The 57671-nt window shown below is 37.8% G+C and carries 39 protein-coding genes and 1 riboswitch (1 of these 40 running past the window's edge); of the genes, 19 read left to right on the plus strand and 20 right to left on the minus strand.

Annotated elements, in window-relative coordinates:
- Nucleotides 1–126: 126 nt before the first annotated feature.
- Entirely contained in the window at nt 127–525 is a 399-nt protein-coding gene (locus AC27HL_RS09590) for an ExbD/TolR family protein (protein ID WP_487080762.1), read from the minus strand.
- 243 nt (nt 526–768) lie between these two features.
- Nucleotides 769–2928, minus strand: coding sequence for a S46 family peptidase (locus AC27HL_RS09595; protein ID WP_487080763.1), 2160 nt, complete (start codon nt 2926–2928; stop codon nt 769–771).
- 342 nt (nt 2929–3270) lie between these two features.
- Here AC27HL_RS09595 and AC27HL_RS09600 point away from each other — a divergent pair, with 342 nt between their 5' ends.
- On the plus strand, nt 3271–4272 hold the full coding sequence (locus AC27HL_RS09600; protein ID WP_487080764.1) for a GGDEF domain-containing protein: 1002 nt from the start codon (nt 3271–3273) through the stop codon (nt 4270–4272).
- A 37-nt stretch (nt 4273–4309) separates the two neighbouring features.
- On the opposite strand, the gene bluB is transcribed toward AC27HL_RS09600, so the two are convergent.
- Together bluB and AC27HL_RS09610 are read right to left on the minus strand one after the other, a co-directional pair.
- A complete protein-coding gene (gene bluB, locus AC27HL_RS09605) occupies nt 4310–5089 on the minus strand; it encodes a 5,6-dimethylbenzimidazole synthase (protein WP_487080765.1) in 780 nt (259 codons plus the stop codon).
- A gap of 39 nt (nt 5090–5128) precedes the next feature.
- Nucleotides 5129–5346, minus strand: a riboswitch (cobalamin riboswitch).
- Nucleotides 5347–5496: 150 nt separating this feature from the next.
- The gene (locus AC27HL_RS09610) at nt 5497–7902 is read right to left on the minus strand and encodes a S8 family serine peptidase (protein WP_487080766.1); all 2406 of its coding nucleotides are present in this window, start codon (nt 7900–7902) and stop codon (nt 5497–5499) included.
- Nucleotides 7903–8271: 369 nt separating this feature from the next.
- On the opposite strand from AC27HL_RS09610, the gene AC27HL_RS09615 reads away from it, so the two are divergent.
- The 3 genes from AC27HL_RS09615 (at nt 8272) to AC27HL_RS09625 (ending at nt 15324) form a co-directional block, all read left to right on the plus strand.
- On the plus strand, nt 8272–10101 hold the full coding sequence (locus AC27HL_RS09615; RefSeq protein ID WP_487080767.1) for a S8 family serine peptidase: 1830 nt from the start codon (nt 8272–8274) through the stop codon (nt 10099–10101).
- A 266-nt stretch (nt 10102–10367) separates the two neighbouring features.
- The gene (locus AC27HL_RS09620; protein WP_487080768.1) at nt 10368–12059 is read left to right on the plus strand and encodes a S8 family peptidase; all 1692 of its coding nucleotides are present in this window, start codon (nt 10368–10370) and stop codon (nt 12057–12059) included.
- Nucleotides 12060–12153: 94 nt separating this feature from the next.
- Nucleotides 12154–15324: a ligand-binding sensor domain-containing protein gene (locus AC27HL_RS09625; protein WP_487080769.1), complete on the plus strand. Its 3171-nt coding sequence runs from the start codon at nt 12154–12156 to the stop codon at nt 15322–15324.
- Here AC27HL_RS09625 and AC27HL_RS09630 read toward each other — a convergent pair.
- The 3 genes from AC27HL_RS09630 to AC27HL_RS09640 form a co-directional block, all read right to left on the minus strand.
- Entirely contained in the window at nt 15316–18348 is a 3033-nt protein-coding gene (locus AC27HL_RS09630) for an ATP-binding protein (protein WP_487080770.1), read from the minus strand. The two genes, AC27HL_RS09625 and AC27HL_RS09630, sit on opposite strands and share 9 nt — an antisense overlap.
- 209 nt (nt 18349–18557) lie before the next feature.
- Complete coding sequence (locus AC27HL_RS09635) at nt 18558–21344, minus strand: TonB-dependent receptor (RefSeq protein WP_487080771.1); 2787 nt, start codon at nt 21342–21344, stop codon at nt 18558–18560.
- A 254-nt stretch (nt 21345–21598) separates the two neighbouring features.
- Complete coding sequence (locus tag AC27HL_RS09640; RefSeq protein WP_487080772.1) at nt 21599–22108, minus strand: YgjP-like metallopeptidase domain-containing protein; 510 nt, start codon at nt 22106–22108, stop codon at nt 21599–21601.
- 187 nt (nt 22109–22295) lie between these two features.
- On the opposite strand from AC27HL_RS09640, the gene AC27HL_RS09645 reads away from it, so the two are divergent.
- Nucleotides 22296–24218 carry a S9 family peptidase gene (locus tag AC27HL_RS09645; RefSeq protein WP_487080773.1) on the plus strand — a complete coding sequence of 641 codons (1923 nt, stop codon included), beginning with the start codon at nt 22296–22298 and terminating at the stop codon, nt 24216–24218.
- Between the two features lie 80 nt (nt 24219–24298).
- Here the strand turns inward: AC27HL_RS09645 and pgi are convergent, their stop codons facing one another.
- The gene (pgi, locus tag AC27HL_RS09650) at nt 24299–25942 is read right to left on the minus strand and encodes a glucose-6-phosphate isomerase (RefSeq protein WP_487080774.1); all 1644 of its coding nucleotides are present in this window, start codon (nt 25940–25942) and stop codon (nt 24299–24301) included.
- A 264-nt stretch (nt 25943–26206) separates the two neighbouring features.
- Between pgi and AC27HL_RS09655 the strand changes: the two genes are divergently transcribed.
- On the plus strand, nt 26207–27109 hold the full coding sequence (locus tag AC27HL_RS09655) for a LysR family transcriptional regulator (protein WP_487080775.1): 903 nt from the start codon (nt 26207–26209) through the stop codon (nt 27107–27109).
- A gap of 20 nt (nt 27110–27129) precedes the next feature.
- Here AC27HL_RS09655 and AC27HL_RS09660 read toward each other — a convergent pair whose 3' ends face one another.
- Nucleotides 27130–27702, minus strand: coding sequence for a TetR/AcrR family transcriptional regulator (locus AC27HL_RS09660; protein ID WP_487080776.1), 573 nt, complete (start codon nt 27700–27702; stop codon nt 27130–27132).
- A 177-nt stretch (nt 27703–27879) separates the two neighbouring features.
- Here AC27HL_RS09660 and AC27HL_RS09665 point away from each other — a divergent pair, with 177 nt between their 5' ends.
- The 5 genes from AC27HL_RS09665 (at nt 27880) to AC27HL_RS09685 (ending at nt 34404) form a co-directional block, all read left to right on the plus strand.
- Nucleotides 27880–28929 carry an efflux RND transporter periplasmic adaptor subunit gene (locus tag AC27HL_RS09665; RefSeq protein ID WP_487080777.1) on the plus strand — a complete coding sequence of 350 codons (1050 nt, stop codon included), beginning with the start codon at nt 27880–27882 and terminating at the stop codon, nt 28927–28929.
- Between the two features lies 1 nt (nt 28930).
- Nucleotides 28931–31978: an efflux RND transporter permease subunit gene (locus AC27HL_RS09670; protein WP_487080778.1), complete on the plus strand. Its 3048-nt coding sequence runs from the start codon at nt 28931–28933 to the stop codon at nt 31976–31978.
- 240 nt (nt 31979–32218) lie between these two features.
- Nucleotides 32219–32758, plus strand: a complete 540-nt coding sequence (locus AC27HL_RS09675) for a cytochrome b (protein ID WP_487080779.1) — start codon at nt 32219–32221, stop codon at nt 32756–32758.
- Nucleotides 32759–32828: 70 nt separating this feature from the next.
- Nucleotides 32829–33389: a YceI family protein gene (locus AC27HL_RS09680; RefSeq protein WP_487080780.1), complete on the plus strand. Its 561-nt coding sequence runs from the start codon at nt 32829–32831 to the stop codon at nt 33387–33389.
- A 49-nt stretch (nt 33390–33438) separates the two neighbouring features.
- Nucleotides 33439–34404 (plus strand): glutathione S-transferase family protein, encoded by a 966-nt coding sequence (locus AC27HL_RS09685; RefSeq protein ID WP_487080781.1) that lies wholly within the window; start codon nt 33439–33441, stop codon nt 34402–34404.
- Nucleotides 34405–34483: 79 nt separating this feature from the next.
- On the opposite strand, the gene AC27HL_RS09690 is transcribed toward AC27HL_RS09685, so the two are convergent.
- The 6 genes from AC27HL_RS09690 to AC27HL_RS09715 form a co-directional block, all read right to left on the minus strand.
- Complete coding sequence (locus AC27HL_RS09690; protein ID WP_487080783.1) at nt 34484–34921, minus strand: DoxX family protein; 438 nt, start codon at nt 34919–34921, stop codon at nt 34484–34486.
- 84 nt (nt 34922–35005) lie between these two features.
- Nucleotides 35006–35869: an HvfC/BufC family peptide modification chaperone gene (locus tag AC27HL_RS09695; protein WP_487080784.1), complete on the minus strand. Its 864-nt coding sequence runs from the start codon at nt 35867–35869 to the stop codon at nt 35006–35008.
- Nucleotides 35859–36848, minus strand: coding sequence for an MbnB/TglH/ChrH family RiPP precursor modification enzyme (locus AC27HL_RS09700; protein ID WP_487080785.1), 990 nt, complete (start codon nt 36846–36848; stop codon nt 35859–35861). Before AC27HL_RS09700 ends, AC27HL_RS09695 begins: the two co-directional genes overlap by 11 nt.
- Before the next feature lie 40 nt (nt 36849–36888).
- On the minus strand, nt 36889–37173 hold the full coding sequence (locus AC27HL_RS09705) for a BufA1 family periplasmic bufferin-type metallophore (protein WP_487080786.1): 285 nt from the start codon (nt 37171–37173) through the stop codon (nt 36889–36891).
- 16 nt (nt 37174–37189) lie between these two features.
- The gene (trxA, locus tag AC27HL_RS09710) at nt 37190–37531 is read right to left on the minus strand and encodes a thioredoxin (RefSeq protein ID WP_487080787.1); all 342 of its coding nucleotides are present in this window, start codon (nt 37529–37531) and stop codon (nt 37190–37192) included.
- 68 nt (nt 37532–37599) lie between these two features.
- Nucleotides 37600–38067, minus strand: coding sequence for a YHS domain-containing (seleno)protein (locus AC27HL_RS09715; RefSeq protein ID WP_487080788.1), 468 nt, complete (start codon nt 38065–38067; stop codon nt 37600–37602).
- A 114-nt stretch (nt 38068–38181) separates the two neighbouring features.
- Between AC27HL_RS09715 and AC27HL_RS09720 the strand changes: the two genes are divergently transcribed.
- Both AC27HL_RS09720 and AC27HL_RS09725 read left to right on the plus strand, forming a co-directional pair.
- On the plus strand, nt 38182–39009 hold the full coding sequence (locus AC27HL_RS09720; protein WP_487080789.1) for an AraC family transcriptional regulator: 828 nt from the start codon (nt 38182–38184) through the stop codon (nt 39007–39009).
- A gap of 401 nt (nt 39010–39410) precedes the next feature.
- Nucleotides 39411–40631: an Nramp family divalent metal transporter gene (locus tag AC27HL_RS09725; protein WP_487080790.1), complete on the plus strand. Its 1221-nt coding sequence runs from the start codon at nt 39411–39413 to the stop codon at nt 40629–40631.
- 76 nt (nt 40632–40707) lie between these two features.
- Here the strand turns inward: AC27HL_RS09725 and AC27HL_RS09730 are convergent, their stop codons facing one another.
- The 4 genes from AC27HL_RS09730 to AC27HL_RS09745 all read right to left on the minus strand — a co-directional run bounded on the left by AC27HL_RS09730 (nt 40708) and on the right by AC27HL_RS09745 (nt 44427).
- A complete protein-coding gene (locus AC27HL_RS09730; RefSeq protein WP_487080791.1) occupies nt 40708–41361 on the minus strand; it encodes a LiaF domain-containing protein in 654 nt (217 codons plus the stop codon).
- A gap of 224 nt (nt 41362–41585) precedes the next feature.
- On the minus strand, nt 41586–42143 hold the full coding sequence (locus AC27HL_RS09735) for a CBU_0592 family membrane protein (RefSeq protein WP_487080792.1): 558 nt from the start codon (nt 42141–42143) through the stop codon (nt 41586–41588).
- Nucleotides 42143–43198, minus strand: a complete 1056-nt coding sequence (locus tag AC27HL_RS09740; RefSeq protein WP_487080793.1) for a substrate-binding periplasmic protein — start codon at nt 43196–43198, stop codon at nt 42143–42145. Before AC27HL_RS09740 ends, AC27HL_RS09735 begins: the two co-directional genes overlap by 1 nt.
- Before the next feature lie 5 nt (nt 43199–43203).
- Nucleotides 43204–44427 carry a hypothetical protein gene (locus AC27HL_RS09745; RefSeq protein WP_487080794.1) on the minus strand — a complete coding sequence of 408 codons (1224 nt, stop codon included), beginning with the start codon at nt 44425–44427 and terminating at the stop codon, nt 43204–43206.
- Nucleotides 44428–44908: 481 nt separating this feature from the next.
- On the opposite strand from AC27HL_RS09745, the gene AC27HL_RS09750 reads away from it, so the two are divergent.
- From AC27HL_RS09750 to AC27HL_RS09770, 5 genes are all read left to right on the plus strand, one after another.
- On the plus strand, nt 44909–45643 hold the full coding sequence (locus tag AC27HL_RS09750; protein ID WP_487080795.1) for a substrate-binding periplasmic protein: 735 nt from the start codon (nt 44909–44911) through the stop codon (nt 45641–45643).
- A 58-nt stretch (nt 45644–45701) separates the two neighbouring features.
- Complete coding sequence (locus AC27HL_RS09755) at nt 45702–50750, plus strand: response regulator (protein ID WP_487080796.1); 5049 nt, start codon at nt 45702–45704, stop codon at nt 50748–50750.
- A gap of 9 nt (nt 50751–50759) precedes the next feature.
- Complete coding sequence (locus AC27HL_RS09760; RefSeq protein WP_487080797.1) at nt 50760–51776, plus strand: HD-GYP domain-containing protein; 1017 nt, start codon at nt 50760–50762, stop codon at nt 51774–51776.
- 8 nt (nt 51777–51784) lie between these two features.
- Nucleotides 51785–52864, plus strand: coding sequence for a GGDEF domain-containing protein (locus tag AC27HL_RS09765; protein WP_487080798.1), 1080 nt, complete (start codon nt 51785–51787; stop codon nt 52862–52864).
- Between the two features lie 165 nt (nt 52865–53029).
- Nucleotides 53030–54499 (plus strand): hypothetical protein, encoded by a 1470-nt coding sequence (locus AC27HL_RS09770; RefSeq protein WP_487080799.1) that lies wholly within the window; start codon nt 53030–53032, stop codon nt 54497–54499.
- Nucleotides 54500–54610: 111 nt separating this feature from the next.
- Here the strand turns inward: AC27HL_RS09770 and AC27HL_RS09775 are convergent, their stop codons facing one another.
- Complete coding sequence (locus tag AC27HL_RS09775) at nt 54611–56455, minus strand: M2 family metallopeptidase (protein WP_487080800.1); 1845 nt, start codon at nt 56453–56455, stop codon at nt 54611–54613.
- 741 nt (nt 56456–57196) lie between these two features.
- Between AC27HL_RS09775 and psrA the strand changes: the two genes are divergently transcribed.
- Nucleotides 57197–57671: the 5' portion of a TetR family transcriptional repressor PsrA gene (psrA, locus tag AC27HL_RS09780; RefSeq protein ID WP_487080801.1), read on the plus strand. The gene runs 161 nt beyond the window's last position; 475 of the gene's 636 nt are visible here — the first part of the coding sequence; its start codon is at nt 57197–57199; its stop codon lies beyond the right edge, outside the window.

The following is a 57671-nucleotide window of genomic DNA, read 5'->3' on the forward strand; positions in this document are numbered from 1 at the left end:
GAAAGGCTATCCTAACGGATAGCCTTTTTTGCTTTCTAGCATTTAAACATATTCATTTTGATAATTTCATAGCGCTTTTATTATGCTGAAGCAATATTAACTTCTTCGGTAACTGCTTATTTTAAACTATTTACCTATAGATATAGTGAGCTGTTCAAAGGGTTTGATTCTATCAATTACGTTAACAACCATTTCGTGCGTTGTATCAAAGTGTGGAATGACAACAGCGCTATTAGTTTGGTTTTCAGATAAGAAGCTTTCGATACGAGCTGAAAGCCTCTCTATATCAACCAATCTACCATTAAACTTTAGCTGGCCAGTTTCCGCTATTTGCACTACGACCGTTGGCGCATTGTTTTCTGAAGGACTATTTTTAGCCTTTGGTCTATTTACTAATAGTCCCTCTTCTTTGAGAAAAGAGGTAGTGACAATAAAGAATATTAGTAAGATGAAGACAATATCTAGCATTGGTGTCATATCTACTTCAGCTTCTCGTTCACCGTTTAAACTTTTTCTACGTGTCATTTAGCTCTCCTTTATTCATTTATTTGTTTGAAAACTATTCGTATTTAATATGTACGAGAGTTTACGTAGTTTCAAGTTTTATTTACGAATTTGTTCGTATTATAGGTTTGAATAAATGAAAATTTTTTTTCGGAGCAGAGTTTTATTAAGAAAGCGTACGATAATAGAGTGTGGTTGTTAACGATGAATTGAGTAAAAAAAATCCAGCCGAAGCTGGATTTTTAATACTTTGATGTTTGTTGCTTATTCAACAATATCCATTTCTTCGATTAAGTTTGTTGCACCATCAATATATTCCATTACCCATAGCATGTATTTAATATCAACATGAATAGAGCGATTTAGTTTGGTGTCATAATCCCAATCTCCGATAATACTTTCGTAAACACCATCGAATACTAGACCAACAAATTCTGCTTTGTCGTTTAGTGTTGGAGAGCCCGAGTTACCACCTGTGATATCTAGTGTGCCTAAATAGTTCACTGGTACACTGTTAAGATCTTTCTTTACGTAGTCTCCATAGTGCTTGTTTTTAATCAACTCTAATTGCTTTTTAGGGGCATCAAAAGGTGCAATGCCTGTGTCTTTTCTGGTTATACCTTCAAGCGTGGTAAATGGCGTTGCTACTAAGCCATCTTGTGGTGAGTAACCTTTTACGTTGCCATAAGTTACGCGCAGAGTGCTGTTTGCATCAGCATAAACGGGTAAGTCTTTTGAATTAAAGTAGGCAATCAATGCTTCCATATATTTAGGACGATATGACTGAATATTACCTGATAATTCTTCTCCGGCTTCTTCTAACCGCTTGCGTTCATCAGCTGTTGCGACGGCTAATTGAATAAATGGGTCATCACTATTTTTAAAGTCATCAGCTGATTTACTCATCCAAGCTAGGCGAGTTGCTTGCTCATTTAACTTTGTTTTAGCGTACATTTTTCCAAGCTTGTTTTTGAATTGTTGCTGATCAAAATTTTTGTCTAACCCAAAAAAACTGTCTAATGATTTAAGTCGCTGTGCTTTTGGCAGTGCTACGTAGTGTTTGAACATGGCTAGCACAATCTTTTGATCTATTTCAGCATCATAACGACGATTTACCGCTTTCATGCTTTGTTCAAATCGAGCAATGTCACGCTCTTGATAGCCGCGTTTTCGTTCGATGTTCGGCTTAGTGTTTTCTTGTGACAAGCGATATAAACGATTAGCTGTGCTTAACATTTTTCCGTAATTCAAATAGCCTAGAATTAAATCTCTAGCCTGTGTTTCTTGATCTTTTTGAATTAACTTGTTTAAGCCTTTTAAGGCATTGCCGTATTTGCTTTTACGTGCCTTAGTTTCGTTGATCCAAGCGCTAAGCTCAGTTTCTAAAGACTTTTTACGTATCAGTGTTGTGCCTTTGTTATAGCTTTCAATCATGCTGCCATAGTTTTTTGCATAGTTAGCTAAGCTCGCTAGTGTGCTCTCGTACTTAATACGAGCATCACTGCCAACAGCTGAGTAGTCATGAATTAAATCTATTATCTCTTCACGATAAGCTTTAGCTTGTGGGTAAACCCAAGTGAACTGATTTTCTACTTCCAATGCTGTGCGGTATCGGTTTGTTCGTCCTGGATAACCAAGCACCATAATATAGTCATCTTCATCAACACTGCTTTTGTTAACTTTTAAGTGGTGTTTCGGCTCGTATGGTACGTTGTCTTCACTGTAGTCAGCGGGTTGACCATCTTTACCAACATAGGCGCGGTAAAAACCATAATCACCGGTGTGACGTGGCCACATCCAGTTATCAATATCACCGCCATATTTACCAACGCTACTGGCTGGAGCATGCACTAAACGTACGTCTCGAATAGTAAGTTGTTTAAAAAGGTAATACTCTAAACCTCCGTGAAAATTAACAACACTACAACGATATTTGCTATCACTTTCACATTCAGCTACTAAAGATTTAGAGCTTTTATCTATGCTTTTATAACGCTGTGCACCTGACATGTTTTCAGTCAACGCTGCGTTAATGATATCGGTAACAGGGGTTATTTCTTCTGTTACATAAATTCTACTGCCAGGAGTTGCCGGTAGCTCTTCATTAAATGATTTTGCTAAAAAACCATTTTTAAGCAGGTTATTTTCTTCAGTTGAGTTGTATTGAACTGAGCCATAAACACAGTGATGGTTGGTTGCAACTAAGCCTTTATCAGAAACAAAAGAAGCTGTACAGCCACCTAAGCTAACAATTGCGCCCATTGGAAAACTTGTTAAGTTGGTAAGACTATTTGGGTCTAACTTTAATCCAGCTTCTACAAGCTTATTAGCAATACTTGGTAATTGATGTGGTTGCCACATGCCTTCATCAGCTAATGTTGCCGTAGATGCTAAAGCAAAACACAGCGAAGCAAATTTTTTCATTTTATTATTCTCAAAAAGTAAATTTAAATCATGCGGCAGTTTGCGGTATCGAATTAGGATAGTCAAAAAAAAGCAGTAATTTACCTGCGCAATATCAAGTCATTAGTATTTGTTTGTTGTAAACTATGCGAAGAGTTTCGTAGTGATAAAAACATTAAAATTTCCACTCATTATTGAACTAAAGCCTAATTTTAATTGAAAATTAACTGCATAATACTTGTTGTAGTGTAATTGTTTATATATTCTAAAATAGTTAGGTAACAAAATGTTTACAAATATGCGTGCTGCTGGCTCATTATTTGTTGTAAATAATAAAAATAAAGAGATTCTTGAGGAGGTTTTGTGCTTATTAAAGATAATTTTGATGAAGCATTAAAGATCAGCGAATCAGTCAATGAGTTTTTATCTCATTATCAAATTCCACCTAGCCCTGTTAACTACTCTGTGGTTTATCTTCATATCAGTAAACGCAATGAGAAATTGTCGGCTGAATTAGAAAAGCATGTCGAAACCTATCATGAGGTTGATTTAACTTTTATTGAGGGGTTGTTTGAAAAGTATATTTCAAACTCTCATGCGATAGATAAGCAAATATTAGATCCTATCGAAAAATCGTTAACCACAACGTTAGAGAAAATTAATGCCCAAGTTGATAGCGATAAAGTCGTCGCGTCAAATTTGAAAAAAGCAGAAAAAGCACTTTCTAAGCACGAATATCATAAATCCATGCAAAACATTGTAGCATTTTTGATGAGTAGCATTACCACTTCTCAGCAACAGCACAATGATCTGTCTTTGGAATTAACCCACGCTTGTGGCGAGGTTAGTTTTTTGAAAGCTAAGCTTGAAGCTGCACGGCATGAAGCCATTGTTGATTCTTTGACCGGACTGTTTAATCGACGTGGCTGTGATGTGAAATTGCAAGAGTTGGATATAGAGGAAGTACATTCGACCTTGGCCATTGATATTGACCATTTTAAGAACATTAATGATCAATTTGGCCACTTTATCGGCGATAAAGTGATTCAGCGTATTGCTAAAGTCATTAAAACAACCATTTCAGATAAAGATATTGCTGTGAGATTTGGTGGTGAAGAGTTCGTGGTGGTGATGGTTAATAAAACCATGACACAAGCACATGAAATAGCCGAAAAAATAAGGCTTTCTATAGCGTCTCTAAAATTAATGCAACGAGACTCTAAAGCGTATTTACCCAAAATATCAGTGTCTATTGGAATTGCTGAGCGACAAGATGAATTGAATTGGACGGCATTATTTGAACAAGCGGATATCGCTTTATATCAAGCAAAAAATACGGGTAGAAATAAAAGCGTTTGTTTGTAAACGCTTTTATATTTACTGGTATGATTTAGGTACAGTTTTATAGCTTAAATAAGCTAGGAAAACGCTTGTCAGCTTGCAGTTGCGAAACCAATGATGATTGTTCTTTGGTTTCCGCCTTCTTTCCATAAGAGTCAAAACTAACTAAATCTTCAACCGGACTTCTTGCTAGCCAATTTGCCGACTCTAACTCAGGTTTATCTTTAAAGTGGCTAACATAGCCTAAGCATAAGTACGCTATTGGAACGACGTTGTCTGGTAAGGCAAGGGTACTTTTTAATGCCTCATGATGCAAAATAGACACCCAGCCAACACCGACGCCTTCAGCTCTTGCTGCAAGCCAAAAGTTTTGCACAGCGCAAACCGAACTATATAAATCCATTTCTTTCATATGTGTTCGTCCAATAACTGTTTTTCCTGTTCTTTCTCGATCACAGGTAATACAGATATTAATTGGCGATTCTATTATTCCCTCAAGCTTTAAGTTTTTATATGTTTGTTGTTTGCTAGGTTCAAACATAGTTTCTGCTTCATTATGTGCCTGTGCAAAGCTTTGATGAATTTGCTTTTTAACATCATGAGATTGAATAATAATAAAATCCCATGGCTGCATAAAGCCAACAGAAGGCGCATGGTGTGCGGCATAAATTATTCTACTTAGTGTCTCATTAGGGATCGCTTTTGGTAAAAATTGACCACGTACGTCACGGCGATTAAATATTGCTTTATAGAGTCCCTGTTGATCTGCTGCACTAAAGCAGTGCTGTGATTGAGTGCTATTGCTATGTTTTTTAGTTGCATCTTGTTTTGTTAAATCCAAAATATTCCCCTTGATGGATTTAAAGCGATCGGCCTTTCGCTTGGAGTTGACTATTAGGCAGGTCTTCTGACTAAAACATTATTGTATCGGGCAATAGATACAAAGCTGCTTGATGCCTTCCCAGTAAAAATTACCAGTGGCTTATGAACAAGCATAAATGTCATTACAGCGTTGGGCACGTATTGGAGTTTCACCAATTTCCCTATTCTCTTGACGCTAAAGATTGAGAGTCAAGCACCTAAAAGTAGTTTGCAGCACTATAGCAAAGGTAGAAGTGTTTACACAGAATAAAGTTGTAGTTGTTTAGTGCTTAGTTACGTGAAGTAGGATTTTGAAGGAGACAAAAAAAGGGGAAGTACTTTAGTACTTCCCCTAATTACAACACTAGTTGGGAATCTAGCTTAACTCTATGGGTTATATGTTACGTCTAAGCTTACACCACTTGCAGCTTGATAGCCGTAGATACCGATATGCCATGTATCTGCAGCAGGGTTAGTAAACGGACATGACTCTGTATTACCACTTTTATACGGACGACAGTCGTAAGTTGATGATGTTGGTTGTGCTCCTCGACGAATGTACATATCAGCATCACCTGTGCCACCACTCATGTTGAAATCAAGAGTCGCCATACCTGCTGGTACGTCAATTGTGTAATAAGTCCATGCACGACGAGCAACACTAATGTCAGTTACTGAAGCGCTGCCACCAGTAGCTCCGCCGCCACCGCCAGTTGAACCTTCAGTATAACTACCTGTTAGGTTAACGCCAGTAAATGCTGAGTAACCAATCACTTTCACATGATATGTTCCAGCTTGTGCAGTAGCAATTGGACAAGACTCTGTATTACCACCTTTGTATGGACGACAATCATAACTTGATGTTGTTGGGGCTGAACCAAACTTAACATAAAGGTCAGCATCACCTGTGCCACCTGCCATATCGAAGCTCAGGCCAGTTGCTCCAGCAGGAACTTCCATCGTAAAGCTTAACTCTTCAGATTTAGCACCAGCCAAATTTGTTTTAGCAACACCATTTTCTAATACATTGCCACCTGCAGGTGGTGGAGTTACTGTACTACAACTTGCTGCAAGTGCATCAGATGCAGCTTTTGCTTGCACTAAACCGTAACCTGTTTTGTCATCACGACCTGCTACATCTAAGTCAATTGCTGTAGATTTTAATGCGTTACGAACTTGAGTCGCGGTACAATCTGGGTTGTTGCTCCATACTAATGCCGCAACACCAGCTACATGTGGAGTCGCCATTGAAGTACCGTTGTAGTATGCGTAATCTTGGCCACCAACAACATTTAAATTAGCATTCGTACCTAGTTGTCCCATAAGTTGCAAACCTAGTTCACGGTTTACAGAAACAGTTGGCACTGTTACGTCAGAGTTAGCATCTACTAAAAATGGGTTTTGTAGGCCTGGACGAGCGCTATTACTATAAACAATAACACCTGATGCACCGGCATCGGCACACGCTTTAGCTGGATTAATTTCAGGGTAGTTGCTACCTTTTTGGTTATCATTACGTTCAGCTAAACAAATGTTTCCTGAAACGTTTGAACAGCTATAGCTGCTTCCTGAAATAGTACAAGCGGCTAATACACCATTTGCAGAGCTGTCTACGTTACTAACAGTAAAGCTACCACCACTTTGAATGTAGTGAGTTTGTGGTACAACTTCATCGTTACCGTAAGTTGTTGAACCTAAAGTGATATAGCCTAAACGACCATCACCAGCAACTGTTGATAGAATTGCTTCACCTGGTGCTGAAATTTCAACTTGAGGTGTGTACTGAGAGAACTCAGCATGTTGGCGACCTTGGTCAAGTGCACCTACCGCCATTACTGAATCGTAAGAAGCAGGGTAAGAAAGGGTAGCATCACCATCGTTACCTGAAGCGGCGATTAGTAAAACACCTGCGTCAGCTGCTGCTTGTAAAGAGTTACGTTCTGCGTTGCTTGAACCAGCGCCACCTAAACTCATATTGATGACTTTAGCGCCGTTGTTTACACATGTATCCACAGCATCAACTAATTCACCTGTGTAACCCCAGCCAGCTTCGTTAAACACTTTTACAATATGAAGGTTTACATTAGTGTTTGGCATAATACCAACAACACCTTCAGAGTTGTTAACCGCGGCAATAGTACCTGCTACGTGAGTACCGTGAGAACCACCATTTTGATACCAGTTGCCTGTACCTGAGTTATTGGTACCTGTTGCATTGTTGGCATTTAAATCTGGGTTGGCGCGCTCATAACCTGAATCGATAATACATACGGTCATGTTGGCAGCGTCATTATCTGAAATAAGGTCAGATTGTGTATCTGCGATACCCCAAGGTTGGTTTTGCGCCATTAAATAACGCTTATAATCAGGTTCTGCAAATTCAACGTCGGCGTGGCTATTAAGTTCCATCACCATAGCTTTTACGTCGTTAATGTGTTTTTGCTTGCCTAAAGAGATTACGTGACGGCCATTTTTTAGTTTCTTTAGGTGTTTTAAACTATGACCAGCTTTTTTCGCTAATCCTGCAGGCATAGCTTTTTCCGAAGAAAAGTTGCTTAATGCTTGTGCTTCAAAACCACTTTTGTATTTAACAATAATGCGGTCAGTAAAGTCGTGACTCTGGAATTTTTGACTTTCGCGCCATTGGCTAAAGTCTGTATTTACAGCAGTCATAGTATTGGCATTTACAGGTACAGTTTGTAATTCTGCTGCTTGGAATGTTTGAGCGTTAGCAGTTGCAGCAATAACTGACAATGTTATAGCGCTTAAGCTTGCTTTTGGTATATTTCTCATTGATGAGTCTCTCCGGTTATTGCGCTGAATGCTTTGTTTACTTTGTAGCATCGGACGCATTATTTTTATTAGTTGGCAATTAATCACCTCATTCATCATGCCCTTTAAAGCATATGTGGAATAGCAATAACAAGACGTTAATTAGTAATATTCCGACAATAAAATAAAATTTAAAATTTATAAGTTTTTGTTTTTTATTGTTGTTTTTATTTGTTGTCGTTTTTTTATGAAAAAATGTCGGGTATTTACTAGGGGGCTTTTACTTAACTGTTAGTATCAAAATACGTTCAAGGGATATCCCCTGAATAACATAATTATAAAAGTCGAATGTTCGTATTCGAATACACTATAGAGACACCTGGAGCATCTATGAAAATTTCTAAATTTACAAATTCTATAATTGCTATTGCAGTAACTTCTGCATTTTCTGCACACGCAGCTGATGATAGGTACATCATCAAAGTCGACGAAAGTAAAAAAGGAATTGTTAAAGCGTTAGCTAAAAAGTTAAACGCCGAATTAAAAGTAGATGGTAATGGTTTTATTGCTGCATCTTTTAAAGGAAAGTCTTTAGATGAAGTAAAGGGCTTAATGAATAACCCACATGTTCAATTAATTGAAGCGGATCAAAAACGTAAATTAATGTCAGCATTTAGTGATGATTCTGGTAATCCAATGTTAGAGCAATTAACGCCTTACTCTGTATATCAATCTCAAGCTGATCAAGTGGCATTTAATGCAAATGCGGGTATGAAAGTTTGTGTCATTGATTCTGGCTTAGACCGTTCAAACCCAGATTTTGTTTGGAATAATATTACTGGTGATAACGACTCTGGTACAGGAAACTGGGATGAGCATGGTGGCCCTCATGGTACACATGTTGCGGGTACTATTGGTGCCGCAGATAACAACATTGGTGTTGTAGGTATGGCACCAGGTGTTGATATGCACATTGTGAAGGTTTTTAATGCTGATGGTTGGGGCTATTCTTCTGATTTAGCGCATGCTGCTGACAAATGTACACAAGCTGGTGCCAATATTATCAGTATGAGTTTAGGTGGTGGCGGTGCTAACAGCACTGAAGAAAATGCCTTTAAAGCATTTACGGAGGCTGGCGGCTTAGTGGTTGCAGCAGCAGGTAACGATGGCAACAATGTGCGCTCTTACCCAGCGGGCTACTCATCAGTGATGATGGTAGGTGGTAATGACAATAACAATGGTCGCTACACTGAGTCTCAGTATCCAAGCTGTACAGTAACAACAGGTAGAGGCAAAAAGCAAACAACAACGACAGATGAAACAGTTTGTGTTGAGATAACAGCAGGCGGTGTTGATGTCTTATCAACTTATCCTGCAGATATGGCGACAAACTCTATTGTAAGCGCAGACGGCCAAGCTTTTGCTTCGTCAGCAATGGAAAATGCAGGTAATGCAAGTGGTAGTACTTATTACATGGGGACTGCTGAAGCAACCGATAGTGGAGCCAATGGCAATATTTGTATCATCGACCGTGGTGCAATTTCATTTCACGATAAAGTGCTAAATTGTGAAAATTCAGGCGGTATTGGTGCGATTATCATTAATAATGAAGCTGGCATGTTATACGCAACATTAGGTGATACTAATTCAACATCTATTCCTGCAGCGGGGGCAGCTTTTGAAGATCGTGCCGCTTTACTTGCAGCTTCATCTGCCGATGTATCAATTGGTACCAGTGATTACGGTTTAATGACGGGGACTTCAATGGCAACTCCTGCTGTATCAGGCATTGCTGCATTAGTATGGTCGAATCACAATAACTGTACCGGCACAGAAATTCGCGAAGCATTAAAAGCTACTGCGATGGATAGTGGCGCAACTGGCCATGATGTTTACTTTGGGCACGGTATTGCTCAAGCTAAAGCTGCAAATGATTATTTAACCGCTAACGGTTGTGATGGCGGTGTAACTCCTCCACCAAGTGGAGATATTAGTTTAACAACTAATGGTTACCGTGCTAAAGGTAAAAACAAAGTTGATTTGTCTTGGTCTGGTGCATCAACTAGTAGTGTCGATATATATCGAAATGGCACGTTAAGAACGACCACTTCAAATGATGGTGCATATACCGATAGTTTTAGAACATCTGGTTCATTTACTTATAAAGTTTGTGACCAAGGTACTGATAACTGTTCTGATGAATCAAGTGTGTCATTCTAAGTAAATAAATGTAAGTTATTAAAATATCCAGCTTTTCCTGAGCTGGATATTTTTGCATTTTTGTGCTTGTAAAAAAAACGTAAATATAGAGTTAAAAGTCGTTCAGTGGTGTGATAGTGTTTACTTGTAGTTTTAAAAGTTTAATGCTTTTAAAAAGTGATATTAATAAGGTTTTGAACTTTGTTAATTGTTGTAAAACATATGAAGTTACTCACCCTAATGTTTTAAAAATAATTAGAAAATGTAATGGGCAAAAGGGGATAAAAATGTTGTTCACTTCGAATAAAAGCCAAGTAAAGCTTATATCTGTTCTAGGAGGGGTATTTGCTATTGCGTTGTTAATAGGCTTTAAATCTTCCGCTGAAAATAATAGCAAAGCACAGTCGTATATTATAAGCGCAAAAAACTTCTTATTACTAAAAAGTAACTTAAAGGAGGTAGGCGCAACTCCAACACATGAATTAAAAATTATAGATTCTTTTGCAGTTGAATTAACTGCTGAGCAATTGAAGTCTCTGCAAGAGAAACAAAAAATTAAAGTATCAACCAATCATAAAGTTGAGTTAAGCGGATTAGGCATAGGACAACGCCGATGGCAGCCAAAATCTGTGGTAACAGAACAAGTAGATGCAACATACGTTCATCGCACTGGTAATTATGGCGGTGGAGTTACTATTGGCTTTTTAGATACCGGTTTAGATCAATTACCAGGTATGTCGGTAGATTTAAACGGCAGAGATAAAGCATGGGGTACATACGATGCAATAAATGATACCGTTAGTAACTATGATGATGAAGCAAGCGGTCACGGTACCCATGTTGCAAGTATTGCTACTAATAGTGACTTTGATGTGCATGGCCAAATTTATGGTGTTGCACCGAATGCTGCGCATGTCGGTATTAAGGCATTCGATGCTGAAGGTAAAGCAACTTACGCTGATGTAATTCGTGGTATTGACTGGGCATTACAAGTTAAAGACCAAATTAATTTAAGAGTGCTAAATATGTCGTTTAGCGGCCCTGTTCGGTCAAACTATTGGGATGATCCATTGAACCGTGCTGTTATGAAGGCATGGCAAGCAGGTGTTGTTGTGGTTGCATCCGCTGGCAATAAAGGTTCTGGCCCTATGACAATAGGCGTACCTGGAAATGTACCTTATATTATTACTGTTGGAGCCATGACCGATGATTACACGGCATTTAATTATTCTGATGATAAAATAGCAAGTTTTAGCGGTGCAGGGCCGACAGCTGAGGGTTTTGTTAAACCAGATATAACAGCCCCCGGCGGTCATATTTCCGGACTAATGTCTTTTGATTCTCAAATTGTAACTGAGCACCCTGAATTTCATGATGGCGGTCGTTATTTTGAAATGTCGGGTACCTCACAGTCAGCAGCGGTAGTTTCAGGCGTTGTGGCATTATTATTAACAAAAGAGCCGTCATTAACCCCTGACCAAGTAAAATGCCGCATCATTGATAGCGCTTATCAAGCCCGCAATGAGGATGGGAGCTTAAGGTATAGTGTATTTCAGCAAGGTGCGGGCCTAGTGAGTGCATATCATGCATTAGCCAGTAATGAAAATAATTGTGCAAATACTCATTTAGATATTGAGAAAGATCTTAATGGTGAAGAACATTACTCAGGTCCTGCTAATATTAATGATGACGGTAACTTTTATGTTGAAGGTATGGGGCAGGAGTACGTTTGGGATATAAATGAACCTATCTTTGACGGTGATGGTATGCTTTGGAAAACGTCTCAAAGTGATGATAGTGCATGGCAAAACTCTGCGACAACTGATGGCATGTTATGGAAGACCAATTTTGAAACTGATGGTATGTTATGGAAAACAGGTTTTGGAACTGATGGTATGCTATGGAAAACAGGTTTTGTTACCGATGGTATGCTTTGGAAAACGACAATAGCTATCAATAGTTGGGTAGAGCCTCAGTAATAGTATGTCAATTCAAAAAAACCACTTGTAAAAAGTGGTTTTTTTGTCTTTGGCGCCAGTTAATTATAGCTAATGAAAAGTTTAAGTTACGTATATGACTAGAGTACTTTATTTCAGTTTATTATTTTTATTTTGCAATATTCTTTCTGCGCAAGAAAGTAAATTATTTAAGAATTTTGCCGTAGATAATTCTATGTCTTATAAATTTGTGATGACAATTGCACAAGATCAACATGGTTTTATGTGGTTTGGGTCACAAGAGGGGTTGCATCGCTTTGATGGCCACCAACTTGTTAGTTTTCATCATAATTCCTCAGCTGAAAACTCAATAAGTTCGAACGTTATAAGCCGCATTATGGTTGATTCAAAACAGCGTCTTTGGATTGGCACACGCGGCGGCGGTATTAATTTATTTAATGAAGCTACTCAAGATTTTATTCATGTAACCACGAAAACTGAGAAAGTTAAAATAAGCAATGATAGTATCAATACATTGTTTGAAGACAGCCGAGGAAATATTTGGATAGGCACAGAGAACGGTCTAAACATATTGTCAACGAAAAATGGCGAATGGTCTGTCACTCAGATTCACCAATTATTAGGCAATAGCCAGAGTTTATCCCACAATATTGTGCATTCTGTAATAGAGACTGATGAGCATGAAATTTGGGTTGGAACTAATGGTGGTGGTATTTCTGTATTTAATTTAGATGGTAGTTTTGCTAGAACAATAAAATACTCCCCTAATAATGCTGATAGTTATGTTAATAAATTCATTAATGCTCTTTTTAAAGACCGAGCAGGTAACATTTGGATAGGTACTGTTGATAAAGGTTTACTAAAATATTCAAAGCAGACCAAAAAAATTTCTCATTTTCAATTTAATGCTGATAATAAAAACTCTATTAGTAGCAATACAATTCATAATATCTACCAAGACTTCGAAAATAATATTTGGGTGGCAACAGATAACGGTTTATCAATTTTTGATGTCAGAAGCACTCAGTTTGAGCGCTTTAATTATTCTGCAAATAATCTCTATAGCTTAAGTAGTGACTACATTATGAATTTTTTTGAAGATGATAATGGCATGATGTGGATAGGTACAAATACAGGCGTAAATCGCTGGGACCCTGCAATGACAACTTTTCGTCAGTATACGGGAAAAGAGTACCCTGCACTTAATAGTCCTAACATAACCAGTTTTTCACAAGCTTCCGCAGATAGTGTATTTTTTAGCACATATAACGGCAAGATATATAAGTTGCATGTAAATTTAGACAAAATTGTAGAGTTAGAGCTTGATGGTTTTTTTGATAATCGAAGGGTTATGACATTATTTTATGATGCTAACTACCTATGGGTAGGCACACGGGCTTCAGGTTTATATAGGATTAGTCTTAAAAATAAAGTTATAAAAGCGTATCAATATGACGAGCAGAATAAGTTTTCGTTATCTGCAAATAGTGTTACAGATATTATAAAAGATAAAAATGGGAACTTATGGGTTTCGACATTTTATCAAGGGTTAAACCGATTAAATGACGACGGAAGCTTTACTCGATATACCAGTAATAAAAACAGTCCAAGCTTAGGTCCAAATAACAATGCTATTTTACATCTATTAGAAGATGAACAGGGCTTTATTTGGCTTGCAACTTATGGTGGGGGCTTGAGTCGTCTCGATACTAAAAGTGAACGATTCAGTCATATTACTAATGATGAGAATGACCCCGAAAGTCTATCTAGCGATCTCGCGTGGTTTTTGTTATTGGATAAAGAAAAAAATTTATGGATTGGCACACAAGCTGCTGGCGTAAATATTTTATCCTATAGAAATAGGATCAACCAAGATTATCGCTTTAAACATTTTGATACTAAAGATGGAATGAAAAGCCAAACAGTATATGCCATGGTTCAAGACAGGTTTAATGATATTTGGCTTAGCTCAAATCAAGGAATTTCTCGGTATTCTGCTAAATCTAAGAACTTCAAACATTTTGACTTAAGCCATGGCCTAGTCGACCTTGATTATAACCACGGTGCGATTTTTGAAAGTGAGAAAGGACAGATTTATTTTGGTGCTGGCAAAGGAGTATCAAGTGTACAGCCTTATAGCAATCAGAATGAGGTCAAAGCACCGCGTGTAAGATTGACTAACATTTTTAAGTTAAATGAAGCAATGACATTTTCTAAAAGTCTATCAAATTTAGAAACTCTAGAGCTTGATCATACTGATCAGTTGGTATCATTTGAATACGTTGGCTTAAATTACACTAATCCTAGTTCAACAAAGTATAAATATCGATTATTAGGCTTTGACAATGAATGGTTAGATGCTGGTATTTCTCGTCGTGTTTCGTATTCGAATTTACCAGCAGGGGAATACCAATTACAAGTCATTGCGGGTAATAACGATAATAAATGGAGTGAACCAGGACTTTCATTAGATATTATTGTTAAACCGGCACCTTGGAATACTTGGTGGGCGTATATTTTATATACCTTAGCCATTGCTTTAATGTTGTTGATTTATTCACGATTACTTAATCGAAAACTTGTGATTGAGCAACAGCAAAAGCTATACCTCGAGCAACAAGTAAGAGAGAAAACAGAAAAATTTAAATCTAAAAATATTGAGTTAGCACAAGCAAATAAACAGCTTGAAAAAGCGGCAATAGTCGATAAGGTTACCGGCGTTAAAAGTCGGCGCTATTTAGATATTTATATAGAACAAACCAGCCAGTTGATGAATCAGATGCATCAAAACTTATTACCAGTACAGCGTGATACATTGCCACGTTTATATATCTTAATGGTGCAAGTCAACGAAGCTGTTGCGAAAAACAATAGCCAGCTGATGAACTTAACTGACTTGTTATTATTTACACGCAATACTGATGACCTTGTTATTCGTTGGTCTGATGATACCTTTGCCATTATTGGCTATGAAAAGGATAACAATGCCAGTGAGTTAGCTTCTCGTTTGGCAGGGCGCTTTGATGGAGTTGCTGGTAATGATACTGACATGAGCATGGCTTATGCTTTTTACCCTTTTAATAGAGAAAATCCATTAGAGCTTAACTGGGATCAAATCAGTGTTTTAATTGAACAAGCACTACAATTTACCCGCGATGAACACCAGCTTGCATGGCTTGGCCTATGTGGCCCTAAATCAAGCCATTTTGATTATCTTCAGTTAATTCAGCAAAATAACTTTAATAGCTTAAAACAGCAGGTAAACATCAAGTCTGGGCTAGTTTGATGAGCGTTGCTGTTCTAGGTAATTCTGCTGGTATTGCTTTGGCGTGCATTTATATATTTCTTTAAAACATCGGCCAAAATAGGTTTGAGATGAAAAGCCAACATCTAACGCGATACGGCCTATTTGAGAGCCATTTTGTAGCAAGTATTTTGCTTTTTTCAGGCGAAATTCTTTAATGAAGTTATTCGGTGTTATGCCCAGCAATACTTTTATTTTTCTTTGCAGTTGGCGGTCACTCATTGCCATTGCATTGGCTAGCTGTACAATGTCCAAATCGGTATTCATATAGACCTTAGCTGTAACCTCTTCAAGCTTTTCGAGAAACTTGTTATCAAGAGTTAGCTCTTCGCTACTGACTTGAGTCAATTCTGCAACATTATTGAAGCTATGGTCTTTTCTATTTTTCTGAACGTCTTTATTAAAGTTGTCAAAATAACATTGCTGTAATTGTTGGCGCCCAAGAATTAAATTATCAATACGTGTTAATAACTCTTGATGGTTAAATGGCTTACTTAAGTATTCATCGGCCTGTAAGTTCAAGCCGTGTAGACGACTATCTAAATCAGATCGCGCTGTTAGTAAAATAACAGGAATATGCGAAGTTAGTTCATGGCTTTTTAATTGTTTTAACACCGCAAAGCCGTCTATCCCGGTTAGCATAATGTCACAAACAATAAGGTCTGGAATGTACTCTTGAGCTAGGCTTAGTCCTTGCTCTCCGCTGTCAGCTAACAGGCAGTGATGTTGTTGTTCTATCACTCGTTTTATGTGCAATTGCATATCTAAGTTATCTTCGATAACTAGGATAACTTTTTGTTGTTTAGATTTACTGTCATTTTGAGACTTATGCTGCTCCACCAATAATGACGATACTTCGGCTTGAGAAATACTACTTGGTGCCAATTGCTCTTTAGCAATTGCTGCAGCACGCGGAATTGTCAGGGTAAATTTACTACCTTTGTTATATTCACTAACAACGCCAACCTGCCATTGATGCGCTTTTGCCAGTTCATGTACTAACGATAAGCCTATACCGACACCGAACACACCTTGATTTTTTTCGTCATCAGCACGTTGAAAGCGCTCAAATATTTTGGCTTGTGAATCTGTAGCAATGCCAATACCAGTGTCAATAACATCAAGTACAAAATTGCTATTGTCACAATGAGCAATAACGTCTATTTTACCGCCAGCTGGCGTGTATTTAATAGCGTTTGCAATAAGGTTAAATATTATTTTTTCAAATGCTTGTGCGTCACACTCTAGCCAAATATCGTCGGGAATTGTGCAGCTAAGTGTTAGATCGTTCTGTTTTGCTAAACGAGCAAAGGAATCAGCAGGCATTGCCATTAAGGTTTTCAAGCGATACGTTGCTAATGTTAATTTTGGATTGTCAGCCAAACGAGAAAGCTCTAGGAGTTGCTCGACCATGCGCACCAATCGCAAACCGTTACGTTTTGCCGTGTGAAGCTCTTTACCTTCTTCATCAGTATGCTGCTTGGTTAAATTACGATCTAAAATTCCGTTGATTATGGTTAGTGGTGTTCTAAATTCGTGCGAAATATTAGCAATAAATTTATCTTTTAAATCTAATGCCTGTTGCTCGGCTAATTTTCTTGCCGTGAGATTTATAAAAGTAATAACCACCAGCGGCTTATCATCTCTATCTGCCCATTGTAACTCCGCCTGCACCGGAAAATGCGTACCATCTTTTCTCGTCGCAACACATTCTCTGGAAATTCCTGACTCTTTACGTTGCAGGGTGTAAACATTGCTTTTAAAATCGAAAAAATAATGCATTTGATCATCATGGGAAAAAAAGTTACTAACTTTTGAAGCAACAATTTCTCGCTCTAAACACTGAAACATTTGCACTGCCGCAGGGTTTGCAGAAAGTATAGTGCCATCGATTGTTGTCGTGAGAATGGCATTACTCGAAACGTTTACTATCGCCTTGTCTTCACTGTTAAGCATGGCATTGGTGAGCGATAAATTTAGTTTTACTAATTCATCTTGTGCAGACTGTTGGACAACAAGTTTCTTTTGACTTTTTACACTCAGCTTATTTTTACGGTAGGCAATTATGATCAGCAACGAGAAAGCAATAATCAACCAAATAATAACCAATAAAGATTGTAGGTAAGAATTAATTTTATAGTGAAGGTTAAATTCAATACCGGCAAAGTGCATGCAAGCTAGAGCTATGACAAGCAGAGTAATGTATAGCTCAGGAAGCGCTGGAGCTTGGGATTTTTCGGGAGATACGCTCGATGTTAAAGAGTTATGTGCGGCGATTATTAACGCACAATAAGGTATTAACGTTAATAGGTTAGCAATATAAATAGCAGAGCTTGTTTGCTGTGCTAACTCATTCGTTGGGGGGAAAGCGTTAACATAAATAAAACTACTATCAATAAGTATAGCGCCGGCGGCAATAGCTAACATTGTATAAATTCGGCACCAAAATTTACCATGGCATTGATAGCTTGTTACTGCTAGGCGAATAAAAATAAGCGATGTGATCAATAAGTGAAACAATTGTGTCGATGCTTGTTTTGCCACTTCATTGTGTGCAAATTCGAATGGTAATAACACCAGATAACTAAAACAAATTAGCGTGAAAAATATTGCCGGAACCCGACTACTGATATTACGGTTTAGTCGAGTTTCACTTATATGTGGGTTGGTTTCAATTGCGAGTAATATAAAAAAGTAGCTAAAAAGGCTGAGAAACTCTTGTAGCAATAAGTTTTGCGCTATTAAGTTGAAACTAAAAAGCACGTGCGAAAGCAAAGCAAATAGTAAGGCAAAAGACAGAAACTGCCAAAACAACTTGAGTGATTTTATGGCAATTCGTAAATAACTCACAACGACAAAATAAACACTGAAAACTTGCAAGAGTAGTAGAGCACTAGCTTGCACTAATTCATTGTTAAATGAGAAAAATTGACTTATAAAACTGTAAGGTATTAACGCTAAGGTAAAAGCTAACGTTATAAATAAATTTCTAGTTGTTATTTGCAAAGCTACGACCTACTAAGTGATGACAACATTTATTACTTTATTGGTAGTCGGCATTAATTCAGTTATTGGCAGTATACCTGATGTTAATATTTTGTGAATGCTTGTTATTTAGCTTTATTGCGAGAAAGAAATGAAAAAGGCTTATTTATTGAATAAATAAGCCTTTTAGACAGTATATTTTAATACTAATTCGTATACTTTATGTTAATTTAGAAAGTATAGCTTGCGCCTAGCATGAAAGTGCGTCCGTATTCTTGGTAATCAATAATACGTGCTGCGTCGCCGTTTTCTAGTACTTTAAACTCTTCATTGGTTAGATTGTTGGCTTGCAATAGCAAGGTTAAACCGTCAAATTGAGAGCCTTCAGCAAATGAGTAGCTTACTTGTGCGTCAACTATCGTTTCTGCTTGAATCATTTTCAGGTCACGACTACCACCAAAACCTGAAACTTCACCTAAGAATTCACTACGATAGCGAGCACTCACGCGTGCTTCAAAACCTTCTTGAGCATAGTATGTAGTAACGTTAACAACGTTTTCAGAAAGTCCGGGTAACGGTGTTGAGCTATTATTAGGATCTTGTTTTATACTGCTAGTTGTGTGTGAAGCATTAACTATTAAACCGTAGCCTTCTAATGCTGGCGTAAACATTTCACCGGTTAATGACATACTAAACTCAATACCACTGATATCACCACCTTCGCCGTTTTGTGGTGAAGAGCTATAGCCTAAGAAGTATTCTGGAGAACAAGTTGTAGAACCGCTTGCGTCAGCAGTGCAATTATCAGGCACAACATGCTCACTAAAGTCTTCGATGACTTGCTCTTTGTAAATATATGTCTCTAAATCTTTATAGAATAAGGCTATTGCGGTGTAGCCTTTATTGTCAGTAAAGTAATGCTCGTAAGATAAGTCCACTGCGTTAGCAATCCAAGGTCTAAGCTCTGAGTTGCCACCTGACGCGCTCCATGGAGAGTTGTCAAGTTCAGTACCATTTTCTTTCTTTTCATCAAAACTGTATTTACCGCTGGCACGTAAGTCATCCATACGGGCGCGTGATAAGGTTCTTGCAATGCCTAAACGTAGAACATCATCATCGGTAAGGTTAAGGTTTAAGTTAATGCTGGGCAAAAACTCCCAATATTTATCACCGCCAGTTTTGATTACATCATTATCATGGGAATAGTCCTCTTCATTTCTACCACTAATAGCTTGAGAAAATTGGTCGGTATACACTGCTTGAAAACCAAAGTTACCTTTAAGTACGTAGCTACCTAACTCGGTATCAATATCTAGTTTGCTATAAATAGTGGTGACTTTTTCTTCGACTAACCAAGATTTTTCTGTGATATCGGCGCTAACAGCATCTTGAATATCGTAAATGCCACTATTCCATAATTTCCATGCATCATAGGTAATAACATTTCCTAAGCCAAATTTACTGTAATCAACTAAACCAGCACTTTCTGCGCCGTAATAAATACTATCACCATTGGCAAAACCTTTAATAGAATATTCATCAGCTGATTTTTCTTTAGTACGCTCGATGTAATGCACACCGAACGTTAAATTGTTGTATACATCGCTGTCAATGTAACGAGAAAACGCTATGCGTACTTGGTTAATTTCATCATCAATATTGCTAAATTTGTTAAAGCCCATCTGATTCCATTTTGCAGAGTCAGTTAAGCCAACTTTTGTTGGGTCGCTGTAATCAATACCGTGAGTGAATTTAGGGCCTTCATTGGTCATTTCATATGAAATAGTATCAAATTCACCTTTAGAGCCGCCATGTGGCTCTGAGCCAAACATGCCATCGGTACCAGCGTATGTTTCCAAGTTCATATCAGTTCTGTCAACGCTAGAGTGAGCAAGGTCAAGCTCCATTGTCCAATCGTCGTTGATTAAATATTCGGTATTCCAACCAATGGCAAATAAATCACTGTCACGGCTATTTAAGTCACTGCGAATAATAGGTTTAGCGCTGTCATAGGTGCCAGCAATAATATTGCCATTGCCGTCTGTTTCAAAACCAGGGCGTAAAGTTGTGCCAAGCTCTTCTTGGTTTGCCCAACCAAAGCCCATTTCAACCATTGAAATGTTTTGTGTTTCTTCAAATTCTGAATAGAAAATATCTAACGTGGAATGTAACTTGTCATTTGGCGCATATTCGATAATGGCCATTACTGAATCACGCTTAAGTAAGTTAGAATTGTTCGACATTTTAGCGCCGCCAAATTCTTTTAGCGTTTCATCGCCTACTTCAACATCTTTATAACCCCAAGACTCGAAACGTTGTATTTGGTTTGGCGTTGAAGAGTGCGAATAGCCCAGTGCAATACCAATAGTGTCATCGGCAAATTGGTCAATATAAGTGGCGTTGAAGCGCTCTCCTTTATCGTCGCCTAATGGATTAACAGCATTGTCTTGGCTCATTTCATAGCGACCACCAACAGAGAAGGTTTGTTCGCCGTGAGCTAAAGGCTTGATGGTTTGCATGTCAACCGTACCAGCTAAACCTTGGCCAATTAGCGTTGCATCTGGTGTTTTGTAAACTAATACGCCGTTAAGTAATTCTGATGGAAATTGGTCAAACTCAACACCGCGGTTGTCACCAGTTGAAACCACTTCACGACCGTTAAAAAGTGCTGTCGAGAAATCAGCTGACATACCACGGATACTGATATTTTGTGCACGACCGTTTAAACGTTGTGCGGTAACACCCGGTAAACGAGCGAGCGATTCAGCAATACTAACATCGGGTAATTTACCAATATCTTCAGCAGATATCGCTTCTACTATGGAGCTCGAGTCCATTTTTATTGATTGTGACGCTTCTAAGCTGCGGCGAATTCCGCGAACTTCAATTATTTCAGTTTTAGATTCATCTATTTCAGGTGTTCCCTGCACCGCGTTGTCTTGTGCAAAGAGAGAAAATGAACAAAGACCAGTTCCAAGTAACGCAATTGATATCGCACTAGGTTTAAACGAAAGCATAATGATTCCTCGATTATAAAGTAATTAAGTGTCTTTATAATTTTTTGAAAGTTAGGCTGTAATGACACAGCAGTGTTTCAGCGCGGGCATGTTAACTTTTATAAAAGTTCAAAAAAATCTCGTGCATACGTATGCAAATGGGGTGATATCAAAGAAATACTTTTTAATTACTTGCTTTTGTAATTTAGCTTTAAATGTGCTGAAAACTTAGTCAGGTTGTAACTGTTTTTGTTACATTTTTCTGCTCATTTATTTTATGCATAGATATTACCGTTGTTTTCTAGTTCGGTAAGATAAATGCGTGTCATTAATTCCAGTTGATGATAATTAGGTAGCATATGCTGACAAAGTTTATAAAAAGCTTTGTTGTGTTCTTTTTCTTTGAGGTGGGCAAGTTCGTGTACCACAATCATATTTAACAAAGCTAATGGTGCCTGTTTAAAGGTACTGCCGATACGTATTTCATTTTTACTCTTTAGTTTACTACCTTGTACTCGTGAAACATAAGTATGCAAACCTAAGGCGTTATTCACAATATGGATTTTATCATCGTATTTCACTTGGCTCAGTGGTGCTGATTTTTTCAGAAATTGCTGCTTTATAGCTACGGTATATTGGCGTAAGGCTTTATCGGACGTGATTTCATGCGGAGCAGGGAAATGCTTTAATAAATAAGCCTTTAACTTATTGTTAATGTGCATTTCCAAAACTTGTTGCTGGATTTCATCAGGGTATTGGGCAAGGTATTTTAAAGGTGCGCTCATTTGAACATAGGTTTTATTTACTAAAGTTGTGCGATTATAACTGATAAGCCTTACGTTATTTTTAAATATTTTTGTTCATTAAGAATATCGCTTTAATTGTTTATTATTTGCTCTATACTAGTTTGCTATTAAGAAGTTATTGATAACTAAAAATAAATTGAATAATAACAATACAAAGGGAGCTAAGATGCGAAATATAGCCAAGCAAGCCAAGGTTATTGCTTTAACTGCAGGTTTGTCATTATTATTTGCTTGTTCAAAGCAAGAGCCTGTAGCCGAGGTTGCGACAGTAAAAGAAAAAGTTTCAACATTTAAAACTTATAGCGCGGAGGAGTTTTTTAAAACTCGCTCTGTTTTTGGCTCGTCAATAAATGCAGATGCAAGTGCGGTACTAGTTAGTGACGATGCTAGTGGCATTTATAATGCTTATAAAGTGCCGTTAGATGGCACACAACCCACACAACTGACTAACTCTACCAAAGAATCTATTTATGTTGTTGGTTGGTTCCCTGAAGATGACCGATTTCTATTTAGCGCTGACAAAGGTGGTGATGAACTAGATCACCTTTTTGTACAAGAGCTAAATGGTGAAGAAAAAGACCTAACACCAGGCGAAGGTTTAAAAGCCTATTTTGTTAGTTGGCATCAAGATAATAAGCAGTTTTTTGTTGCCACTAACGAGCGAGATGCCAAGTTTTTTGATATTTATCGCTATCAAGTTAGTGATTATTCAAGAGAGTTGGTATATCAAAATGATTCGGGCTATTCACCAGAAGCAATCAGTCCGAATGGGCAATATATTGTGCTAAGCAAAAGTAATTCAAATGCTGATTCAAATTTGTATTTAGTTGATTTAGCAAGTGAAGAACGATTAGCTGAATTAATTACTGCCCATGAAGGTGCGGTAGAACATAGCGCTTATACTTTTACGCGTGATAACAGCGCTTTGATATATTCAACGGATGAATTTGGCGAGTTTAGACAAGCTTGGTCATATGATTTAGCGACAAAAGCTAAGGCATTAAATTTTGCTGATGATTGGGATGTTAGTTTTAGTTACTTTTCAAAAAACGGTCGTTATCAAGTAACGGGTGTTAACGCCGATGCGCAAACTAAAATAACTATAAAGGATATTACTGCCGATAGCACTTTAACATTGCCTAATATGCCTAGCGGAGATTTACGTGGTGTGAATTTCTCTAGCGACGGTAAGCAAATGGTATTTTATATTAATTCTGATACATCGCCTTCAAATTTATATGTTCATCAATTAGGTAGTAATAATATAAAACGTTTAACCGATACAGGTAATCCGAATATTCTTGAAGAGAACTTAGTGGTTGGGGAAGTTGTTCGTTTTAAGAGTTTTGATGGCTTAGAGATCCCTGGGATTTTATATAAGCCAAAACAAGCGGCAAGTAAAAAAGTACCGGCGCTCGTATGGATTCATGGTGGTCCAGGCGGGCAGAGTCGTAAAGGTTATTCTGCGTTAATTCAACATTTGGTCAATAATGGCTACGCTATTTTCCGTATTAATAATCGTGGTTCAAGCGGCTATGGTAAAACCTTCTTTCACCTTGACGATAAAAAACATGGCGATCATGACCTAAAAGACGTGGTTTACAATAAGTATTTTTTACAGTCATTAGATTGGATTGATGCCGACAGAATTGGCGTTATTGGTGGTAGTTATGGTGGTTATTTAACCATGGCAGCAATGGCGTTTACCGATGAATTTGAAGTGGGCGTGAATATTTTTGGCGTTACCAATTGGGTAAGAACATTAGAAAGTATTCCACCTTATTGGGAAGCATTTCGTAAGTCACTTTACGATGAGCTAGGTGATCCAAGTACTGATAAAGAGCGTTTGCATAATATTTCACCGGTATTTTTTGGTCAAAATGTTAAGAAACCGGTACTCGTGGTACAGGGAAAGAACGACCCTCGGGTATTAAAAATTGAAAGTGATGAAATGGTTGAGTCTATCCGCTCGGGTGGCACATATGTTGATTATTTGGTTTTTGATGACGAAGGCCATGGATTTAGCAAAAAAGCTAATCGAATTAGTGCATCGAATAAATATTTGAGCTTTTTACAAGAGCACTTATAAAAGCTGAGTTTAACGCAATAGAGGTAATTACGGCACTTTCATGGCAAGATGAAAGTGTCGTTTTATTTACGCAGAATTTATTACTTAGTATGACTTTGATAAAAACTCATTAAGCCAGAAGTAGAGCTGTCGTGTTGCTGACTTATTTGCCCTGAGGCAAGTTCTTGCTGAATGTTATTAGCTAGCCCTTTGCCTAGCTCGACTCCCCATTGATCAAAAGAACATATTTGTAAAATAATCCCTTGGACGAAAATTTTATGTTCGTATAATGCAATTAAACTGCCTAATGAACGGGGAGATATACGTTTCATTAATATGGTATTTGTTGGACGATTACCTTTATGAACCTTGTGTGGTGCAACTTTATTTATGTAGTCTTGAGTACGACCTTTTGCTTTTAAATCGGCGCGCACTTGCGCTTCATCAACCCCTTGCATTAGCGCTTGCGTTTGCGCGAAAAAGTTTGCCATTAAGGTTTCATGATGTCCTTGTACTGGCGTTACACTTTCTACCGAGCCAATAAAGTCTGCCGGTACCACGTTATTGCTTTGATGCAAATACTGATAAAATGCGTGCTGACCATTAATGCCTAGCTCCCCCCAAATGGAAGGTACGGTAGGGTAGGCGATTGATTGGCCATCCCAAGTTACCGATTTACCGTTACTCTCCATTTCTGCTTGCTGTAAATACGCGGACAGCATATGCAGTGATTGATCATAAGGTAAAATGGCTTGCGATTGTGCACCTAAAAAAGTGCAATTCCAAACACTTAACAACGCCAAAATTACCGGCGCGTTTTCAGCTAAAGGGGCACTGCAAAAGTGTTGATCAATGTCATGGGCGCCTTCTAGCAATTCTATAAATCGTTCAAAGCCTAAGTCGATGGCAATTGGTAAGCCAATAGCTGACCAAAGTGAGAATCGGCCACCAACCCAGTCCCACATATCAAAGATGTTTTCTTCGGCAATACCAAATTCGCTAGCGTTTTGTTTATTTGAAGACACGGCAACAAAATGTTTAGCAATAGCTGATTGATCAAACGAAGAAGACACCAACCATTTCATCGCCGTTTTTGCGTTGGTCATGGTTTCTGTGGTGGTAAAGGTTTTGCTGGAGACAATAAACAACACTTTTTCAGGGTTTAAAGGCCTAAGTACATTCGCTATTTGAGTACCATCAACGTTTGACACGTAATGGACATTAACACTGTTATCACTGTATTGTTTTAGCGCTTCAGTGACCATTTGCGGCCCTAAATTTGAACCACCAACACCGATATTAACAACATCTGTTATTCGTTTGCCAGAATAGCCTTTCCATAATCCTTGGCGAACCTTATCACTAAAGGCCTTCATTTTATTTAAGGCCAGTTGTACATCACTATTAATGTCTTTGCCATCTAATAATATTGGTTTACTAGAGCGGTTTCGCAAGGCAGTGTGCAATACTGCTCGTTCTTCGGTGCGATTGATTCGTTCACCTGAAAACATTTTTTCCCGCCAACCTTCAACGTCACACTCTTTGGCAAGATTAATTAATAAATCCATAGTGGAATTTGAAATTAAATTTTTCGAATAATCGAGCAGAAAAGGGCGCAACTTAATAGAAAATTCGCTAAAACGATTCGGTTGTTGAGTAAATAGTTTACTCATATGCTGAGACTTCATTTCACTGGCATGAGAGGTTAATTTTTTCCAACTCGGTAATGAGGTTCTATCTTGCATTTTTTCTCCAATCGGCAAGTTAATAGTTTAAACGTGCAGCGTAACTTAGTAGATGATACGAATTTCTGCTTACACTATTTATTAAATTTAGCCTAGTTACCAATAATTAATTGATCTATTAAACTTTAAAAAGGTTATTTACCTGACCAAATGGTCAGGTGTGGTGTGGTTAAAAAATTTATTATCAATAGTAAAGGACTTTCTTGTGGATATTTTTATTTCTTTTGCAATAATGAAGTATTATTTTTTAGGTTATTAATTTTTATGCAACAATATGATTTAGTCGCATTACGCAGTTTTATTTCGGTAGTGGATACGGGGAGTTTTAATCAGGCTGCAGAGTTGCTTGAAGCCAGCACTGCGGCTGTGAGTCGTCGTGTCTCAGGGTTAGAAGCTGCGCTTAATGTTCGCTTGCTTAACCGTACCACTCGAAAGATTGAATTAACGGAAGCAGGGTTGCAGTTTTATCAAGATGTGGTGAATATTTTTCAGTCGTTAGATGAAGCACAAGAGCGTATTCAAACCAGTAGTGATAATATCAAAGGCAACTTACGAATTTCTGCGCCATTGAGTTTTGGTATTACTTCATTAACTCCTATTTTAACCGGCTTTATGAAATTACATCCGGAATTGAAAATTCATTTACAACTTGAAGACCACCGAACCGATTTTGTCGCTGAAGGTATAGATGTCGGTATCCGGGTGGGGGGATTAGAAGATTCAACATTAGTTGCCTTACCTATCACAACAATAGATGCAGTTTTTTGTGCTGCGCCAAGTTATTTGAAAAGTCATGGCACACCGACGGTGCCGGAAGATTTAGTTACTCATAATTGTTTACGTTACAGCTTAATAAACCCGAAATTAGGTTGGGTTGTGCAAGATAAAGGCGTAGAACGTCGCATTGAAGTGAATGGTACTCTGACATCAAATAACGGCAATGCTTTAAAAGAAGCTGCGATAGAGGGGATAGGTGTTTTGCAGTCACCAATGTTTATTATTGGCGATGCTGTTGCGAAAGGGCAACTAGTTGAAATTTTGCCTGAATATAAACCTGCACCACTCGGACTTTATGCAATAAAGCTATCGCGAAAATTTACCTCTGCAAAAGTTAATGCTTTTATTGATTACCTTAAAGCCTATTATTTGGAGCAAAAAGCACAATAATATTTGTTGTAATAACTAACTCAATTTATTGATGTTGCAGCTTTAAACACTTTCATTAAGTTTTCAACGAAAATAATATTATTTTGCTCTGATACTGACACGGTAATACCAAAGGGGGCGAAGTGCAGTGCTTCGGCTAATTGCCCTGTCGATAACTTAACCTTGCTTAATGTCATTCTGTTCGCAGAAATTTCTCTTTCCAATCGTAATCGAATGCTTTCTTTAACAAGATTTTCTTCGTTTTGAATGAGATCTTTGCAATAAGCTTGGCCGGCATGTAGTAAATCGGCTCTGACTAAATTACTGGCAATATCATTAAAAAAACCTTCACAGCGCTGAATAATCAATTCTTGTGTGTCAGTCCAAAAATCCTGCTCTGAAATTCGATAGTTATCAATAAGGCTGTTGTATTGCAGAAAGTGTTTTTCAACTACAGCTCTAAATAGTACTTCTTTCGATTTAAACTGTTTATGAATGGTGACACGAGAAATACCTGCGTGCCGGCTTACCATAGATATATTGGCGGTGCAGTAGCCGTATTGAAAGAAGCAATCCATTGCGGTATCGAGTATTTTTTCAGTTGTACTTGGCAAAACATTTTCTCTTTAAAGATTGAACATCTTGATAATAGCGTGAATAAAAACAATAAACAACAGGTTTACAGTAGTTGTTAATGTGTAAACCTGTGCTATAATTGTGCAACTTATATCAATTGACTATATTTTGTCAGTTACACCATTTAATTAGTGAAGATACTTATTGGGGTTAATGTGAATAAATTTATTATCGTAGCCATAGCTGCTTTGGCGCTGCAAGCATGCTCTGAGCAGACAAAATCAGCAAAAGAAAGTACCCCTGTTGTTGTGCAATTAACAGCCGCAAGCATGACGAATTTAGCCAATGATTACGAATTTCCAGCAACAGTGTCAGCGGTTAAAAGTGTCGATTTAAAGTTTGAAGTGTCAGGGCGTTTGATTTTTGAAAGCCTTATTGAAGGTAGTGAAGTTAAAAAAGGGCAAGTATTGGCGAGAATTGATCCTGCGCCATTTCAACGCAAAGTTGAAGAAAGCCGTATTAGACATGAAGATGCTCAACGCGATTTAAAGCGTGTTAAAGATGTTTTTGAAAAAAATGTTGCCTCGCAACGTGACTATGACGAAGCCAAATCACAGTTTTCTATTACTAAAATAGCACTAGAAAATGCCAAGCAAGACTTAAGTTATTCAACGATTCGTGCACCATTTGATGCAGTGGTTGGTGCCAGATATATCGAGAATAACAGCTATATTCGCACCGGTGATACCTTAGCGAATTTGCAAGATAGATCCGAGTTATATTTTACCTTTGAAGTCCCAGAAAGAATAATGACAGCGAATGCCGGTAATCGTGATGTAAAAGCAACAGCGCATATTATTGGCCAAGAAAATAAGGTCTTCGACATACATTATGTTGAACATAAAACCACTCCAGATCCTATTACCCAAACTTATGGTGTTACTTTCGCACTTGATGGTGAGGTAACCAAGTTGTTTTATCCTGGTTCGCGGGCGATTGTGAATATTAAAGATAATAACAGTTATGCCCAAGCACTTGTTATTCCTCTCAATGCCTTAATGGGCAGTAGTGACGATGGCTTTAGTGTTTGGCGTTTTAATCAAACCGACAGCACGTTAAGTAAAGTCCCTGTTGAAATATCACAACTTCAAGGTGAATTTGCACTAGTTTCATCTGGTTTAAAAAACGGTGACAAAGTGGTTTCTGCGGCAGTAAGTCAAATGCGAGAAGGGTTAAAGGTTCGAGAATATAAGGCGGCATTTTAATATGGATATCGCACGTTATTCTCTCACTAAACCCATTAATATTTGGCTTTTATCGGTATGTTTTATCATAGGTGGCTTAGTCGCCATGGGGAAAATAGGCCGTTTAGAAGACCCAGCGTTTACCATTAAACAAGCAGTTATTTTTACTTATTACCCAGGTGCCAGTGCAGAGAAAGTTGAAAAAGAAGTAACTGAACAAGTTGAAATTGCTTTGCAGCAAATGTGGCAACTCGATGTTTTAGAGTCGGTAAGTAAGCCCGGATTTTCTCGTGTAACTATGGAAATTCAGCCACATATTGATGGCCCTTTATTGCCACAGATTTGGGATGAGTTGCGTAAACGCTTGCATGATATTGAAAATGATTTACCTCTGGGCGCAAGTGCTCCTGTGGTAATTGATGACTTTGGTGATGTTTATGGTGTCTATTACGCGCTGTCAGCACCCGATTTTAGTGCCTATCAAATGCGTGAATTCTCACGTATTATTCGCCGCGAAATTTTAACCGTGGATGGCGTGGCTAAAGTACAAGTTGGTGGCATTTTAGAAGAAGAAATAGTTGCCAGTATTGATAGTTATCAAATTGCCGGTTTAGGCTTATCTTTCCCAGATATACAACAAGTACTGGCGAGTAATTTAAAACCTTTTAGTGGTGGTCGGTTGTTTGTTGGTGATAAGCAAATTCGTATACCTGTTGAGAGTTCGACGGATAAAATTGAAGAAATAGAAAACCTTTCTATCGTAATTCCGGGTAAAAATGCTTCCATTAAAATAAAAGACATTGCTGAGTTAAGTATTCAACCTGTTGCAATACCTAAAGGTTTAAAACGATTTAATGGTGAAAGTGCTATAACGCTTGCGGTGTCTGCGCAAAATGATATCAATATTGTAGCAGTGGGCGAGAATATTGAAGCCAAACTTGCTGAAGTATTAGCTAAGTTACCCGCTGGTATTAATGTTTCATCTATTTATAATCAGGCGAAAATCGTCGACAAGTCGGTTGATGGTTTTATATTAAACCTAGAAGTCTCGGTTGCGGTAGTAACCCTTGCTTTGTGCTTGTTTATGGGCTGGCGCTCAGGTGTGGTAGTTGGCGGTACACTGCTAATTACCGTGTTGGGTACAGTGCTAATAATGTGGCTTTATGATTTACAGTTACAACGTATTTCGTTGGGGGCTATGGTTATCGCCATGGGCATGTTGGTTGATAATGCCATTGTTGTCGCTGAAGGTATGATGCTGCGTATGGAGAAAGGTAAGTCGGCTATGGAGTCGGCGAGTTTTATTGTCAAACGCACACAATGGCCACTGTTAGGGGCAACTGTTATTGGTATCGCGGCGTTTTCGGGGATTGGTTTATCGGATGATGCCACAGGTGAGTTCTTATTTTCATTATTTGCAGTGGTACTAATTTCCTTGATGCTAAGTTGGGTTTTAGCCGTTACGCTTACGCCATTACTTGGTAAATATTTTTATCAAGTGGGCAATAAAGCAAGCGAAAACGAAAGTCACTCGTTATTTCATAAAGCCTACTTAGTTGTGTTGCGTAATGCTTTGCACTGGCGTGGTGTTACCTTGGGGCTATTAATCGCAATTACGATTGGCGCTTATGCTAGTTTTGGTTTGATCAAACAAGGCTTTTTCCCACCGTCGAATACTCCAGTATTTTTTGTCCATTATTGGGGGCCACAAGACTCAGATATTCGTGCCACAGAAAAATACATGAAACAAGGCGAGAAACTTATTCTTGAAACTGAAGGCATTGAATCGATAGCAACGTTTATTGGTGAGAGCTCTGAGCGTTTTACCTTAGTTTTTGCCCCTGAACTGCCGAATGAAAGCTATGGTTTATTTCTAGTGCGCGCGCAAGATGCCGCTGAAATTCCACGCTTAGCACAGGAAATTTCTGCCAAGTTACGAGCTGAAAATCCAAAAGTGAATTTCTACGCGGAAATCATGCAATTTGGGCCAGGTGCTGGCGCTAAAATTCAAGCACGTTTTTCGGGAGAAGATCCCGCAATTTTGCGCGACTTAGCCGAGCAAGCTAAAGCCATTTATTTTGAAGATGGAAAAATTCGTGATATTCGTGATGACTGGCGTGACAAAGGCATAGTTTTGTCACCTGAGTATGATGACATTGCCGCAGGTATTGCAGGGGTTTCGCGTTCTGATTTTAGCCAAGCTATTGAGTTTTACACTGATGGCTTACAAATAGGGCAATTGCAAGACGGAGATTACCTTTACCCGATAATTGCGCGTAATAGCAATACCAATCCTGATCAACTGGTGGGTTTAGAAAATAGCTTAGTTTGGAGTAGCAGTCAGCGTACATATATTCCGTTTAAGCAAGTTAGCGGCAAAATGAGTTACACCAGTGAGGAGTTGTTGATTAACCGTCGTGATCGTGTACGTACTATTACGGTAAAAGCCGAAGCGGGTTATGGTGAAACAACCGGTGAAGCATTTGGCCGTACTCAAGCCAAAATAGAAGCCATTCAATTGCCTGACGGCTACACATTAGAATGGGGCGGTGAATATGAGTCGTCACGTGATGCACAAGCGGCTTTAGGTCAAGGCCTGCCACTTGGCTTTTTGATCATGTTTATTATTAGTGTGTTGCTGTTTGGACGTGCTCGCCAACCCATTATTATTTGGTTAATTGTCCCTATGGCTGTGGTAGGTGTGGTCGCTGGCTTATTACTGGCTGATTTACCGTTTGGCTTTATGTCGCTACTTGGCTTTTTAAGTTTGTTCGGAATGTTGATTAAAAATGCCATTGTTTTATTGGAAGAAATTGACTTGCAAATTATGGAAGGTAAAGAGCAAGCATTGGCCATTGTTGAAGCAAGTTTAAGCCGTTTACGCCCAGTGTCGCTAGCGGCGATTACTACTATCTTAGGAGTTATGCCGTTAATTCTTGATCCCTTCTTTGCTGATATGTCGGTAACTATTATGGGCGGCTTGGCATTTGCGACAATATTAACTATGGTGGCGGTGCCAGTACTTTATAGTATCTTCTATAAAATTAAGGTGGATAAAACAGTATTTTAATCCACATTTAGGTTTAAAGTTATTTAGAAAGCGAACAAGTTATTGTTCGCTTTTTTTATATAGGTTATTTGCAAAGAACACGGTTTCCCCTATCAACTAATTGTCGCGCATCCTTTCATTTAATGCTCTGCATTGAAAATTGTTGCATTCATCGTAATTATCATTTGCTTTTACTCGTATTTATTGCTTTGAAATTATTCCATACACTAGCGTTATTATTTAGAACATTAGGTATTAGCTATGTGGAAAAACACAGCGGAAAAATTTGGCTTAGTCAGTAAACTGTTGCATTGGTTAAGTGCAATTACCGTGTTTTCAATGTTTGCGCTAGGCTTTTGGATGGTTGATTTAACTTACTATAGCCAATGGTATCAAACGGCACCTCACTGGCATGAAAGTGTTGGCATACTGTTACTTATCGCCACTACGTTTCGCTTAATTTGGCGGTTTGTAAGTCCACCGCCAAAGGCGATACCGAGCCAAGCAAGTTCTGTGCAACAAGCTTCAAAGCTTGCCCATCTCGCACTCTATATTTTGCTCTTTTCTTTATTGCTAAGTGGTTATTTTATCTCTACGGCTGATGGGCGAGGTATTGAGGTTTTTAACTGGTTTAGTGTTATTGGTTTTCAAGGATTTATTGAGAACCAAGAAGATATCGCCGGGTTAATTCATGAATATCTTGCATATATTTTAGTGGCGTTATCGCTATTGCACGGCGCTGCCGCGATAAAGCATCACTTGATTGATAAAGACCAAACACTCACCAGAATGCTCAAATAACTAGGTAAGACTTTTTGATAAGTAACTTTAAATTAATAAGTGGAATATCCACAAGATAAAAGGAAACAAAATGAAAAACATAATATTAGCAACATCGTTATTAGCAGCCAGCGCACTAAATTCAGTGCAAGCGGCGGATTATATTATCGATCGTGAAGGTGCACATGCGTCAATAAACATCAGTGCCAGCCATTTAGGTTTTAGTGTTTTAACGGGGCGATTTAATAGCTTTAGTGGCAATTTTACTTACGATGAGCAAGATATTTCAAAATCGACAGTGAACGTTACTATAGATACCCGTAGTTTTGATTCAAACCATGCTATGCGTGATAAGCATGTTCGCTCTGATGACTTTCTTGATGTGGCAAAGTTTGCACAAGCGACATTTGTCAGTACTAAAGTGCAGGATAAAGGGAATGGCAAGCTAGCCATTGCAGGAGATTTTACCATGCACGGTGTAACCAAAACCATAACAATTGATGCAGTAAAAGTTGGTGAAGGTGAAGACCCATGGGGCGGTTATCGTTTGGGCTTTAGTGGCACCAGCACTATTAGTATGGGGGATTTTGGTTTTAAACAAGATTACGGCCAAGTAGATTTAATCTTACATATTGAAGGTATCCGCAAGTAGTTACATGTTATGGCTGCAACATAGGTAAAGTAAATCAAGTGAGGATGTGATGAATAAAGTGACTTCAAATTGGAAATCTAGCATTATGGCAGACGGCAATTACCGCCGAAAATCATCTCAGTTTCGTCAGTGGCTAAGTGCAGATGGTAGTACAGGTTTTAAAGCGGAGTCGGGACGATATCATTTATATGTTTCACTTGCTTGCCCATGGGCACATCGTACTTTGCTGTTTAGAGAGTTAAAAGGTTTAACAGAGCATATTTCAGTTAGTGTTGTGCATCCCGATATGCACGAAAAAGGTTGGAGTTTTCAGCATGATGAAAACTCCGCTGCCGAATATCAAACAACTGGAGACTCACTTTACGGTAACGAGTATATGCTAGCCGTTTATTTAAAAAGTGCCTCGAGTTATCAAGGCAACATCACTGTGCCGGTACTTTGGGATAAGAAAAATCAGCTGATTGTCAATAATGAGTCGGCAGATATTATTCGTATGCTTAATTTTGAGTTTAACCATATTACTGGTAATACGCTTGATTTTTACCCAAAGCACTTACAATCAGAAATAGACGAAATAAACGAGCTGGTTTATCACAATATAAATAACGGTGTTTACAAAACCGGTTTTGCAACAACACAACAAGTGTATGAAGAAAATTGTCATAAGCTTTTTTCTGCCTTAACAAGTTTAGATGAGCTGTTGTCAACACAACGTTATTTAACAGGCAATGAACTTACTGAAGCAGATTGGCGTTTATGGACAACCTTAGTGCGTTTTGATTCTGTTTATCATACGCATTTTAAATGTAATATTCGCTTACTTGCTCAGTATCAGCATCTTTATGGTTTTATGTTGGAATTGTTTCAAATGCCAGGTGTCGCGCAAACAGTGAATCATGCACATATTAAGCGCCATTATTATGTCAGCCATTTGTCTATTAACCCGCATGGTATTGTGCCGATAGGGCATCAACAAGATTGGTCAGTCGCGCACGGACGTGATAGAGCGTACTAGTTTTTATTTCTGCTATTAAAAGAAAGCCCTTAATCATTTAAATGATTAAGGGCTTAATTATTTATAGGGTAAAAGTGCGTTATGAAAGTTTTAGTTTATTATCAAGCGATAATTTTTCACCACCAAATAATATTACCAATATTAACAAACAGCCCCATAAAATATGTTCGTTCATTGCCGCGGCGCTGATATCAACCAAACTTAGCACCGCAACTATGTTGACAATAAAAAGCCCGACTGCCGAAAGTCGGCTAAATAAACCTATCGCTAATAAAACCGGTAGCACCAGTTCGCCTATGGTGCCCGCCCATGCCGCTGCGACTGGGGATAATAACGGTACTTCATATTCGTACTCGAAAAGCATTAAGGTTGACTCCCAGTCTCGCAACTTGGTTAAGCCAGATTTGAAAAATATACTAGCAACATAAAGCCGTGCGATTAATATTGCAGGCATACGTAAGTAATCGCTAAAGTCTAAAATTTGGTTGTGTAAAGCTCTAACTTTTTGCAAAGTCATGATTTATATTCCTCGTTATAGGTGTTGTTTGAATTAAACCAATAAGGTTTGATTATTAAGTAAATGAAGTTGTGTTAACTCATGTCAGCAGTCATTAAGCACTGAAATGGAACTTATAAGTTGCTGTGCTATCGCCTTGGGTAACCAGTCAATAATAGAAAAACTTGGCTCACTTGTGTCCTGTGTTTGCTGTATGTTACGAGCGTGATTGTCGAGTGCTTTACCAATACTGAGCTGCTGGCTATCTGTTGCTTCGAAATTTCTTTGCCACAACTTCAACCATTGATATTCAGGTACCGTTATTTGTTGATATTGTGCTTGAAAGTTTGGTCGCCAAATAAGGTAGTAATATTTACCTTCACTAAAGCTTGCTAGTTGCTGGCTAATATCGTAAAGGCTTAACTCGCTATTATCGGCAAATGCTGATTTAATTTCGGCAATAATTATATCGACAGGATAGGTTAGCGCTAATACGGTAAAGCCAGCACTAAAGTTTATCTGTAATTGGTAAGCATCAAGTTCGTTAAGCAGTGCAAGGGTGCTTAAATCGTTTGCAATATTTGTCGCTCTTTCGGCTTGATGACAAGCAAAATCTAGCATTGCAATTGCTGATAAAATAGCACTGTTGTCACACGCTTGCTGGTTCATAAATTTTGCAAAATCAATACCGAGTTCACCCCAGTCATATTGCGCTTTACCACAGCTTTGTAGGTAGCTTTTTACTAGCAAATTAAAAGCACTTTCGCCAATAAAAGAATGGACTGTCGCAAAGGTAATTGCCAATGCGCGACTCGCATTTGCTAATAGACTACGTTGGTAAACCTCAATGCCTGCGCTTATTCGGTTTTCTTCTAATGAGCTAAGGTTGAGGTTGTGAGCCATAGGTTTTTTCAAATCTAGTGCAAAAATATTTGCCAACACCGCAGACTGTTGTTGTTTAATGCTCATTTGCAATTTCCTCAGCCTGTTGCTCATTATCGGTTAAACCTAATGTTTCAAAAGCAATAGTTTTTGCTTTTTCGGCTTCTGCCAATAAGGTTTGCCACGAGGGCAAGTTTTCATCCCATTCAATTAAAGTGGCAACGGCGCCGAATTTTTCTAGGGCATAGCGATAAAGCTGCCAAACTTCATGAGAAACAGGTTGACTATGATCGTCTATCATTAGCTCACCTGCTAGGTTTGGTGTGCAGCCAGCTAAATGAATTTCAGCAACCAAAGCGGCGGGGATTTTATCTAACCACTGTTTTGCGATGCTGATTATATGTTCAGACGCTTGCTGGTTTTTATTTGTTGCGCTAGTAGAAGCGGTATTTGTATGCGTGGAGTCAGCATCAAGTAGTGGTCGATTGATGGCATTGACAATTAAGTTATTTAAATCAACCAATAGCTTGCAACCTGTTTGCTGGCAAAGCTTAACCAGAAACTCTGCTTCTTGATAAGTTGAACCGGGCAGTTCCATATAAGCGGACAAATTTTCAACTAAAATGTGACGACCTAAAGACTGCTGTGCACGTTGCACATTTTTTACCATAATCGCTAAACTTTCATCATTAAACGGAATAGGTAATAAATCGCCAGCATGCGTATTGATGCCGTTATTTTCAGCCCAAGTAAAACATGCGTGATCTGACACTAAAATTGGTTGGTATTGCTCAACCAAATTTGCTAACTGGACAAGCTGTTGTTTTGGCGCTGGTACTGCTGAACCTAAGCCAAGTGATGTTGCATGTAAACTGATGTTGTAATGCTGGCTTATGTCAGTTAATACGGCATGACTTGCACCACCATTAGCAAAAAAGTTTTCAGCATGCACTTCAATAAAGTCGATGTTAGCTGGAGTGTTTAAGGCATCATCATAATGAGCATGCCTTAAACCGACACCAATTAAAGGCAATTTAATTGCTGTATTTTTGTTCAAGGAAAACATAAAAAATAACCTCCAGTAACATCGAAAACTCTACCTACTACTACTTTTGCTTTAACTTTTCACGTGCTTCTTTACGCGTTAAACCACCTTGGCTTTTACAAAGTCCTTTGGTGACTAAGCGCCATTCTCCTGGATCGTTATCAACTTTAGATTGACCTGCACAAGAATGCGTTCCAGCAAGGTTGCTACAATCATTTTGCCCTGCTAACGATACACCGTAGCACTTTTCTTTTTTAGCGCGTTTTTCAGCGGCTTCCGCGTCTGCAACAACGCCAAGGGTTAAAGCTGCTGCAAATGCAGTTGATAATGCAATGTTGTGATTCATTTTATGCTCCAATTCATTAATGCTCGTTTAACCAGTTTAGTACATCGTTTTTTGGCGCGGCGCCAACATGTTCCGATGCTACAAGTTTATCTTTTAACAGTACTAGCGATGGAATGCTGCGAATACCATATTTTTGTGCAAGTGCCGGTATATCATCAATGTTAATTTTAATGGCTTTTACGCGGTTGCCTTGCTCGTTAGCCACTTGCTCGAATATGGGAGCCATGGCTTTACAAGGGCCACACCAAGGTGCCCAAAAATCAATTAATACTTGCTCGTTTGATGCGATAACATCACTAAAGTGTTGTTCGCTTCTAATTTCTTCTACATTCATCGCATTGACCTTAATTTTTTTCATTCTTGCTGAAGCCAAGTTTCAGCATTAATTAATGGTGAAACTTGGCTAACACTGTTGAGTTTGCTTGTTTAAAGTTCGTCAGCAGCAACGTTTTTAATGTCGCCCCAGTTGTCATCAGATTGGTTCAAATATCCAGGAACGTCAGTTAACCATTTCTTTTGTACGTCTTTATTCAAGTTTAAGTACAATTTGTTATCGACAATTTTCCATGCCAACGGGTCGGTATCAAACTTCTTCTCCATGGCTACACCGAATGCACAAAATCCGCCATACTGTGGTGCATATTTCGCCGGATTTGCTTTGAACATATCGCGATTTTCTTCATTGCTAAAACGGTAAATTCCGCCTTTGTATGTTGCTGTGTAGCTAGCTTTACCCATTTTTGGAGTTGACATTGTAAAGTAAGATACAGGGTCGTAACCCTTAATTGCTAGGTCATTGGCATCAGCATTCATATCGATATCTGCAGCAAATGAAAGGCTGCTTGCAAGTAAAACTGAGCCGGCTAATAAAGTTTTTAAAGTTGTGTTAAACATACTATTTCCTAAATTGTGTAATTGTTGAAGACAGGAGAAATAATAGTGTCGATTGATTAGCGAGTGGGATACAATCGTCCAAACTTTGAACCAAATCGTCCAAGTTGAGTATTTATGGACCATCTTTCTCAAATTATTGACAGATTTAGCTTGCAAGCTGGGGTGTTTTACACTGGTAAGTTGTGTGGTTTATCGCACTTTAATGAAGACGCTGCGTTAGAAGGGCATATTCATTTATTACGCAGTGGTACGTTATCGATTATAGGCTTAGATAAATCAACAATCGTTTTAGATAAGCCGTCTATCATCTTTCTTCCGCGTCCGGTAAAACATGGTTTAAGAGCACGTGATACAGACAATGCTGAACTAATTTGTGCCACCGTCACTTATGGCAGTAACAGTTCAAACTTATTGGCTGAAGCCCTACCTGATTTATTAATACTGCCACTAGAGAGCTCTCCATTTTTGCAAACTAATATTGATTGGATTATTGCGGAAGCGGGGCAAGAGCAACAAGGAAGGCAAGCGGTAATGAACCGTTTGATGGAAATATTTATCATTAGTATGATGCGTTCAATGATCAATAAAGGTGATATTGCCCAAGGTATGTTAGCGGGCTTGATGCACCCGCAATTGAAGAATGTTTTACAGCAACTTCATAATGCCCCAGAGCTAAGTTGGTCATTAGAGAAAATGGCAGAAATTGCCTTAATGTCGCGCTCAAAGTTTGCCGAAGTGTTTAAAGCGGTTATTGGACAAACGCCAAATGATTATTTGTTAAGCTGGCGAGTTGGTGTGGCACAATCATTATTAAAGCAAGGTAAAAGTGTCAGTATTGTTGCCAATAGTGTTGGCTATGAAACCGCGTCAGCACTTGCGCGAGTTTTTCGCAAACAAATTAATCTGTCACCAAAAGAGTGGCTAGAACAGCATGAGTTTTAGCAACAAGGAATATAGGATATTGTTGCAGCTAATATCATTTTCTGTGGCGACTTGTTGTTTAACACTATAAGCGCAACAAGCCACAGAGGTATATGTAAATCGAAAATATTAGTATTAGATTGTATACGTCGAATTAAGCTACCTTCTCGACTTTTCAAAGTGTTAACTAGTTCTTGCTAGTGTGTCATGACGGTTTACTAATACGATTATGTATCGCCAACTTAATGCTTGTTTTAAAGCGAGCTAGACATATTATCGTGACAATATAACAATAACTATTGGTTAAAAATAGCTACAAAGTTGATTTCATTTATATTTTTATAGCTGATTGCCTACCTTACTTACTATGGTAAAGTGACTTAGTTCTCTCTCATAATAATAAAAAAATATAGGGTTTGCGTATGAAACTACCTCAAATTGGGCCGGCATTTTTGGTTACTGCGGCGTTTATTGGTCCTGGCACTGTTATAACGGCTTCTTTGGCTGGTGCCAATTTCGGTTTAAGTTTAGTTTGGGCGCTTTTATTTGCCATGGTAGCAACACTGGTATTGCAAGAAATGGCAGCACGTCTTGGCATTGTTACTCAACAAGGGTTAGGGGAAAATATTCGCGCTGCAATTAACCAGCCGTTATTGCGATGGGCTGCAATAGCCCTGGTTGTTAGTGCTATAGTTGTTGGTAATGGCGCCTATCAAAGTGGCAATATTTCAGGTGCTACTCTTGGTTTAAGCAGCATTGTACAACAATTAAATATTAACTTGACGTATTCTACGATTGTTTTCCCACTGCTTATTGGTGGTATTGCGTTTCTATTGCTATTTACGGGCAGTTATAAATTAATAGAACGCTCACTCATTGTTTTGGTTGGCTTAATGAGTAGCGCATTTATTATTACGTTTTTAATTACTAAGCCTCAATGGCAAACGTTACTGGGCCACTTTTTTAGCTTTGATATGCCGACGGGCTCAATGTTAACGGTAATCGCATTAATTGGCACAACGGTTGTGCCCTATAATTTATTTTTACATGCTTCTACTGTCAGTGAAAAGTGGCATTCTACAGATGATATTTTATCGGCTAGAAAAGACTTATTGATTTCCATACCTTTAGGGGCGCTAATTTCGGTAGCTATATTATCAACCGCTGCTTCAGCGTTTTTTGGTCAACAATTGTCTATTAATAGTGCTGCTGATTTAGCACCAGCTTTACAGCCATTATTTGGTAATTGGGCAAGTGTTTTTCTTGGTGTTGGGTTATTTTGCGCCGGTATTTCATCGGCTATAACTGCGCCACTTGCCGCAGCTTATGCATTGTCTGGCATTTTAAATTTAGACAAAAACCTTAATGCTTTTGGCTTTAAATTAACCTGGATGATTATTTTGCTGTTGGGTGTGATGATCAGCTGTATTGGTATTAAGCCGGTTGCTATTATTTGGTTTGCGCAAGTTGCAAACGGCTTACTTTTACCAATAGTTAGTATGTTTTTGCTTTGGATGTTAAATACAGAAAAGTTAGGACAATTTCGTAATAATATTTGGCAAAATATCAGCGCAGTTAGCGTAATACTAATTGCTTGTATGTTAAGTGCGCGAAGCCTCTTATCAGCCTTTGGCTTAATTTAATTGTGGATAAAAGAAGAGTTTAGCAACGTTAGTGGCTCTGGCCGCTAACGTATTCTAGCTATCGCAGGTTATTTAATTATTTTTTGCTATCAAAGGCCGCTTTTAAATTATTAGCAAAGGTTATAAATTTTTCTTTTATAGTTCTTTTAACTGAAACATTTAAAGCGCCTAGTACAACTTTACCTTCAATAGTTATACAAGGTGCTTGGCGTGTTGCTAATGATGGTGCTTTGTTTTCAATACTGCTGGCAATACCGTATGTTTTACATACCACGTTGATGTTTTCCGGCACATAAATGATTGCATTGCCTAAAATACAATTAACTTTGATGGTGACATTTTGATATTGAAATACAGCATCAGTAAAATCTAGTGTTGATTCACCTAACACATTTCGTAATGTGATTGTTTGAGGCACGTTCCATTGACCACTTCGTTCAATATTCCCTAAAATACTTTTTAAATTTAGTGCTGTATTTTCCCCATCAGCGTTTGAGTAGTTAGGTGTAAACTGATGCTCTTTTTTATCGTTGTATTGGGTATCTGCCTTTAAGGTTAAATCGGCAACGAGGTCGACAATTTCTTGATGAGATTCGCTGTTCATGGCTTGGTCTAATCTACGTTCAAAGGCTTGTGATGAAATTACACCGTGGCTATAGTTGAAAATTAATTGATCTATGGTTTCTTCACGAACTTGTTCAATTGGACGATCTTCAAGAATTACTGTCATTTCTCACTCCGTTGCAATTATTTTGTAATTTATTGATAGAATGTTTATTGTTGCTAGAATAAGCAATGTTTAAGCCAGCAATTAAACGCTTTAATTACAAAGCTTTACAAATTCTTCATTTGACCTTGATGTAAAATTAGCTAGTAATTAGTGAAAAGGCACAAATTATAGACAATATGTGCCGTTAATATCACGGTTAGGTATTTTGCTTTATTGATTGGCTCTTACTGTACTAAATGAACTTGTTCAAAACGCTTTATGGCGCCATATATCGAAATAACAGCCCAACTAATCTCTAATGTAAATACTGGCCAATTTTGGTCGAGATATAGTTGTGGCAGTAATGCTAATGCCGCAAAGGCGTTCCAGCACAAATAATACCTAGGTAACATTTTTTCAGAGCTAAATAGCAAATAACATGCTGAAAAAACAAAGGCAGATGTCCAGCCTAATAAGGGTAAGTTAGCATTGTTAGATAGGGCGTATTGTCCTATAAATATGGCTAGCATAATGGCAATGATTAAGTGAAATAGCCGCTTACTAAATTTAATTTTAGTAAGGTCCATATTAAGCAAAAGAGAAAAGCTAATAATTGCCCAAAATCCATTAATAACAACGGCTTGCCACGAATTGTTAATACTTGAAGATATGATTAAACATATAGCAGCAATAGCGTTTGCTGTGTAATAAATAGATTTACGCCAGTTTTTGTTTAATGAAATATAACCGTGGTTAAGTAAGTATAATATGGTTCCGCACCAGCCAATAACAGCAATAGTCATTACTGTAGCTCTATGTGCATATTGCGCACGTATAATTCTTTGCCAACATGTGGGCCATTTAGTAGCACAACTTTACTTAAATCCATCATGTTTTTGTAGATACGATCGTTTTTTGACGGTTGTAATATTTTTTTACTCCACTCAATTATTAATACCTTACTACCTTGTGGCAGTGTGTAATAGTCAATACTTTCGCCTGACTTTGCTGATTGGCCTGTAATTAATGGATAGCCTTCGGTAGTGATTAACTTCGCAATATCAATTTTGCTTGTTACGGTATTGTTTGTTGTTTGCAAACTTGTCATGCCTTGCTCGTGTAAAGTGGTTAGCGCGTGATTAATTTTGTTGATCACGGCGCGACCTTGCTCATTTTTTGCGGCAATAACATGCAAACTAGAGGTGTCTTGAATATTCTCTAATGCGAGGATAAGTTGCTTTCTTAATGGGAAGTTTTGCTCTAAGTGGTAGTTCATCACGCTTTCAGTCATGGGAAGTACGTCAATATCGTGGTTAAATAGTGCCGTTAACGCCTGTTTTTCATCGGCAAATGTCATCGCATTCTGTATATCTTTATCGATACTTTCGCCATAGCTGTATCCTGCGACACGGCCTACTTTAGCTTTGTTTTTATACGCTAAAGTTGCGCTTTCATCGCTCATAAACTCGCGGTTGTAGTACAGTTTACTGGTAACCGTAAATACGGCTTGAGAATATAACACCTCTTGTGCGCGCTTAGCGGTTTTAAAGTATGGGAATGATGCTAATCGATTGTTTTGCTTAACTTGATAATACGATAATTGATAAGGAGTGTAATGCCATTGTGTGTCAATATTTTCAAAATCAAATAGTATCTCTACTAGCCTAGCAGCAGTACCTGTTGCTTGCTGCTCAGCATTGATGTATGGAGGCCAGGTGTCTGTTAACAAAGTTATTTTTTGTTGTGCTTGGGCAAAAGGAATTAGCAGCATAAATGCCAATGATTTTAGTGAGAGTTTTCTAGCTGAACTCAATATATTTACGCTTTTTTTGTAAACTTTAAGGAATATATTTTTCACAATAATTACCTAGATTTAATGAATTTATAGAGAAAAACTAGCAATAAGGTTAAAAAGAATCCTGAGCCAAACATTACGTCAGTATCAATGTCAGCGATAAATTGCAGCATAAACGAACGACTATCATCATTAAAATCTAACGTTGGTCGTGACATCATTTCACGGCTTAGTTCGGTTAAATATAGTGATAACTCAAAAACTGTAAAAAAGCTCAAGGCAACTAACAGTAAATCTGTTAGCAATGAACTTCGCTCCCGTTTGGCGTTTTCAGTTTCCTCTAATTTACTGGAGCAGATTTCAATCATACGTTGACCATTGGTGGTTAGCTGTTCGAAGTTCCAGCAGGAAAGAATTTGTTCTAATATTTGCCGTTTGTTGCGAGTTAAGTACTTTAAATGTTCGTGATAGTCGATTTGATGCATACGGGTATTAACACGGCTTCTTGCTAATTTCTCTTGGCCATTATTACTTTTATTGCCGTTATAGGCACTGTCAATGGCTTGTTTAAGTTGCATGTTGCAGTGCTCTTGTGCGGTATAATAATACTGGGCTAGAATCATCGCCTCTAAGCGATCATCGTTAGATGCTTTCGCGTCAATAACAACATAATTAAGCCAAGACAATGAGTAATTCAATTGGCCTGAGATGATATCTTTAGCATCTTCTGGTCGATAAGTATGAGCGAGCCATTGTGTAATTAATTGTTGGCTATTTGAACAGCTTAAACTGGCTGAGTTAATTAATAGCGCACGTGATACCCAAAAAATTTTTGTCTTATTATTATCTGGTTTTAATAACTTGAAATAGTCGCACGTTGGTTCGTTACAAATCGTAGATATATCGTCAGTAAAGTTTTTATAAACCTTATTTATTAGCATTTTAGCTTGAATTTGAGCTTCTGACTCAAGCATTTTGACATCGTTGTTATTGTCACACTTATGATTAATAACAACGATACCGATATTATTTGGGAATACATGAATGGTTAAGTGCGGTGCTATTTCTTCATTTTGCCAAATAAAAAGTCGATGTTCCCAACTGTCTTTATCTATCGCTTCATATTCATTATTGCTTTTTACTTGTTCTGTCAGTTGCACTGTATCGTGTTCTGTCACCAACTGAGTGATAAAGTTTTGGTAGTTTTCACTAGCGCGATCTGTACCTGTTTTTAGCGCAATGGGAATATAAATAGGAGAGATGGTTTGAATATTAATTATTTTACTGTCCATCTAGAAAAGTCCTTAATTTCTACAGGTGTACAATAGTTGCTGAAAATAATGCTGTAGTGTAAAAGGGATTTTACTTTAAAGCCACTGATATTATTGCCTTTTAGCCAACTTTTATGTGCTCTAATTTAAATGTTAAACGACAGGAGTGTGTTTTTTGTTAATAGCTGGTGATATTTTTGAAAGTAAAATGTGAACTTGTTTTGATTTATACGTAACACCCTATACTAAGATTGTCGTAACAGCATAATATTAACAAATTGAAACATTAATACTGGCGATAAATAACATAAAATGTAATTGTTCTGCTGATTTATAAAAACAAATTTGTTATGTTTATCAATCTGTTGAAAATTATGGTTTACGGTAATTGAGCGAACGTAGCGTATATACATTAAGTTGTCAGAATATCCATATAAAGTTAATTTTTATGTCTAAACTTAGATGTGTCAGGCCATACCCAAATGATTAAAGGAATATAGAATTGAAGGTATTTTACTGGTTTAGCTTTATTTTTTTATTACCCTTGTATGTCAAAGCAAACGAAACTCTCAAAGTAGGCATGATTGAAGGGGGCAGAGCACCGTATTTTTTTGCTGAAGAAAGCGAAAAAACCGGTTTGTATAAAGATATATTGTCGATAATAGAGCGCAAAACAAAAATTGAATTTACCTATCACTATTACCCACAAGCGCGTCTTCGAAGAATGATGATATCAGGGAGTTTAGATGTTGAAATGGGCACAGACCCATCATGGCGACAAGAAAAAAATGAAGTTGATGTTACAAGCTATTCAGTACCTTTTATGTTGTCGCGTGAATCTTGGGTTGTGTCAGCAAGCAATAAACAAAAATTCCAACATTGGAGCAATACCCCACAAGATGCTGTGCCTTGCGTTGTTCTTGGCTTTAACGTCGAGGAAAATATGAAAAAAGCAGACGTTGATGTGCGTGTAAATAGTGATCTTCATCTGCTTGAAATGTTAAAAAGAAAACGTTGTGATGTTGCTCTAATTCCAAATGCTATTCTTGATTATTATCATAGTTTTAACGATAAAAATTATGCAATGTTTCCTGCCAAAGCCGAACATCAACTTAGTCTTCGTATTGGCAATAGCCGGCGCTATTTGTTGCCCAAAATTAATAAAGCAATTAACGACATGAAGTCCAGTGGCGAATTGCAACACTTGTTTAAAAAGTACGGTATCCGACCTCACTAAAAGCCCGACTTCCACCAAGGTAGTTATATTTCCGGTATTATGAAAAGAGCAACTGACAATGTTTAATTTTAGCTTTATTAATTGGATAAAATACGTAGTTGCTACGTTAATGATTTTACCGCCACTTAGCCATGCGGCGGAAACCCGTTCAATGTCAGAACTAACATCTTTATTGGCAAACATTAGCAAAGTTCATGTTTATAAATTAGATAACGAGGCGTTAAAAGCTAGCCTAGAGCATTTAATAATTAATAATCAAAATATTAAAGCAATACAAATTAAAGAGCTTGAATTAGGCGAGATAGTTTTTAGTTACTATTTTGATAATGATAAACGTATATTTAATCGCACTATACCAGCACCTTTACTTAATTTTAAGAAATATCAACAAGACATTATTTATGAAGGGCAGCATATTGCCACAATTGAATTATTTTCAAATGAAGTACTAACCAGTGCTAATAATATATTTTTCAACCCTGTAGAAAGAAAGTTGCTCGATAGTCGACGTGTTATCAGAATTGGTGTTGAAAATATTGAGCCTCTTTCATTCAAAGAAAATGGCGTACTTACGGGGATAAGTATTGATTATCTCCAGCAACTAATTGCACCAACATCAATTGAGATTGAGTACGTAGTTGGTAACTTTGCCGAGTTATTAGATAAATTACGTTTAGGCCAGCTTGATGTTGTTTCCGGCGTGTATTATCACAGTAGTCGAGAGCAGCTTGGTTACTATAGCCAGCCAATAATGAAAATTAGAGATTTTCTCTATATTAATGAAAATAATAACAATATACGTGGCATTGAGGATTTAAACGGCAAAAAGTTAGCCATAGTAAAAGGCTACTTATCAGAAAAACTTATTCAAGAACAATACCCGCAAGTTAAGGTGGTAACCACGAACAATCTGATGGAATCGCTCACTTTGTTAATTAACAATGAAGTGTCGGCATTATTAGATGCGCAATTATTTGTATCGCGTGCGCAAGAAAAAAATGCCCTGACGGGATTGAAAAGTATTCCAGTCAATGAAATGCAAGCACAGGATATTTATTTTTTAACACATAAAAGCTTACCTGAATTAAGTTCGATATTGACTAAGTTACAATCAACTAACCAAGATATTAATTTAAAAGCGATTGTTGCCAAGTATTTGTTATCAGCTAAGGAAGCACCTCAAGACTTCAAAACGAAAGACTTTATTCATAGGTTTTCTTCAACCATTATTTTATTGGCAGCTTTGTTAGTTGTACTATTTATAATCGCTTATGTACTTAATAAAGCCGTACATTCAGACCGCGCCATACTAATTTTTGGTTCGCAAGGGTTTGAAAAAGTCATGTTGTTAGTGATCGCATTGTTTGCCACATTTGTTATTGTTGCCAGTTGGATGATATTAGAGCAATACAAAGAAGAGGTTAAAAGCAATGTTCGTCAAGGCATGCAAAGAACGCTAGAGCTAGCCGAAGATAAAATTTCTGATACGCTTGCCTTGTATATTGGCACGTTGAATTATGAACTAAATGAAACCGCTGTTATTGATGATATCTCGCTATTTGTCAAGGCTGACAATGAAGTGGTTAAACATAAGGCCGCTGAAAATATTAGGAAGTCTTGGGAAAAGTACTCTCGCTTCTCAAGTGCCAACAAGCGAAGTTTAATTGCCATTAATGGTCAAGTATTGTTAGGTGAAAATAATCAAGTCGCCACTAAGTTGCTAAAAAACCATCCTCTGTACGTTGCTGAAGCGATCAAAGGTAATCGCGTGTTTTTTCCAAGTAATCTGTGTAGTGACCTTGATAACGCGAAATTTAGCTGTGTGTTTGCGCTTGAGCCTATTATAGATAAGCAACATCGAATTATAGCGATTATGCTCGACGAAATTAATGCTGAAGACTTATTTCTTGAGCAAGTTTATGCCATTCCTTATGGCAAAACCGGCTATTTGTACGCTACTAATTGGCAAGGGAATTACTTAGTTAGCCAAGCCATTGTTGATTCGGTTAAAGAAAAGGAGTTTGAGTCTTTAGCTACGCAACTCGATGATGGCTTTTATCAAGACCGTCCATTTCTTGAATTGGCTGATAATAACAATTATGAGAAAACTAAGTTTTCTTCACAGGTAACAGAATATCGTCGTGAAAATGGTACCGATATCCTGTCTTTATACTTTTGGAATGCTAATTATAACTATGGCTTAGTCATTGAAATTGAGGCCGATGAGGCTTATCGCTCATTTCAATTACTCAGAAGAAGTATTGTCTTACTAGTACTTATTGTTATGTCATTTGCTGTACCCTCTATTTTATTAACGCTGAAGCTTGGCCGCAAAGCGAATGAAAGTTTGCATCAGGCAAAAGATAGTTTAGAAACCTCAAAAATTGAACTAGAACATATTGTTAGCGAGCGCACTAAAAAATTAGTCACGCTAGAAGAGCAAGGGCGGTCAATTCTATCCTCTGTTGGGCAAGGTTTATTTGGTGTTGATACTAATGGCAAATTGCTGTTTGTTAATGACAGTGCTCTTGAAATATTGGGGTATCAAGAACAAGATTTAACTGCCATTAATGTTTTGTCTTTAGTTGTTAGTGGCAATAGTCAATATGTTCTCAAACAAGAACATTTGTTTTATAAAACGATTACTCTAGGCGGTGTTTTTAATTCAGATAAAGAACTTTTTTATCACCAAAATGGTGGTCAAATACCGGTAGAGTATACCAGTCGTGCCATTGTTAACAACGACGTAATTAAAGGCTGTGTGATTGTTTTTAGTGACATAACCAACAGACTTAAAATGCAAAACGAGCTGAAGCAAGCGAAAATAGATGCCGAGCAAGCATCACAAGCAAAAAGTGAGTTTTTAGCAAATATGAGCCATGAAATTAGAACCCCGATGAATGCCATTATTGGTATGTCTCACTTGGCATTACAAACAAATTTGGATCATAAACAGCGCAATTATATTCAAAAGGTTAGCCATTCCGCACAGTCTTTGTTAGGCATTATAAATGACATATTAGATTTCTCTAAAATTGAGGCCGGTAAGCTGAAAATGGAAGAGCGTAAATTTAAAATTGATGACATGCTAGCTGAATTAGCAAATGTTATTGGCGTAAAAGCAGATGAAAAAGGCTTGGAGATCATTTTTTCATTAGCACCTGAGCTACCGCTGTCAGTCATTGGTGATTCGTTAAGGCTAAGCCAGATATTATTAAACTTATGCAATAATGCCATTAAGTTTACTCATAAAGGGGAGATTCTAATTTCAGCCAAACTTGTGGCTGAATCTAGCCATGACGTGCAATTGCAGTTTGATGTGTCAGATACTGGAATTGGTATGAATGAACAGCAAATGAGCCAATTATTTCAATCGTTTAATCAGGCTGACTCATCAACAACCAGACAATACGGTGGTACAGGTTTAGGGTTGGTTATTTGTAAAAATTTAGTTTCATTAATGGATGGTGCTATTTGGGTAGAAAGCGAGCCTGACAAAGGCACAACTTTCTCGTTTCAAGTTTCATTGAAAAAAACGAATGAAAAATTACACGACCTTAAAACATTGAACGCTGCAAACGTTAAGTCAGTGTTAGTCGTCGATGATAATAAAACCGCACTTGAGATACTATCAACAATGTTAACTTCACTTGGTTTACAAGTGGTACCAGCGCAAAGTGCGCATCAAGCATTTGATATTATCAATACAGGTCAACACTCGTTTGATATCGTGTTAAGTGATTGGTGTATGCCAGAGCTTGATGGTGTTGACTTTATCAAACAAGCAAGAGCGCTTTATCAACAGCAAGCTCCGCAGTTAGACCTTCCTAAGTTTATTTTAGTGACGGCGTTTAGCTGGGAAGATGCTCAAGAAAAATCAGAAGCTTACGACAAGAACTTAATTCAGGCCTATTTAAGCAAACCTATAACTTATTCCACGTTAATAAAAGGTATTGAATTTGCTATGGGCTATCGCCCAAATGTAAATCTAACACCGGATAGGACTGACGATATGATAAGTGACGCCATCAGCTGTTTACGAGGTGCTCATATTTTATTGGTGGAAGATAATGAAATTAATCTTGAGTTAGCGCAAGAAATATTAACCAGTCGAGCCATTTCAGTGACAACTGCGGAACACGGTAAAGAAGCTGTAATGTTGGCACAAGAAATATTGTTTGATGGGATTTTGATGGATTGTCAAATGCCAATAATGGATGGCTACCAAGCAACTAAAAAAATAAGGAAATTCGGCAAAAATACTAGCACGCCGATTCTTGCGATGACCGCCAATGCATTAGTTGGTGATAAAGAAAAAGCAATAATAAGTGGCATGAATGATCATATAGCTAAACCGATCGACATCAAAGATATGTTTACGAAAATGGCTAAATGGATAAAACCCTCTGTTAACAAAGGCTATAGTGACCGTCAAGAATTACAACCTGCTGATAAAAATGATCTAGCAAATACTGTTGAGCCATTACCAAATCAAAGTAGATCTTTACTATCGAATATCCAAACGCCTGTACTAAATATTTCAAAAGGTCTGGCAACATGCCAAGGAGATGAAAAACTATATATCAAACTCATACGAAAGTTTATCGTTAACGAATCAGAATTTTCGTCTTTATTTTTATCCCTGTGGCATAAACAATCTTTTGAAGATTGTAAGTTAAAAGCGCACACTTTAAAGGGGGTAGCAGGAAATATTGGTGCTGAAATAATTTTTCATAACGCTGCGAAATTGGAAACAGAGCTTAATCACGGGCCAGGAAATTATGAACGCATAGCAGCGATATGCAATGACATTTCTCAAGCTATTTTTGAAATAAGTTCAGCTATGCAGGCCATTGATAAAAATGAAGTAAAAACAATCAACTTGCTGCCCTTAAGTGAGCTTGAATCGTATTTAGATGAATTAGAAGCGTTTGTGTTGGAAGACGACACGGGGGCCTTGGAAATATTAGAGAAGCTCAATGTAGAGTATGCCGATAGCCAAGTAAATGGCTTAATTAAGCAACTAATAGATAATGTAAATACTTATGAGTTTGATGAAGCTGCACAAGTGATCACGCTGATAAGAGGGCGTATAGAAAACGCTTAGGAGAAAGTTATGGATAAGCCAACAGTACTGGTTGTGGATGATACGCCAACGAATATCGATGTCTTAAAAGGAGTTTTGCAGGACGACTATCGCATAAAGGTAGCGCTTAATGGTCGAAAAGCAATTGAAATAGCGAAGAAAAATCATGACATATCTATCATTTTGCTCGATATTATGATGCCTGAAATGGATGGTTACCAAGTTTGTCAGGTTTTAAAATCAGATGTTTTAACTCAGCATATTCCGATTATTTTTATTACAGCCAAATCATCTGCGGCCGATGAGCAGCAAGGGCTAACATTAGGTGCTGTAGACTATATTAGCAAACCAATACAGCCTGATATTGTAAAAGCGCGTGTGAAAACGCAAATGTTGCTATTGAACCAACAGAAACATTTAGAACACTTGGTAGAAGAACGAACAAAAAAACTGCAAGAGACTCAGTTGGAAATTCTTCAGTGTTTAGGCCGAGCAGCTGAATATAAAGATAATGAAACGGGCAAGCACGTTATGAGAATGAGTGAGTATTCTCGTATTCTTGCCGATTATCTTTCTGATAATAAACATTGGGTGAATTTGCTTTATTTAGCAGCCCCTATGCATGATGTTGGGAAAATAGGAATTCCAGACGACGTATTGTTAAAGCCTGGGAAATTAGACACTAACGAGTGGAATATTATGAAAAATCACCCGTTAATTGGCGCACAAATTTTAGGTGCTGATAAATCAGAAATACTCTCATTGGCTCGAGAAGTTGCGCTTTATCATCATGAGAAGTGGGACGGTAGTGGCTATCCATATGGCTTACAGGGAGAGAATATTCCGTTGTCAGGTCGAATTGTTGCCGTTGCAGATGTTTTTGACGCTTTAACTTGTAAACGCGTGTATAAAAAAGCTTGGACGTTTGACGAAGCAAGTGAGTTTATATTGTCAAATTCAGGCAGTCATTTTGATCCCAGAATTTGCCAAGCCTTTGTTCAAGTTCAAAACCAGTTTCGTAAAGTGTTTGAAACAATTGTGGACTAAGGGCTGAAATGCTTAGTAAATTATTTAAGATTGAATATCAAAATGAAACACATTCATATCGTTGGTTATGGGCTGCCATTACCATAGTACAAGGCATTGTAGCCTACCATATCATTATTAATAAACAGTTTAACTCGCTGGTATATCTAATTAATATTTTGGCGTATTTATTGAGCTCCGCTTATTTTACTCAGCAATTATGGAATCATAACAAGACAATTAACACAAGCTATTTACACGGTGGTATCACCTTATCAGCGTTAAATTGGCTTTTAATGTCTGCGCTGGTTTATCAGCTTTGGGGCGTAGAGTCGGCATCAGAAAAAATACTACTTATTGGATTTTTTTCAACATTAATTTGCTTTAGCGCAAATACCTTTTTACTGGTGATTAGCACGCTACCTTTGATCATTGCCGACAGTTATATAAAAATATTTATCCGTGATATTGAAGGGCTAGACCTATTTGTTTCTATTGGAAAATACCCGTTATTTTTGCTAGCTATGATATATACCACATTACACTTTAATCGCGAGCTTAGGGCATCCCATAAACAAATAACCAATTTAAACGAGGAGCTTATTAAGCTCAAAAATACAGACCCATTGACTGGGCTCAATAATCGGCGGGTATTTGATGATAAATTAGCCTATGCCATTAGCATGCATAAACGTTTAACTCAGCCGGTGTCATTAATGATTTTAGATATTGATTTTTTTAAAAATTATAATGACGCTTTAGGTCATCCAGCTGGAGATAAGTGTTTAATTGACATCTCAGTATTACTTAAGGCGTGCCTGCAGCGCAGTTCTGATGTATTAGCCAGAATTGGCGGTGAGGAATTTGCGGTTATTCTTCCTAGCACTAATCTAGAACAATGCCGTGAATTTGCAACTAAATTGAATTCGAAAATTAGCCAAGGTGCAATTTCACATCCAAATTCAACAGTAGCAGATATTGTGACGTTAAGTATAGGAATTGCCACTTTAAATGCCACATCTGACGGTGACGCTAAAACACTTTATAAAAATGCTGATACGGCTTTATATAAAGCGAAACAGGCTGGCAGAAACCAAATTGCTAGCTAGTTTGTACCTAATAAATACTTCTAGCTTGGTTTTATTATTCCAATACCGACTTAAAATAAATTTGTTGATATGTACAAAGTTGTTTTAATCCATTTATTAGGTTTGTTATTATGGTGCCAATTTAAGGAATCTAACTAGCTGTAATAACTAAATAAAGGATTAAATATGCATCGTAACATTATCACCACTTCTATTATGTTAGTGCTCACTGCATGTGGTGGCTCTGGTGGTTCATCAAGCTCAAGTAATCAATCATCGAATGGTAATACACCTGCACCAAAACCTGGAATAACGGTCAAAGCTGTGTATGTGGATGCCTGTGGTAATGAAACTAATGCGACAGATTCAGCATTGTTAATCCATAATAGTGATTATTCTAATAAGCAGGTCATTAAGGCTAATTCGGCAGGTGAAATGAGTTATTCGTCAGATAATGCGACGGAAACCGTTTCTCTTGTTATGCGTGGAGCATTACAAGTAGATGGTATTAAGCCTATTGCATTAACAACTTATATTAATCAACCTGTTATTGACATGGGAAAAATTATTTATAGAACAAGTGATAAAAGTGCATGTAATTGTCAACAAGCCAATTTAACCGTAAATGTTCCTTCAAGAGCTTCCGATATTGGTAATGCGGAGTTTGATGGCCAAGTTAATCAACCGTCTGTTTCTAATCAAAGAGGGTTCTCAACAGCTTTTGACGTCGAGCAATGTGCTAAAGTTGGTGGTGAAATGCCTTTAATAACTTCCCATATTGATTTTAATAGTCCAAATGAATCTTTTGCTGCTTTATTCCCAAGCATTAGCGAGAAAGATTCTGCTGAAGCTGTAATACAAGGAACTCCCGTTAATATTATATCAGCAGATTCAACCCGCCAAGTTGCTGCTTTTATCGGTGACGACTACTACTTAAGAAGTTTTGCATTTAGAGAATCAGATAGTGTTTATTCCTATCCGGTAGACCAAATTGAATTTTATTCAATAGATGCATACAACTTTGAACATTTGGATTATATACCTGACGTTGATAGTGCTTACATGCTTACCGCAGCAAGTACTAAAACATCGAACATCAATCAAACATTTGATTTACCAAGGGTGAGCATGGATTATACTGAGCTTCTTAGTATTTTAGTTAGCGATACTGGTAGTTATAGTTTGCCTAATAGCGGCATGTTTGATTATATGACGGTTAGTTTGATTGGCTCAAATCCTAGTGGTGAAATTCTTGACTGGTATATGTATGCACCGACTTCTGGAAATGTGCCTAAAATTGAAAATATTGATCTAAGCGAATTTATTTCTGATAGCGATTTATCTGCTCGAGTTGAAAATTTAAGTATGGGCGTTGGAGCACGAGGCTATGACGGAATTTCTAGTTACGATGATTTTTTAAGAAGCAAGGTCGATAGAAAGTTACAAGACTTTTCTCAAGAAAAATGGGCTAATGCCGATCTAGTAAGTTTCAGAATGAGTATGAGTGCAATTGGCTTATCTAGTATTTCAAGTATTACCGCTAAAAGTATTACCGCTAACTCAATGCTAGCTGGTGGTGCAGATAAATTAAAAGCACAAAAAAAATTGACTCAACCACTTGAGTTAATTAGACAAGAGCTTATGTCGGAACGTTAAAATTGAAAAGCAATTAAAACGTTGAATTACGTTTTAGCCTGGAAAAATAAAAGCCCTTAAACATCATTGTTTAAGGGCTTTTTAATGTCAGTTACTTTTATAAGTTAATGCTTAAAAGCCACATTGCTTACCTTGGTTTTTCGCTTTCAACCAAGTGTGTAACGGCGCAAAGTAATCTAATACAGCAGTCGCATCCATTTGTTCGCTGCCTGTTAGTACTTTGTATGCTTCTTGCCATGGTTTGCTTGAACCCATCTCTAACATGTTGTTAAGAGCTGTGCCAGCTTCTTTGCTGTTATAAATCGAACAGCGGTGAATTGGATCTGTATTTCCAGAAATTTCACATAACGCTTTATGGAATTCAAATTGCTGAATATGGGCTAAGAAATAACGAGAATAAGGAACGCCGCCAGGCACATGGTACTTCGCACCAGGATCAAATGCATCTGCATCACGAGCAATTGGTGCTGTTACACCTTGATATTTCTCACGTAATTCCCACCATGCTGTGTTGTAGTTTTCAGGAGTAACTTCACCTGAATAAACTTTCCAACGCCATTGGTCAACCATTAAACCAAAGGGAATAAAGGCAATTTTTTCTAGCGCCATTTTCATTAATAAGCCAATATCTTTTGACTCATCAGGAATGGTATCAATTAAGCCAATTTCTTTTAGATATTTAGGCGTAACTGATAACGCTATGGTATCGCCAATGGCTTCATGGAAACCATCATTAGCACTGTTTTGGTAATAAACAGGCTGATTTTTATAGGCACGCTGATAGAAGTTATGCCCTAATTCGTGATGAATAACATTAAATTCTTCACCGGTTTTTTGAATACACATTTTAATGCGAATATCGTCTTTGGCATCTAAGTCCCATGCCGACGCATGACATACAACGTCGCGATCAGCCGGCTTGGTAAATAATGAACGTTGCCAAAAAGTTTCAGGCAATGCCTCAAAACCTAATGAGGTAAAGAAGGTTTCTGCGCCTTTAACCATTTTAATTTCATCATAACTATTGGCAGCAAGCTGTTTAGTTACATCATAACCAGGATCGGCATTTTCAGGTGCAACTAAATCGTAAATATTACCCCAAGATTGTGCCCACATGTTGCCAAGTAAGTGGGCAGGAATAGGCTTGTCTTGCGGTACTTTATCTTCGCCGTAAGTTTCAGCTAATTCAGAACGTACATAACAGTGTAAGTCATCATAAAGAGGTTTTACTTGGCCCCATAAACGGTCTAACTCTTTGGCAAATTCATCGGCAGGCATGTCATAATTTGAACGCCACATTGCACCTAAGTCAGAGTAACCTAAGCCTTGTGCGCCTTCGTTGCCAAGCTCTGCTTGACGAACATATAGTGGCTTCATCTCTGGGCTGATGGTTCTCCAGCCTTGCCACATTTCTAGTAACTCATCGTAATCACGAGAACTTGCCATTTTAGCCGTCATTTGGCCCAGGCTTAAGGTTTCGCCCGCTTTAGTAGTATATTTACCTTTACCATACATACTACCTAGCTCTGCACCAATTTTTGCTAATTCAGCTGATTTTGCTGAATCTTGCGGTGCTGGCATTACTAAACTTTGCTTTAAGATATTAAGTTTACGACGTTGATCTGCACTGACTTCTACATCATCGAACTTGGCTGCTGCCATGGCGAAGCGAACGCCGGCTTCTGTTGATTTTTGATCGGCTTCAGCCGCTAATGCTGAGGTATCTTCGGTAATGAAGTTGGCATTAATCCAGGCCGCTCGGCTACCTTCAAGGTTTAACTGCACAAGTTCTTTTTCAGTGTCCGCTAAAAATTTTTCAACATCTTTAGCCGTTAGCGTTTGGCTTACTGTTTTAGCTGCCCCAGTGTCGTTTGGTACTTTGTTATCACCGTTACAAGCACTTAAGCTTGCAGCAACTAAAATAGCTGCTGTGGTTAGTTTAAATGTCGGTTTCATAATTACCCGTTATTGTTTTAGTTAACGTAAAAATCGGCTCGTAGCTATATTAGAGCGAGCGAGTGAGGTTATCAACATTATTACGTTGAATCGCTGTAAATTAGGATGATTGACTGAATTTTGGATAAAAAAAAGCTCAGCGAAAGGGGGGCTGAGCCGCTATATAAAATATACTAGGGAAAGTATGAAATCTACTTTTCAAATGTCTCCTTATGAAAAGCAAACTCATCTTACTGCTTGTGCCTGTTTTTAACTGTGTTGATTCTGTAACAGTTTGTAATCGAGTTGAAATATTAAATTTTAGGCAAAAAAAAGCTCAACTAAGGTAGTTGAGCTAAAAATATACTAGGGAGAGTATAACAAAATCACTGTCAAACAATGGTGTTTAAAAGTTGCAATAATAATAGCCATAGTTGCTGTTTTTTACTGTGCTATTTGCGTAATAATTTGTAATTAGTTTATGGCTCGATTAAGTCGCAGATATTAAATTTTAGGCAAAAAAAAAGCTCAACCAAGGTAGTTGAGCTAAAAATATACTAGGGAGAGTATAACAAAATCACTGTCAAACAATGGTGTTTAAAAGTTGCAATAATAATAGCCATAGTTGTTGTTTTTTACTGTGCTTATTACGTAAAAGTTTGTAATAGATAAAACTAAAAGGGATAGTTGCGTTATTTTAAACGCTTGTTTAAACTGAGCGTATTAATTTGATAAAAACTCCCGACACGGCGTGATATATTTATGAGTACAAAGAATAAAATATTAGATGCAGCAGAGAACTTGTTTGCCGATAAAGGTTTCAATGGCACCTCTTTACGGGAAATTACTAGCCAAGCAGAAGTTAATTTAGCGGCTGTAAATTATCACTTTGGCTCAAAGAAAGAATTAATCAAAGCGGTCATGTCTCGCTATATGAATGAATTATCACCACGCTTAGAAAGTGCTTTAATTCAGGTTTGCGACGGCGACAAGCCTACACTAGTTGAGGTTTTTTCAGCTTTTATCGACCCCTTGTTATCACTTAATGATTTTAAAAATAATGGTACTAGCAACTTTTTACAATTATTAGGACGAGGTTATACCGATAGTCAGGGCTTTTTGCGCTGGTTTTTAACAACACAATACCCAGGTGTCATTGATAATTTTGTCTTAGCTGTACAAAAGGCCTATCCGGAATTAACCGCAGAAGAAATGTTCTGGCGTCTGCACTTTACCA

Source organism: Colwellia aquaemaris, assembly GCF_057548755.1.

Coding starts and splice junctions, on each gene's coding strand:
- AC27HL_RS09590 (WP_487080762.1), bottom strand. CDS start 525: ATGACACGTAGAAAAAGTTTAAACGGTGAACGAGAAGCTGAAGTAGAT.
- AC27HL_RS09745 (WP_487080794.1), bottom strand. CDS start 44,427: ATGGACAGTAAAATAATTAATATTCAAACCATCTCTCCTATTTATATT.
- AC27HL_RS09595 (WP_487080763.1), bottom strand. CDS start 2,928: ATGAAAAAATTTGCTTCGCTGTGTTTTGCTTTAGCATCTACGGCAACA.
- AC27HL_RS09735 (WP_487080792.1), bottom strand. CDS start 42,143: ATGACTATTGCTGTTATTGGCTGGTGCGGAACCATATTATACTTACTT.
- AC27HL_RS09655 (WP_487080775.1), top strand. CDS start 26,207: ATGCAACAATATGATTTAGTCGCATTACGCAGTTTTATTTCGGTAGTG.
- AC27HL_RS09695 (WP_487080784.1), bottom strand. CDS start 35,869: ATGAGCATTAAACAACAACAGTCTGCGGTGTTGGCAAATATTTTTGCA.
- AC27HL_RS09620 (WP_487080768.1), top strand. CDS start 10,368: ATGTTGTTCACTTCGAATAAAAGCCAAGTAAAGCTTATATCTGTTCTA.
- AC27HL_RS09675 (WP_487080779.1), top strand. CDS start 32,219: ATGTGGAAAAACACAGCGGAAAAATTTGGCTTAGTCAGTAAACTGTTG.
- AC27HL_RS09760 (WP_487080797.1), top strand. CDS start 50,760: ATGGATAAGCCAACAGTACTGGTTGTGGATGATACGCCAACGAATATC.
- AC27HL_RS09635 (WP_487080771.1), bottom strand. CDS start 21,344: ATGCTTTCGTTTAAACCTAGTGCGATATCAATTGCGTTACTTGGAACT.
- AC27HL_RS09705 (WP_487080786.1), bottom strand. CDS start 37,173: ATGAATCACAACATTGCATTATCAACTGCATTTGCAGCAGCTTTAACC.
- AC27HL_RS09670 (WP_487080778.1), top strand. CDS start 28,931: ATGGATATCGCACGTTATTCTCTCACTAAACCCATTAATATTTGGCTT.
- AC27HL_RS09640 (WP_487080772.1), bottom strand. CDS start 22,108: ATGAGCGCACCTTTAAAATACCTTGCCCAATACCCTGATGAAATCCAG.
- pgi (WP_487080774.1), bottom strand. CDS start 25,942: ATGCAAGATAGAACCTCATTACCGAGTTGGAAAAAATTAACCTCTCAT.
- AC27HL_RS09730 (WP_487080791.1), bottom strand. CDS start 41,361: ATGACAGTAATTCTTGAAGATCGTCCAATTGAACAAGTTCGTGAAGAA.
- AC27HL_RS09755 (WP_487080796.1), top strand. CDS start 45,702: ATGTTTAATTTTAGCTTTATTAATTGGATAAAATACGTAGTTGCTACG.
- AC27HL_RS09625 (WP_487080769.1), top strand. CDS start 12,154: ATGACTAGAGTACTTTATTTCAGTTTATTATTTTTATTTTGCAATATT.
- AC27HL_RS09690 (WP_487080783.1), bottom strand. CDS start 34,921: ATGACTTTGCAAAAAGTTAGAGCTTTACACAACCAAATTTTAGACTTT.
- AC27HL_RS09645 (WP_487080773.1), top strand. CDS start 22,296: ATGCGAAATATAGCCAAGCAAGCCAAGGTTATTGCTTTAACTGCAGGT.
- AC27HL_RS09685 (WP_487080781.1), top strand. CDS start 33,439: ATGAATAAAGTGACTTCAAATTGGAAATCTAGCATTATGGCAGACGGC.
- AC27HL_RS09700 (WP_487080785.1), bottom strand. CDS start 36,848: ATGTTTTCCTTGAACAAAAATACAGCAATTAAATTGCCTTTAATTGGT.
- AC27HL_RS09610 (WP_487080766.1), bottom strand. CDS start 7,902: ATGAGAAATATACCAAAAGCAAGCTTAAGCGCTATAACATTGTCAGTT.
- trxA (WP_487080787.1), bottom strand. CDS start 37,531: ATGAAAAAAATTAAGGTCAATGCGATGAATGTAGAAGAAATTAGAAGC.
- AC27HL_RS09725 (WP_487080790.1), top strand. CDS start 39,411: ATGAAACTACCTCAAATTGGGCCGGCATTTTTGGTTACTGCGGCGTTT.
- AC27HL_RS09680 (WP_487080780.1), top strand. CDS start 32,829: ATGAAAAACATAATATTAGCAACATCGTTATTAGCAGCCAGCGCACTA.
- AC27HL_RS09720 (WP_487080789.1), top strand. CDS start 38,182: ATGGACCATCTTTCTCAAATTATTGACAGATTTAGCTTGCAAGCTGGG.
- AC27HL_RS09715 (WP_487080788.1), bottom strand. CDS start 38,067: ATGTTTAACACAACTTTAAAAACTTTATTAGCCGGCTCAGTTTTACTT.
- AC27HL_RS09775 (WP_487080800.1), bottom strand. CDS start 56,455: ATGAAACCGACATTTAAACTAACCACAGCAGCTATTTTAGTTGCTGCA.
- AC27HL_RS09615 (WP_487080767.1), top strand. CDS start 8,272: ATGAAAATTTCTAAATTTACAAATTCTATAATTGCTATTGCAGTAACT.
- AC27HL_RS09765 (WP_487080798.1), top strand. CDS start 51,785: ATGCTTAGTAAATTATTTAAGATTGAATATCAAAATGAAACACATTCA.
- AC27HL_RS09770 (WP_487080799.1), top strand. CDS start 53,030: ATGCATCGTAACATTATCACCACTTCTATTATGTTAGTGCTCACTGCA.